Annotated in this window: 50 protein-coding genes and 1 tRNA gene (2 of these 51 running past the window's edge); 30 read left to right on the top strand and 21 right to left on the bottom strand. The window is 70.4% G+C overall.

Annotation, left to right across the window (positions count from 1 at the left end; translation table 11 throughout):
- Nucleotides 1–317, top strand: the final stretch of a protein-coding gene (locus ACIRRY_RS03490) for a Gfo/Idh/MocA family oxidoreductase (RefSeq protein ID WP_403967422.1). It extends 688 nt beyond the left edge of the window; 317 of the gene's 1,005 nt are visible here — the last part of the coding sequence; the start codon falls outside the window, past its left edge; it ends in the stop codon at nt 315–317.
- On the top strand, nt 314–1,336 hold the full coding sequence (locus ACIRRY_RS03485; RefSeq protein ID WP_403967420.1) for a Gfo/Idh/MocA family protein: 1,023 nt from the start codon (nt 314–316) through the stop codon (nt 1,334–1,336). Before ACIRRY_RS03490 ends, ACIRRY_RS03485 begins: the two co-directional genes overlap by 4 nt.
- 73 nt (nt 1,337–1,409) lie before the next feature.
- Here the strand turns inward: ACIRRY_RS03485 and ACIRRY_RS03480 are convergent, their stop codons facing one another.
- The 5 genes from ACIRRY_RS03480 to ACIRRY_RS03460 are packed head-to-tail and all read right to left on the bottom strand — an operon-like array spanning nt 1,410 to nt 6,407.
- On the bottom strand, nt 1,410–2,429 hold the full coding sequence (locus tag ACIRRY_RS03480) for a Gfo/Idh/MocA family protein (RefSeq protein ID WP_403968340.1): 1,020 nt from the start codon (nt 2,427–2,429) through the stop codon (nt 1,410–1,412).
- A 52-nt stretch (nt 2,430–2,481) separates the two neighbouring features.
- On the bottom strand, nt 2,482–3,390 hold the full coding sequence (locus ACIRRY_RS03475) for a sugar phosphate isomerase/epimerase family protein (RefSeq protein ID WP_403967419.1): 909 nt from the start codon (nt 3,388–3,390) through the stop codon (nt 2,482–2,484).
- Nucleotide 3,391: 1 nt separating this feature from the next.
- Nucleotides 3,392–4,306 carry an ATP-binding cassette domain-containing protein gene (locus ACIRRY_RS03470; protein ID WP_403967417.1) on the bottom strand — a complete coding sequence of 305 codons (915 nt, stop codon included), beginning with the start codon at nt 4,304–4,306 and terminating at the stop codon, nt 3,392–3,394.
- A 5-nt stretch (nt 4,307–4,311) separates the two neighbouring features.
- Nucleotides 4,312–5,388, bottom strand: a complete 1,077-nt coding sequence (locus tag ACIRRY_RS03465) for an ABC transporter permease (protein WP_403967415.1) — start codon at nt 5,386–5,388, stop codon at nt 4,312–4,314.
- Nucleotides 5,388–6,407, bottom strand: a complete 1,020-nt coding sequence (locus ACIRRY_RS03460; protein WP_403967413.1) for a sugar ABC transporter substrate-binding protein — start codon at nt 6,405–6,407, stop codon at nt 5,388–5,390. Before ACIRRY_RS03460 ends, ACIRRY_RS03465 begins: the two co-directional genes overlap by 1 nt.
- A gap of 290 nt (nt 6,408–6,697) precedes the next feature.
- Here ACIRRY_RS03460 and iolC point away from each other — a divergent pair, with 290 nt between their 5' ends.
- The 6 genes from iolC to ACIRRY_RS03430 are packed head-to-tail and all read left to right on the top strand — an operon-like array spanning nt 6,698 to nt 13,721.
- Entirely contained in the window at nt 6,698–7,666 is a 969-nt protein-coding gene (gene iolC / locus ACIRRY_RS03455) for a 5-dehydro-2-deoxygluconokinase (protein ID WP_403967411.1), read from the top strand.
- A 39-nt stretch (nt 7,667–7,705) separates the two neighbouring features.
- Nucleotides 7,706–8,584 carry a deoxyribose-phosphate aldolase gene (locus ACIRRY_RS03450; protein WP_403967409.1) on the top strand — a complete coding sequence of 293 codons (879 nt, stop codon included), beginning with the start codon at nt 7,706–7,708 and terminating at the stop codon, nt 8,582–8,584.
- A 14-nt stretch (nt 8,585–8,598) separates the two neighbouring features.
- Nucleotides 8,599–9,495, top strand: a complete 897-nt coding sequence (gene iolB, locus ACIRRY_RS03445; protein WP_403967407.1) for a 5-deoxy-glucuronate isomerase — start codon at nt 8,599–8,601, stop codon at nt 9,493–9,495.
- Nucleotides 9,495–11,372 carry a 3D-(3,5/4)-trihydroxycyclohexane-1,2-dione acylhydrolase (decyclizing) gene (gene iolD / locus ACIRRY_RS03440; protein ID WP_403967405.1) on the top strand — a complete coding sequence of 626 codons (1,878 nt, stop codon included), beginning with the start codon at nt 9,495–9,497 and terminating at the stop codon, nt 11,370–11,372. Before iolB ends, iolD begins: the two co-directional genes overlap by 1 nt.
- 37 nt (nt 11,373–11,409) lie before the next feature.
- A complete protein-coding gene (locus tag ACIRRY_RS03435) occupies nt 11,410–12,903 on the top strand; it encodes a CoA-acylating methylmalonate-semialdehyde dehydrogenase (RefSeq protein ID WP_403967403.1) in 1,494 nt (497 codons plus the stop codon).
- Between the two features lie 32 nt (nt 12,904–12,935).
- A complete protein-coding gene (locus tag ACIRRY_RS03430) occupies nt 12,936–13,721 on the top strand; it encodes a GntR family transcriptional regulator (protein ID WP_403967402.1) in 786 nt (261 codons plus the stop codon).
- On the opposite strand, the gene ACIRRY_RS03425 is transcribed toward ACIRRY_RS03430, so the two are convergent.
- The gene (locus ACIRRY_RS03425; protein ID WP_403967401.1) at nt 13,711–14,709 is read right to left on the bottom strand and encodes an aldo/keto reductase; all 999 of its coding nucleotides are present in this window, start codon (nt 14,707–14,709) and stop codon (nt 13,711–13,713) included. The genes ACIRRY_RS03430 and ACIRRY_RS03425 overlap by 11 nt on opposite strands.
- 87 nt (nt 14,710–14,796) lie before the next feature.
- On the bottom strand, nt 14,797–15,459 hold the full coding sequence (locus tag ACIRRY_RS03420) for an NUDIX domain-containing protein (protein WP_403967399.1): 663 nt from the start codon (nt 15,457–15,459) through the stop codon (nt 14,797–14,799).
- A gap of 165 nt (nt 15,460–15,624) precedes the next feature.
- On the opposite strand from ACIRRY_RS03420, the gene ACIRRY_RS03415 reads away from it, so the two are divergent.
- Nucleotides 15,625–16,752 carry a DUF5954 family protein gene (locus ACIRRY_RS03415; protein ID WP_403967397.1) on the top strand — a complete coding sequence of 376 codons (1,128 nt, stop codon included), beginning with the start codon at nt 15,625–15,627 and terminating at the stop codon, nt 16,750–16,752.
- 51 nt (nt 16,753–16,803) lie between these two features.
- Here ACIRRY_RS03415 and ACIRRY_RS03410 read toward each other — a convergent pair whose 3' ends face one another.
- From ACIRRY_RS03410 to ACIRRY_RS03380, 7 genes are all read right to left on the bottom strand, one after another.
- Nucleotides 16,804–17,412 (bottom strand): DUF305 domain-containing protein, encoded by a 609-nt coding sequence (locus tag ACIRRY_RS03410; RefSeq protein ID WP_403967395.1) that lies wholly within the window; start codon nt 17,410–17,412, stop codon nt 16,804–16,806.
- A 68-nt stretch (nt 17,413–17,480) separates the two neighbouring features.
- Nucleotides 17,481–17,900, bottom strand: coding sequence for a DUF6153 family protein (locus tag ACIRRY_RS03405; protein WP_403967393.1), 420 nt, complete (start codon nt 17,898–17,900; stop codon nt 17,481–17,483).
- Between the two features lie 49 nt (nt 17,901–17,949).
- Nucleotides 17,950–18,597, bottom strand: coding sequence for a hypothetical protein (locus ACIRRY_RS03400; protein ID WP_403967392.1), 648 nt, complete (start codon nt 18,595–18,597; stop codon nt 17,950–17,952).
- A 125-nt stretch (nt 18,598–18,722) separates the two neighbouring features.
- Nucleotides 18,723–20,696 carry a discoidin domain-containing protein gene (locus ACIRRY_RS03395; RefSeq protein WP_403967390.1) on the bottom strand — a complete coding sequence of 658 codons (1,974 nt, stop codon included), beginning with the start codon at nt 20,694–20,696 and terminating at the stop codon, nt 18,723–18,725.
- Between the two features lie 65 nt (nt 20,697–20,761).
- Nucleotides 20,762–24,319, bottom strand: a complete 3,558-nt coding sequence (locus ACIRRY_RS03390; protein ID WP_403967388.1) for a choice-of-anchor D domain-containing protein — start codon at nt 24,317–24,319, stop codon at nt 20,762–20,764.
- A gap of 236 nt (nt 24,320–24,555) precedes the next feature.
- The gene (locus ACIRRY_RS03385) at nt 24,556–27,675 is read right to left on the bottom strand and encodes a discoidin domain-containing protein (protein ID WP_403967386.1); all 3,120 of its coding nucleotides are present in this window, start codon (nt 27,673–27,675) and stop codon (nt 24,556–24,558) included.
- 571 nt (nt 27,676–28,246) lie between these two features.
- Nucleotides 28,247–28,320, bottom strand: a tRNA-Pro gene (locus ACIRRY_RS03380).
- Nucleotides 28,321–28,419: 99 nt separating this feature from the next.
- Here ACIRRY_RS03380 and ACIRRY_RS03375 point away from each other — a divergent pair.
- The 4 genes from ACIRRY_RS03375 (at nt 28,420) to ACIRRY_RS03360 (ending at nt 32,501) form a co-directional block, all read left to right on the top strand.
- The gene (locus tag ACIRRY_RS03375; protein WP_403967384.1) at nt 28,420–28,953 is read left to right on the top strand and encodes a DUF309 domain-containing protein; all 534 of its coding nucleotides are present in this window, start codon (nt 28,420–28,422) and stop codon (nt 28,951–28,953) included.
- 98 nt (nt 28,954–29,051) lie between these two features.
- Entirely contained in the window at nt 29,052–29,825 is a 774-nt protein-coding gene (cobF, locus tag ACIRRY_RS03370) for a precorrin-6A synthase (deacetylating) (RefSeq protein ID WP_403967382.1), read from the top strand.
- Between the two features lie 69 nt (nt 29,826–29,894).
- Complete coding sequence (locus ACIRRY_RS03365) at nt 29,895–31,976, top strand: MDR family MFS transporter (protein ID WP_403967380.1); 2,082 nt, start codon at nt 29,895–29,897, stop codon at nt 31,974–31,976.
- A gap of 60 nt (nt 31,977–32,036) precedes the next feature.
- Nucleotides 32,037–32,501, top strand: coding sequence for a hypothetical protein (locus tag ACIRRY_RS03360; protein ID WP_403967378.1), 465 nt, complete (start codon nt 32,037–32,039; stop codon nt 32,499–32,501).
- On the opposite strand, the gene ACIRRY_RS03355 is transcribed toward ACIRRY_RS03360, so the two are convergent.
- Both ACIRRY_RS03355 and ACIRRY_RS03350 read right to left on the bottom strand, forming a co-directional pair.
- The gene (locus tag ACIRRY_RS03355; protein WP_403967376.1) at nt 32,485–33,255 is read right to left on the bottom strand and encodes a cobalt-precorrin-6A reductase; all 771 of its coding nucleotides are present in this window, start codon (nt 33,253–33,255) and stop codon (nt 32,485–32,487) included. The genes ACIRRY_RS03360 and ACIRRY_RS03355 overlap by 17 nt on opposite strands.
- Before the next feature lie 56 nt (nt 33,256–33,311).
- A complete protein-coding gene (locus ACIRRY_RS03350; RefSeq protein WP_403967374.1) occupies nt 33,312–34,097 on the bottom strand; it encodes a sulfite exporter TauE/SafE family protein in 786 nt (261 codons plus the stop codon).
- A gap of 130 nt (nt 34,098–34,227) precedes the next feature.
- Between ACIRRY_RS03350 and ACIRRY_RS03345 the strand changes: the two genes are divergently transcribed.
- Both ACIRRY_RS03345 and ACIRRY_RS03340 read left to right on the top strand, forming a co-directional pair.
- A complete protein-coding gene (locus tag ACIRRY_RS03345; RefSeq protein WP_403967373.1) occupies nt 34,228–35,052 on the top strand; it encodes a lysophospholipase in 825 nt (274 codons plus the stop codon).
- 91 nt (nt 35,053–35,143) lie between these two features.
- Entirely contained in the window at nt 35,144–35,956 is an 813-nt protein-coding gene (locus ACIRRY_RS03340; RefSeq protein WP_403967371.1) for an SAM-dependent methyltransferase, read from the top strand.
- 33 nt (nt 35,957–35,989) lie between these two features.
- On the opposite strand, the gene ACIRRY_RS03335 is transcribed toward ACIRRY_RS03340, so the two are convergent.
- A complete protein-coding gene (locus ACIRRY_RS03335; protein WP_403967369.1) occupies nt 35,990–37,165 on the bottom strand; it encodes a sensor histidine kinase in 1,176 nt (391 codons plus the stop codon).
- 153 nt (nt 37,166–37,318) lie between these two features.
- Here ACIRRY_RS03335 and ACIRRY_RS03330 point away from each other — a divergent pair, with 153 nt between their 5' ends.
- The 4 genes from ACIRRY_RS03330 to ACIRRY_RS03315 are packed head-to-tail and all read left to right on the top strand — an operon-like array spanning nt 37,319 to nt 41,118.
- The gene (locus ACIRRY_RS03330; protein ID WP_403967367.1) at nt 37,319–37,693 is read left to right on the top strand and encodes a DUF4333 domain-containing protein; all 375 of its coding nucleotides are present in this window, start codon (nt 37,319–37,321) and stop codon (nt 37,691–37,693) included.
- Nucleotides 37,690–38,373: an ABC transporter ATP-binding protein gene (locus ACIRRY_RS03325; protein ID WP_403967365.1), complete on the top strand. Its 684-nt coding sequence runs from the start codon at nt 37,690–37,692 to the stop codon at nt 38,371–38,373. Before ACIRRY_RS03330 ends, ACIRRY_RS03325 begins: the two co-directional genes overlap by 4 nt.
- Before the next feature lie 16 nt (nt 38,374–38,389).
- Nucleotides 38,390–40,387: an FtsX-like permease family protein gene (locus tag ACIRRY_RS03320; protein ID WP_403967364.1), complete on the top strand. Its 1,998-nt coding sequence runs from the start codon at nt 38,390–38,392 to the stop codon at nt 40,385–40,387.
- A gap of 38 nt (nt 40,388–40,425) precedes the next feature.
- Nucleotides 40,426–41,118 (top strand): response regulator transcription factor, encoded by a 693-nt coding sequence (locus ACIRRY_RS03315; protein WP_403967362.1) that lies wholly within the window; start codon nt 40,426–40,428, stop codon nt 41,116–41,118.
- A 4-nt stretch (nt 41,119–41,122) separates the two neighbouring features.
- Here ACIRRY_RS03315 and ACIRRY_RS03310 read toward each other — a convergent pair whose 3' ends face one another.
- The gene (locus ACIRRY_RS03310; protein WP_403967360.1) at nt 41,123–41,626 is read right to left on the bottom strand and encodes a MarR family winged helix-turn-helix transcriptional regulator; all 504 of its coding nucleotides are present in this window, start codon (nt 41,624–41,626) and stop codon (nt 41,123–41,125) included.
- Between the two features lie 251 nt (nt 41,627–41,877).
- On the opposite strand from ACIRRY_RS03310, the gene ACIRRY_RS03305 reads away from it, so the two are divergent.
- From ACIRRY_RS03305 to ACIRRY_RS03290, 4 genes are all read left to right on the top strand, one after another.
- A complete protein-coding gene (locus tag ACIRRY_RS03305; protein WP_403968338.1) occupies nt 41,878–42,915 on the top strand; it encodes a zinc-binding dehydrogenase in 1,038 nt (345 codons plus the stop codon).
- A gap of 81 nt (nt 42,916–42,996) precedes the next feature.
- Nucleotides 42,997–44,214: a sensor histidine kinase gene (locus tag ACIRRY_RS03300; RefSeq protein WP_403967358.1), complete on the top strand. Its 1,218-nt coding sequence runs from the start codon at nt 42,997–42,999 to the stop codon at nt 44,212–44,214.
- A 93-nt stretch (nt 44,215–44,307) separates the two neighbouring features.
- A complete protein-coding gene (locus ACIRRY_RS03295; RefSeq protein ID WP_403967356.1) occupies nt 44,308–45,789 on the top strand; it encodes an MFS transporter in 1,482 nt (493 codons plus the stop codon).
- 115 nt (nt 45,790–45,904) lie between these two features.
- Complete coding sequence (locus ACIRRY_RS03290; protein ID WP_403967355.1) at nt 45,905–47,458, top strand: carboxylesterase/lipase family protein; 1,554 nt, start codon at nt 45,905–45,907, stop codon at nt 47,456–47,458.
- A 171-nt stretch (nt 47,459–47,629) separates the two neighbouring features.
- Here the strand turns inward: ACIRRY_RS03290 and ACIRRY_RS03285 are convergent, their stop codons facing one another.
- Complete coding sequence (locus ACIRRY_RS03285) at nt 47,630–48,103, bottom strand: potassium channel family protein (protein ID WP_403967353.1); 474 nt, start codon at nt 48,101–48,103, stop codon at nt 47,630–47,632.
- Between the two features lie 168 nt (nt 48,104–48,271).
- On the opposite strand from ACIRRY_RS03285, the gene ACIRRY_RS03280 reads away from it, so the two are divergent.
- The 6 genes from ACIRRY_RS03280 (at nt 48,272) to ACIRRY_RS03255 (ending at nt 53,724) form a co-directional block, all read left to right on the top strand.
- Nucleotides 48,272–48,619, top strand: a complete 348-nt coding sequence (locus tag ACIRRY_RS03280) for a hypothetical protein (protein ID WP_403967351.1) — start codon at nt 48,272–48,274, stop codon at nt 48,617–48,619.
- Nucleotides 48,620–48,749: 130 nt separating this feature from the next.
- On the top strand, nt 48,750–49,613 hold the full coding sequence (locus ACIRRY_RS03275) for a hypothetical protein (RefSeq protein ID WP_403967349.1): 864 nt from the start codon (nt 48,750–48,752) through the stop codon (nt 49,611–49,613).
- Between the two features lie 113 nt (nt 49,614–49,726).
- A complete protein-coding gene (locus tag ACIRRY_RS03270; RefSeq protein WP_403967347.1) occupies nt 49,727–50,539 on the top strand; it encodes an SAM-dependent methyltransferase in 813 nt (270 codons plus the stop codon).
- 87 nt (nt 50,540–50,626) lie between these two features.
- Complete coding sequence (locus ACIRRY_RS03265) at nt 50,627–52,030, top strand: glutamine synthetase (protein ID WP_403967345.1); 1,404 nt, start codon at nt 50,627–50,629, stop codon at nt 52,028–52,030.
- A gap of 2 nt (nt 52,031–52,032) precedes the next feature.
- On the top strand, nt 52,033–53,172 hold the full coding sequence (locus tag ACIRRY_RS03260) for an amidohydrolase family protein (RefSeq protein ID WP_403967343.1): 1,140 nt from the start codon (nt 52,033–52,035) through the stop codon (nt 53,170–53,172).
- A gap of 24 nt (nt 53,173–53,196) precedes the next feature.
- Nucleotides 53,197–53,724, top strand: a complete 528-nt coding sequence (locus ACIRRY_RS03255) for an NUDIX hydrolase family protein (RefSeq protein ID WP_403967341.1) — start codon at nt 53,197–53,199, stop codon at nt 53,722–53,724.
- A gap of 19 nt (nt 53,725–53,743) precedes the next feature.
- On the opposite strand, the gene ACIRRY_RS03250 is transcribed toward ACIRRY_RS03255, so the two are convergent.
- Together ACIRRY_RS03250 and ACIRRY_RS03245 are read right to left on the bottom strand one after the other, a co-directional pair.
- The gene (locus ACIRRY_RS03250; protein WP_200691500.1) at nt 53,744–54,076 is read right to left on the bottom strand and encodes a DUF2218 domain-containing protein; all 333 of its coding nucleotides are present in this window, start codon (nt 54,074–54,076) and stop codon (nt 53,744–53,746) included.
- Between the two features lie 128 nt (nt 54,077–54,204).
- Nucleotides 54,205–55,965, bottom strand: a complete 1,761-nt coding sequence (locus tag ACIRRY_RS03245) for a tannase/feruloyl esterase family alpha/beta hydrolase (protein WP_403967338.1) — start codon at nt 55,963–55,965, stop codon at nt 54,205–54,207.
- Between the two features lie 336 nt (nt 55,966–56,301).
- Here ACIRRY_RS03245 and ACIRRY_RS03240 point away from each other — a divergent pair, with 336 nt between their 5' ends.
- Nucleotides 56,302–56,532, top strand: partial view of an MFS transporter gene (locus ACIRRY_RS03240; RefSeq protein WP_403967336.1) — the start only. 1,233 nt of this gene lie beyond the right edge of the window; the window shows 231 of its 1,464 coding nt (coding positions 1–231); its start codon is at nt 56,302–56,304; its stop codon lies beyond the right edge, outside the window.

Below are 56,532 nucleotides of genomic sequence, written 5' to 3'. Positions count from 1 at the left end.
CCCGGGGTTACGACGTCCGCATGGAGATCCACGGCTTCACGGACTCCATCGCGGTGGGCCTGGAGGACAAGCTGCCGCTGCGCTCCGTGGAGCCTGGCGTGACCTTCCCGGCGGGTGTCCCGCACGACTTCTTCATGGACCGCTTCACGGCCGCCTACCGCGCCGAACTGACCGCCTTCACCGAGGTCGTCGCCGGCACCCGTACCTCGCCCTGCACCGTCGCGGACGCCCTGGAGGCGGGCTGGATCGCGGACGCCTGCACCCTGTCGCTGCACGAGCACCGCCCGGTCACCATCCAGGAGGTACGCGGAGCATGAGCGGTCCGGGCCGGGAACCACTGCGCATCGGAGTACTGGGAGCGGCTCGGATCACCGAGAACTCCCTGATCGGTCCCGCCCGGACGACCGGCCACCGCCTTGTCGCGGTGGCCGCGCGCGACCGGTCCCGGGCCGAGGCGTACGCCGCCGCGCACCGCGTCGAGCGGGTCGCGGACTCGTACGCCGACCTGATCGCCGACCCCGAGGTGGAGGTCGTCTACAACCCGCTCGCCAACGGTCTGCACGGGCCGTGGAACCTTGCCGCGCTAGCGGCGGGCAAGCACGTTCTGTCGGAGAAGCCCTCGGCGAGCAACGCCGAGGAGGCGGCCGAGGTCCGGGAGGCGGCGGCGAAGTCCGGCACGGTCTTCATGGAGGCCTTCCACTACCTCTTCCATCCGGTCACCCGGCGCCTGCACGAACTGCTGGCCTCCGGCGAACTCGGCGAGCTGCGGCACGTCGAGACGCTCGTGGCGATCCCGGCCCCGCCGGACACCGACCCGCGCTGGTCGCTGGACCTGGCCGGCGGCGCCGTGATGGACCTGGGCTGCTACAGCCTGCACGCCCAGCGCATGCTCGCCCCCTGGGCGGGCGGCGCACCCCGGCTCGTCTCGGCCCGCGGCGCCGAACACGCGGGCGCACCGGGCGTCGACGAATGGCTGGACGCCGACCTCGCCTTCCCGAGCGGCGCCACGGGCTCCGCCCGCTGCCACATGGCCTACGACGAGCTGGTGATGAGCTGCCGGATCATCGGCAGCCGGGGCGAGGCGTTCGCCCCGAACTTCGTGCTCCCCCAGCTGGACGACCGGATCGTGATCCGCACGACGGACGGCGAACGCACGGAGCGCCTGGGCCGCCGGTCCTCCTACACCTACCAACTGGAGGCGTTCGCCGCCCGGTTGAGGGAGGGAGCGCCTCTCCCGCTGGGCCCGGACGACGCGGTCGCGACGATGACACTCATCGACGAGGCCTACCGCGCGGCGGGGTTCGCGCCTCGGCCGCGGGTCTCGGTTCTGCGATAGACCGACATCGGTCCACACGCAGCGACGCCCGGACGGTTTCGTCCGGGCGTTCCGCATGCTGTCGGGTGGCGGGTTACCGGTAGAACGCCGGCCGCTCCACCAGCTCCACCTCCACCCGCACACCCTCCTCCAACGCCCGTACCCCCGCCTCGCACACGGCAGCCGCCGCGTACCCGTCCCACACGCTCGGGCCGGTGACCTCGCCGCGGCGGGTGGCGTCGACCCAGGTCTGGATCTCCCGGTCGTAGGCGTCGGCGAAGCGTTCGACGAAGTCCTGGGCGATGGTGCCGCCCCAGCGCCCTGCCATGTTGGTGACCATGGCGTGGCCGTCGCCGATGCGGGCGGTGCCGCGTTCGCAGACGATCTCGGCCTGGACCTGGTAGCCGAAGCCGCAGTTGACGAACATCTCGACGTCGACGATCGCGCCGCCGTCGGTCTCGAAGACGACGAACTGCGGGTCCTGGAGGTCGTCCGGGGAGCTCGCCGAGGGGCGCGGGCGCAGCACCTGGACGGCCGTGATCTCGTGGCCGAGGAGCCAACGGGTCGCGTCGGTCTCGTGGGCCACGGAGTCGCTGATCAGCATGGAGCTGGTGAAGAAGGGCGGACTGGAGGCGTTCCGGTGCCGGTTGTGCAGCATGAGGGGTCGGCCCAACTGGCCTGTTTCCAGAAGGGACTTGAGCTTGATGTACTCGGCGTCGTAACGCCGCATGAAGCCGACCTGCACCCGGCGGTGACCTAGGCGCATCTCGGCCTCCAGGACGCGCAGCGCGGAGGCCGCGTCGGGGGTGAGCGGCTTCTCGCACAGGACCGGGAGGTCGTGCTCGAAGGCCGTCAGCAGGGCCGCCTCGTGGGCAGGGCCCGGTGACGCGATCAGGACCGCGTCGACGTCGGCCGCCGCCATCGCGGCGGCCGGGTCGGTGTACGCGGTGCAGCCGTCGACCCCGGACGCGATCCGTTTGGCGCGCTCGGCATCGACGTCCACGACGGCGGTCACCCGGGCTCCGTTGACCACGTCCCCGATCCGGCGGACGTGGTCCGCCCCCATCTTTCCGGTTCCGACGACTGCCACTCCGAGCGGGTCGCGCGGGTTCATGGCCATCGGCCGTCCTTTCAGCTCGTCAGGGTCGTCACGGTCGTCAGGTCCGTCAAGCACCGCAGGAGCGGAGGAACTTGCGGGTGCGCTCCGCGATGGGGAGGGGCTTGTCCGGCTCGCACGGGTACATGTCCTGCTCGACGATCGCGAACAGCTCCACGCCCAGGCGCTGCGCCGCGATCAGCACCGGCTCCAACTCCGGTACGCCGGACGGCGGTTCGCACATCACCCCGCGCTGCACGGCCGGTCCGAACGGCACCTCGTTCTTGACGACGTCGGCGAGGATCTCCGGGTCGACCTGCTTGAGGTGCAGATAGCCGATGCGTTCGCCGTACGTCTCGATCAGCTTGACGCTGTCGCCGCCGCAGTAGGCGTAATGCCCGGTGTCCAGGCAGAGGTTGACCAGTTCGGAGTCGGTCGAGTCGAGGAAGTGCTCGACGTGGTCCTCGGTGTCGAGGTGGGTGTCGGCGTGCGGGTGGACGACGATGTCGAGTCCGTACGCCTCCTTGACCTCGTGCCCGAGACGTTCCATGCCCTTGGTGAGGTGCGCCCACTGCTCGCCGGTCAGCTCCGGCGGCTCCAGGATCTCGGCGGTCTTGTCGTCCCGCCAGAAGGAGGGGATGACGACCAAGTGCTTCGCGCCCATCGCCTGGGTGAGCGCGGCCACTTGGCTCACGTGCTCCCAGGTGGCGTCCCACACGGAGGGGCCGCGGTGCAGGCCGGTGAAGACCGTGCCCGCGGAGACCTTCAGGTCACGCCGGGCGATCTCGTCCGTGAGCCGGGCCGGGTCGGTCGGCAGATAGCCGTACGGACCCAGTTCGATCCAGGGGTAGCCGGCCTGCGCGACCTCGTCCAAGAACCGTTCCCACGGCACCTGTTGGGGGTCGTCGGGGAACCACACCCCCCAGGAGTCGGGGGCGGAGCCGACCCGGATGCGGTCCAGGAAGGGGCGGTCCGACATGTCAGGCGGTCCCTTCGGGAGATGCCGGCACCGGGGCCTTGAGGGCCTTCTCGTCGGGGAGTTCGTCGACGTCGAGGCCGCGGACCTGGGACAACTCGTGCTTGAGCGCGGCGAGTTCGGTGCCGCCGGCCATGTGGTTGGTGAGTTCTTCGAGGGTGATGTCGCTGCGTTCGGCGGAGAGTTCCATGGTGCCCAGGCGCAGGACGCTGAAGTGGTCGCCGACCATGTAGGCGTGGTGGGGGTTGTGGGTGATGAAGATGACCCCGAGTCCGCGTTCGCGGGCCGCGGCCACGTACTTGAGGACGACACCGGACTGTTTGACGCCGAGGGCGGCGGTGGGTTCGTCGAGGATGAGGACGCGGGCGCCGAAGTAGACGGCGCGGGCGATGGCGACGCACTGGCGCTGGCCGCCGGAGAGGGTGCCGATGGGCTGGTCCAGGTTGTCCAGGACGATGCCCATGTTGCGCAGTTCCTCGTCCGCCGTCTTCTTCATCCGCTCGATGTCCAGACGGCGCACGGGCCACGGGCCGCTGGTCATCTCGGAGCCGAGGAAGAAGTTGCGCCACACCGGCATCAGCGGCACGACCGCCAGGTCCTGGTAGACCGTCGCGATCCCCCGGTCGAGTGCCTGGCGGGGGGTGGTGAAGTGGACGGGTTCGCCGTCGACGAGGAACTCGCCCTCGGTGTGCTGGTGCAGCCCGGAAATGATTTTGATCAGCGTGGATTTGCCCGCGCCGTTGTCGCCCAGGACGCAGGTGACCTGGCCGGGACGGACGGTGAGGTCGACGCCGTGCAGGGCACGGACATTGCCGTACGCCTTGCCCGCGTTGCGCAGTTGGACGAGGGGGTGGTCGCCGCCCTCGGGCACGGTGTCGGTCAGAATCGCACCGTGGGTGCCGGTCGTGTTGTCGGTCATGAAGGTCACCTCCGGGTCGCGGTGCGCTGGACCCACAGATTGATGAGGACGGCGCCGAGCAGCATCACGCCGAGGAACGCCTTGAACCAGTCGGGGTTCCAGCCCGCGTAGACGATGCCCTGCTGGACCATGCCGAACATGAACGCCCCGAAGACGGGGCCGATCGCCGAGCCGGCCCCGCCGGTCAGCAGACACCCGCCGATCACCGCCGCCGAGATGAAGATCAGCTCCTGGCCGACACCCTCACCGGACTGCACCGTGTTGAAGGAGAACAACTGGTGCATGCCGATGAACCAGGCACCGAAACCGACCAGCATGAACAGCGAGATCTTCGTGAACGCCACCGGCACACCGACGGCGCGGGCGGAGTCCTTGTTCCCGCCGACCGCGAAGATCCAGTTGCCGTACTTCGTCCGCATCAGCACCCACGTCGCGATCGCCGCGAACACCAGCCAGTAGACGATGGTGATCTTCACGTTGACGCCGCCGACCTCGAACGACGACGCGAAAACCTTCTTCGCCTGGTCGAAGCCGTCCATGTTGCTGATGTCGTCGGTCGCCACGTTCCCGGTCACGAGCTTCGTCACCGCCAGGTTGACGCCCTGCAGGATCAGGAAGCTGCCCAGCGTGACCAGGAAGCTCGGCAACCCCGTCTTGACGACCATCCAGCCGTTGAGGAACCCGATCCCCAAAGACACCAGCAGCGCGACGACCACACCGACCCATACGTTCATGGTCAGTTGGTAGCTGAGCATCGACGCCGTCAGGGCGGAGGTGATCACGGCGACACCGGCGGACAGGTCGAACTCCCCGCCGATCATCAACAGCGCGACCGGCAGCGCCATGATCCCGATCGTCGACGAACTGTAGAGAATGTTCGCCATCGACGCGCCCTCGCGCACCGGCGGAGCAGCGATCAGGAAGAACACGTACACCGCGGCCGCACCGAGGAAGACACCCACCTCGGGACGCGCCAACAGCCGTAGCGCCAGGGGCCGTTCAGAGGTCCGGCCGTCGGTTTCCTTCGGGCCGGGGGCCGGCGGTGAGGTCACCGCCGGCTCGGCGTGCTGGGTCATACTCATCACCGGGTTCCGTTGGCGGCGTACTTGGCGACGGCTGCGACGTTGGTCTTGTCGACGAAGGCCGGGCCGGTCAGTACGGGCTGCTCACCACCACCGCTGTAGTTGCCGTTGTTCTTGTAGAGCCACAGCGAGTCGATGGCCAAGTAGCCCTGGAGGTACGGCTGCTGGTCCACCGCGAACTGGATGGTGCCCTTGCTGATGGCGGTCGTGAGGTCCTTGTTGAGGTCGAAGGTGGCGACCTTCGCCTTGCTGCCCGCGTCGGTCAGCGACTGCACGGCGGTCAGGGCGAACGGGGCGCCCAGCGTGACCACGTAGTCGATGGCCTTGTCCTGCGTGAGCTTGGCGGTGATCGTCGACTTCACCGACGGCATGTCCGTGCCGTTGACGTTGAGGACCTCGGTGGTGCCGGTGAACGTCTTCTTCACGCCGTCGCAGCGCTGGGTCAGGCCGATGTTGCCCTGCTCCTGGATGACACAGACGACCTTCTTGGCGCCTTCGGTGTTCAACCGCTTGCCGAGCGCCTCGCCCGCGACCGTCTCGTCCTGGCCGAAGAACTCCAGCAGTCCGAGGTTCTTCCAGTCGCTGAGACCGGAGTTGAGGCCCACGACGGGTATGTTCGCGGTCTTCGCCTTGCCGATGACGTCCTTGAGGGCGTCGGGCTTGGCGAGGGTGACCGCGATGCCGTCGACCTTCTGGTCGATCGCGTTCTGCACCAGGTTCGACTGGTTGCCCGCGTTCGGGTCGGCCGAGTAGATGAGCTTGATGTTGTCCTTGTCGGCGGCGGCCTGCGCGCCCTTGCGGACGATGTCCCAGAACGTGTCGCCGGGCGCCTGGTGCGTGACCAGGGCGACCGTCATCCGAGGCGTGCTGGCCTTGCCCGCGGAAGCGCCGGAGCTGTCCTCCGTGGACTTCTTGCCGCCCGAGCTGCTGGAGCAGCCGGCGAGGGTCAGTGCCGCTGCCGCGGCAACCGCCACGAAGGGGGCCATTCTGCGCGTACGGGAGTGGGAAGAACGGTCCATCTTTCCTGCACCTCACTGTGCTTCAGGGGAAAGGGATCAATGATCGCAGAGATCCGGGCTCGGGGCCCGTGGAGCCCCGGGTCGTGCGCCGTGAAACACGGCTGTTGCGCTGGGACGGAATCCAATCCCCGGTCGCGCCCGCTGTCAATACTTTGTTAAGACATCATTTCACAAGCAGGTCCGAATGTAAGTACAAACTATTGACAGGCGACCCCTCCGAGTCCTACACCTGAGAGTCGGCAGGCCCTCGGGACCCGCCCACCCCCCAGCAGCCCAGAGGAGTGTCGCGCATGGCCGAGTCAGCCCAGCCCTTCGATCTGATCACCATGGGCCGGATCGGGGTCGATCTGTATCCGTTGCAGTCCGGCGTACCCCTGGCCCAGGTGGAGACGTTCGGCAAGTTCCTCGGGGGCTCGGCCAGCAACGTGGCGGTCGCGGCCGCCCGGCTCGGCCGCAGCACCGCGGTGATCACCCGCACCGGCGACGACCCCTTCGGGACGTACCTTCACGAGGCCCTCAAGGACTTCGGGGTGGACGACCGCTGGGTCACCCCGGTCGCCGACTACCCCACCCCGGTCACGTTCTGCGAGATCTTCCCGCCGGACGACTTCCCGCTGTACTTCTACCGGCAGCCCAAGGCCCCCGACCTGGAGATCCGCACCGAGGAACTGGACTACTTCGCGATCCGCCAGGCCCGCGTCTTCTGGATCACCGGCACCGGTCTGAGCGAGGAGCCGAGCCGCTCCGCCACGCTCGCCGCCCTCAAGGCGCGCGACAAGGCGGGCACCACGGTCTTCGACCTGGACTGGCGCCCGATGTTCTGGAAGGACCCTGAAGAGGCCCGCCCGTACTACGCGGAGGCGCTGCGGCACACGACCGTCGCGGTCGGCAACCTCGACGAGTGCGAGATCGCCACCGGTTTCCGTGAGCCGCGTGCCTGCGCCCAGGCGCTGCTGGACGCGGGCGTCGAGCTGGCCGTCGTCAAGCAGGGCCCCAAGGGTGTCCTGGCGGTGCACCGCGACGGCACGACCGCCGAGGTGCCGCCGGTCCCGGTCGAGGTGCTGAACGGCCTCGGCGCCGGCGACGCCTTCGGCGGCTCCCTGTGCCACGGGCTGCTGGCGGGCTGGGACCTGGAGACCACCATGCGGTACGCCAACGCGGCGGGCGCCCTCGTCGCCTCCCGGCTCGCCTGCTCCACCGCGATGCCCACCGAGTCCGAGGTCGAGGACCTCCTCGCCGGCGCGCGCGTGGGCGGCTGACCACGTGACCGCCCGAGCCTTCCCTGAACGGAGCTTCTCTTGAGCATCAGCATCCCCGACCTGGTCACGGTCAGAGCCCGGCATCCCGAGGCGATCGCCGAGGCGGCCGCCCGCCGGGTCCGCCGCCCGCTGCTCGGTGACAGCGGTCGTCTGATGATCGTGGCCGCCGACCACCCGGCCCGCGGCGCCCTGGGCGTCGGCGACCGCCGTACGGCCATGGCGAACCGCGCCGACCTGCTGGAACGCCTGTGCGTGGCGCTGTCCCGGCCGGGTGTCGACGGGGTGCTCGCCACCGCCGACATACTCGAGGACCTGCTCCTGCTCGGGGTCCTGGAGGGCAAGGTCGTGATGGGCTCGATGAACCGCGGAGGCCTGTCCGGCGCCGCGTTCGAGATGGACGACCGCTTCACCGGCCACCGCGCCGAGGACATCGAACGGCTCCGCTTCGACGCGGGCAAACTGCTGCTCCGCATCGACTACGCCGACCCGGGCTCGCTGACCACCCTGGAGTCCACGGCACGCGCCATCGACGACATGGCCGCGCGTCAACTCCCCCTGTTCGTAGAGCCGTTCATCTCGCGCCGGGTCGACGGCAAGGTCCGCAACGACCTGTCGGCGGAGGCCGTGACCCGCTCGATCGCCATCTCCTCGGGCCTGGGCGGCACATCCGCCTACACCTGGCTGAAACTGCCCGTCACCGAGGACCCGGACGACATGGCCGAGGTCCTGGAGACCTCGACGCTGCCGGCCGTCCTGCTCGGCGGCGAGGTCGGCGACGACCAGGAGGGCGCGTACGAGAAGTGGCGCAAGGCGCTGCGCCTGCCCACCGTCCAGGGCCTGGTCGTGGGCCGCTCCCTGCTGTACCCCGCCGACGGCGGCGTGGAAGCGGCGGTGGACACCGCCGTGGGTCTGTTGTGAACCGGAGGCACACGATGACGAGCGCGTACCACCTTCCCGCGGGCAAGGCCCTCGGCGGCCCCTACGTCGTGGACGTCACCCCCGAGTCGGCGGCCTGGGGCTACTCCAGCCTGCGGGTCCTTGAGCTGCCCCCGGGCGGCACGCACACCTTCGACACCGACGACAGCGAGTGGATCGTCCTCCCGCTCAGCGGCGCGTGCACGGTCTCCGCCGCCGACGACTTCGGCCACGACACCTTCGAACTCCACGGCCGCGAGAGCGTGTTCACCTCCGTGACCGACTTCGCGTACGTCCCACGCGATTCCCGTACGACGGTCTCGTCGGCCGGCGGTGGCCGCTTCGCGCTGACCGGCGCCCGCTGCGGCCGCCGGCTGCCCGCCCGTTACGGCCCGGCCTCGTCGGTGCCGGTGGAACTGCGCGGCACCGGCAACAGCAGCCGTCAGGTCAACAACTTCGGCGCGGCGGGCGTCTTCGAGTGCGACAAGCTCATCGCGGTCGAGGTGATCACGCCCGGCGGGAACTGGTCGTCCTTCCCGCCGCACAAGCACGACGAGCACCGGCCCGGTGAGGAGTCCGTCCTCGAAGAGGTCTACTACTTCGAGTTCGCCGACCACGAGGGCACACCCGGTCTCGGCTACCAGCGCGTCTCCCCGTCCGGGCAGGGCCGTAACACGGACGTCCTGGCCGAAGTCCGGGGCGGAGACGTCGTGTTGATCCCGGACGGCTGGCACGGGCCCTCGATGGCGGTGCCCGGCCACCACATGTACTACCTCAACGTCATGGCGGGTCCGGACGAGGACCGCTCGTGGCTGATCTGCGACCACCCCGATCACGCCTGGGTGCGCGGCACCTGGCCCGAGCAGCCCGTCGACCCCCGCCTTCCCCTCTACACGGCACCGGAGAAGTCCTGATGACCACCCCCACCCGCCGCCTGACCGTCGCCCAGGCCCTGGTGCAGTTCCTGTCGGTCCAATACACCGAGCGCGACGGCGTACGGCACCGGCTGATCGCCGGCACCTGGGGCATCTTCGGTCATGGCAACGTTGCCGGACTCGGCCAGGCGCTGCTGGAAGCCGGCGAGGACACGATGCCGTTCCATCAGGGCCGCAACGAACAGGCCATGGTTCATGCGGCAGTTGGGTACGCCCGCCAGCTCGACCGTCTCTCCGCGCAGGCCGTCACGACCTCGATCGGACCGGGTGCCACCAACCTGGTCACGGGCGCCGCGCTCGCCACGATCAACCGCCTGCCGGTGCTCCTCCTCCCCGGTGACTACTTCGCGACCCGTGCCGCCGACCCGCTGCTCCAGCAGTTGGAGCACCCGGTCGAGGCGGACCTCTCGGTCAACGACACGCTGCGCCCGGTCTCCCGCTACTTCGACCGGATCTCCCGCCCCGAGGCGCTGATCCCGGCCGCCCTGAACGCGATGCGCGTACTGGCCGACCCGGTCGAGACGGGGGCCGTAACTCTGGCTCTGCCGCAGGACGTTCAGGCCGAGGCCTACGACTGGCCGGAGGAGTTCTTCGCCGACCGCGTGTGGCACGTACGGCGTCCCGCGCCGGACGCGTTCGAGCTGACGGAGGCGGTCGCGGCGATCCGGTCCGCCGAGCGCCCGGTGATCGTGGCGGGCGGCGGCATCCACCACAGCCGCGCCGAGGAGGCGCTGAAGGCGCTGGTCGACGCCACCGGCATCCCGGTCGCCTCCACCCAGGCGGGCAAGGGCTCGCTGCGCTACGACCACCCGGCGGACCTGGGCGGCATCGGCCACACCGGCACTGCGGTCAGCGACGACTTCGCGCGCACGGCGGACCTGGTGATCGGCGTCGGCACCCGCTACACGGACTTCACGACGGCCTCCAACACCCTGTTCCAGAACCCGGCCGTCCGCTTCGTCAACCTCAACATCACCGCGTTCGACGCCCACAAGCTGGCGGCGCGCACGCTGGTGTGCGACGCGCGGGCGGGGCTCACCGCGTTGACCGAGGCACTCGCCGACCACCGTGTGAACTCGGCTTACGAGGCCGAGTACCGCGCGGGCAAGGAGCGTTGGGAACAGGTCGTTGACACCGCGTTCACCGCCCCCGACGAGAACGCCGTCCCGACCCAGACCCAGCTCCTCGGCGCCCTCGACGCGATCGTCGGCGACGACGACGTGATCATCAACGCGGCCGGTTCGCTCCCCGGCGACCTGCACAAGCTCTGGCGAGCCCGCAGCCCCCGCCAGTACCACCTCGAATACGGCTACTCCTGCATGGGCTACGAGATCCCGGCCGGCATCGGCGTCCAGCAGGCCGCCCCCGACACCCCCGTCTGGTCACTGGTCGGCGACGGCACCTACCTGATGATGCCGACCGAGATCGTCACGGCGGTCCAGGAGGGCCTGCCGGTCAACCTGGTCCTGATCCAGAACCACGGCTACGCCTCCATCGGCGGCCTCTCCGAGTCGGTCGGCGGCGAGCGCTTCGGCACCGCCTACCGCTACCGGGCGGCCGACGGCACCTTCTCCGGCGCCCCGCTCCCGGTCGACCTCGCCGCCAACGCGGCCAGCCTCGGCATGGACGTCCTGCGCGCCAAGACCGTGCGCGAACTGCGCGAGGCACTGGCCACGGCCCGCGCCTCGGACCGGCCGACCTGCGTCTACGTCGAGACCGACATCGCCACCCCGACCGCTCCCCCGGCCGAGGCCTGGTGGGACGTACCGGTCGCCGAGACCGCCTCGCGCGCGTCGGCCGTCCAGGCCCGCGAGGAGTACGACCGCCAGGTCGTCGACCGCCGCCGTCACCTCTGAGCTCCTGAACTCCCCTCCCCCGAAAGGCACTCGCACCATGAAGACGATCACCCACTGGATCGACGGCAAGCCCGTCGAGAGCACGTCCGGCCGTTTCGGTCCCGTGTACAACCCGGCGACCGGGGAGCAGGAGAAGCAGGTCGGCTTCGCGACCGTCGACGAGGTGGACGCCGCCGTCGCCTCCGCCAAGGCCGCGTTCGAGAGCTGGGGCACCTCCTCGCTCGCCAAGCGCACCGCGATCCTGTTCAAGTACCGCGAGCTGCTGGACGCGCACCGCGACGAGATCGCCGAACTGATCACCGCCGAGCACGGCAAGGTGCACTCGGACGCGCTCGGCGAGGTCGCGCGCGGCATGGAGATCGTCGAACTCGCCTGCGGGATCAGCGTGCAGCTGAAGGGCGAACTGTCCACGCAGGTCTCGACCCGTGTCGACGTGGCCTCGATTCGCCAGCCCCTGGGGGTGGTTGCGGGCATCACACCCTTCAACTTCCCGGCCATGGTGCCGATGTGGATGTTCCCGATCGCCGTCGCGACCGGCAACACCTTCATCCTGAAGCCGAGCGAGAAGGACCCGTCGGCGTCCTACCGGCTGGCCGAACTCGCCTCCGAGGCGGGCCTGCCGCAGGGCGTACTGAACGTCGTACAGGGCGACAAGGAGGCCGTCGACCGCCTTCTGGAGCACCCGGACATCGAGGCCGTGTCCTTCGTCGGCTCGACGCCGATCGCGAAGTACATCCAGCTCAAGGCAGTTGAGCACGGCAAGCGCGTGCAGGCTCTGGGCGGCGCCAAGAACCACATGCTCGTCCTCCCGGACGCGGACCTGGACTTCGCGGCCGACCAGGCGATCAACGCGGCCTACGGCTCGGCCGGCGAGCGCTGCATGGCCGTCTCCGTCGTGGTCGCGGTCGGCGACACCGGCGACGAGCTGGTCGCCAAGATCGCCGAGCGCGCGGGCAAGCTGCGCATCGGTCCCGGCAACGACCCGGCGAGCGAGATGGGCCCGCTCATCACCCGCGAGCACCGCGACAAGGTGGCGTCGTACGTCGCCTCGGCCGCCGCCCAGGGCGCGGAGGTCGTCGTCGACGGCACCGGCTTCTCGGTCGAGGGCCACGAGGACGGCTTCTTCCTCGGCGTCTCCCTGCTCGACAAGGTGCCGCTGACGGCGGACGCGTACAAGGACGAGATCTTCGGCCCGGTGCTGGTCGTCGTGCGCGCGGAGTCGTACGACGAGGCCATCACCCTGATCAACAGCTCCCGTTGGGGCAACGGCACCGCGATCTTCACCCGCGACGGCGGCGCCGCCCGCCGCTTCCAGATGGAGGTCAAGGCGGGCATGGTCGGCGTGAACGTGCCGATCCCGGTCCCCGTCGGCTACCACTCCTTCGGCGGCTGGAAGGACTCCCTCTTCGGGGACCTCCACGTCTACGGCAACGACGGCGTCGCCTTCTACACGCAGGGCAAGGTGATCACCACCCGCTGGCCGGACCCGGCCGACGGTGGCATCAACCTCGGTTTCCCCAGCAACTCCTGACAACCCGTCACGATCCGTGAGGAGGTGCCCCTGTGGCGAAGACCGGTGACTACTCGCGTGCCGTGACCGGGTCCCCGCTCGAAGCCCTGCATTTCGCCCTGGACCGCAACAGTCCGGTGCCGCTGTACTACCAGCTCGCACAGCAGCTGGAGGCGGCGATCGAGCACGGGGCCCTGGCACCGGGCAACCTCCTGGGCAACGAGATCGACCTGTCCGTACGCCTGGGTCTGTCCCGCCCGACCGTCCGCCAGGCCATCCAATCCCTTGTCGACAAGGGGCTGTTGGTCCGGCGGCGGGGCGTCGGCACACAGGTGGTGCACAGCCAGGTCAAGAGACCGCTGGAACTCAGCAGCCTCTACGACGACCTGGAGTCGGCCGGACAGGGCCCGACCACGGCGGTGCTGCGCAACGAGGGCGTGCCCGCGACCGCGGATGTCGCGGCCGCCCTCGGCGTCCCGGAGGGCAGCGAGGTCACCCTCCTGGAACGGCTGCGCTCCACGCACGGCCAGCCGGTGGCGTTCCTGTGCAACTACCTCCCGTCGAACCTGCTCCAACTCGACACCGCCCGGCTGGAGTCGACGGGCCTGTACCGGATGCTGCGCACGGCCGGCATCACCCTGCACAGCGCCCGCCAGACGATAGGCGCCCGCTCGGCGACGCCCGAGGAGGCGGCCCGCCTCGACGAGAAGGAGAGCGCGGCACTGCTCACCATGCAGCGCACGGCGTACGACGACACGGGGCGGGCGGTCGAGTACGGGACGCACATCTACCGGGCGTCGCGGTACGCGTTCGACTTCCAGTTGCTGGTCAGGCCCTGACCCGGGCGGCGGAGTCCAGGTGTTCCCGCTGCTCCGCCGTCAGTTCCAGGTCCACGGCCGCGAGGTTCTCCTCCAGCTGGGCCACCGACGAGGCGCCCGCGAGCGGGACGATCGGCAGCGGACCGCCCAACTGCCAAGCCAGTACGACCTGGTTGACGCTCGCCCCGGTCTCCTTCGCCACCTCGCGCAGGGCGGCGAGTCGGGTGGGGGTGCCCGGGTGGTCGTAGTCGGCGGGCAGGGGTTTGTCCTGGCGGGTGTAGGCGCCGGCCAGCAGGGGTGAGTAGGCGACCAGGGTGAGGGCGGGCTCGGCGCGCAGATAGCCGAGCAGGTCCGGGCCCGCGCTGCCGAGGCTGCCGTCGGGGAAGAGCTCGGACGGTACGTCGGTCCGGGGGCGCAGACAACTGTGCTGGTACTGGAGGATCTCGTAGCCGGGCAGACCGGCCGCGGTGGCGAGCGCGCGGGCCCGTTCCACGCGCCAGGCGGCGTGGTTGCTGACGCCCAGGAGACCGACGGTGCCCTCGGCCACCAGCTCGGCGAATCCCTCGACGGTTTCCCGCAGCGGCACCCGGGGGTCCTCGATGTGGGCGTACAGCAGGTCGAGTTTGTCGACGCCGAGGCGTTCGCGGCTGCGGTCGGCCGACTCCCGGATGACCTTCGCCGAGAGGCCTTCCGGGTTGTCGACGAACCCCGTGCCGGGTGCCAGCGGGCGGGCGCCGAGCTTGGTGGCGATGACGATCTCGTCACCGATGCCGCGGCTGCGCCGCCACCGTCCGAGCAGCTTCTCGCTCTGGCCGCCCTGACTTCCGTCGGTCCAGAACGCGTAGTTGTCGGACGTGTCGATGAAGTTCCCGCCGGCCTCGACATAGCGGTCGAGTACGGCGAAGGAGGTCTCCTCGTCGGTGCGGGAGCCGAACAGCATCGCGCCGAGCGCGAGCACGCTCACCTCGCGGCGGTGGGCCGGATCGGTGCCGATGGTGCGGTACTTCATGGTGATCCCTCCCGTTCGCACCCGGTCCTCCGGGTGCGAACGGGAGTCTTCCGCTTGAAGCGCACTTCAAGTCAAGTCCCTGGGCGGCTACTTGGCGAACGGCCCGTCCAGCGCCGCCCATTGGAGGAGCATGATCGTCTTGGCGTCGGCGATCTCGCCGCTGCGGATCATCTCCAGGGCTCTGCGGAAGGGCAGTTCGAGGATCTCGATGTCCTCGCCCTCCTCCTGGAGTCCCCCGCCCTCGTGGGTGCGGGTCGAGGGGCCGTAGGAGGCGGCATAGAAACCGATGCGCTCGGTGACCGAGCCGGGGCTCATGTAGACGTCGAAGACGTGCTCCACCTCGCCGACGGTGTGGCCGGTCTCCTCGACCACCTCGCGTCGTACGGCCTCCTCGGGGTGTTCGTCCTCGTCGTCGAGGAGTCCGCCCGGGGTCTCGACGAGCATGCCGTCGGGGTGGCCGTTGACGTACACGGGGAAGCGGAACTGGCGGGTGAGCAGGACGGTTTCGCGGTCGGCGTCGTAGAGGAGCAGGGTGGCGCCGTTGCCGCGGTCGTGGGTCTCGCGTTCCTGGGTGGTCCAGGTGCCGTCGGCGTGCCGGAAGTCGAAGGTCGTGGTGCGCTCGACGTACCAGTGGCTGGACAGCAGGGTCACGTCGCGGACCTTGACGCGGGGGTTGCCGGTCAGGCCGAGGCCGGTGCGGTCCAGGCCGGTGCGGCCCCGGCGGTCGGGGGTGTCGGCGCCGGCGGTCATCGGGCACCGGCCGGACGGGAGGGGACGATCATGTTGTTCATGTCCGACGTCTATCACCCCGGGGCGCGGGACGCCCGGCCGGATCCTGTGTCTCGCGAGCCCAACTGGTGTGCCGGTTGCGTTGATTCGTCTCGTACCGTCCCCGCGTCCGGGCATGCTGGAGGCATGTCTGAGCACGGTGATCAGGTTCCCGGGTACCGGATGATCAGGATGGAGGCGCTGCAGGAGGCCCCGGCGGCGGCGCTCGCGGACGTGGAGGCGTGGCAGGCCCGCAAGGCCTATCCGAACGTCCTCGGCGGGGGTGGCGCGGTGTTCGGTGTGGCCGAGGAACTGGAGACCGGCGGCTGGCGGATCGTCTCCTTCTTCTCCACCCCCTACCCACAGGGCGCCCGCGACTCCATGTCCATGACCTTCCGGGGACTGGCCCGGGCCGCCGAGGACGCGGGCGACACGGCGACCCAGCAGGAGTGGCTGCGGGGTGCGGAGCGGCTGGACTGGGAGGCCGTGGACGAACTCACGGTGCTCGGCCGCCGGTTCCGGGTGATCCGGGCGGATCAGTTCATCCGGATGGGGCCGACGGGCCCCGAGCCGCCCCGGCCGTCCGACCCCGATCCGGCGAAGGTGGGGCACGGCTACGAATTCCAGGGTCCTACGAAGGGGTTCGTGATCGATCCGTACACCCCGACGGGGATGTCCGAGGGCATCCTGCGGATGGAGCTGCTGTCGCTGGTCCACGCGCCGGGCACGTCTCCCGCCGCCATGCGGAAGGACTCGCGGCGCGCACTGAAGACGCATCCCGGGGGTGTGCTGCTGCCGGCGGAGTTCACGGCGGCCGAGTTCTCGGACGGTCACTGGTCGCCGACGCAGATGACGAAGTCCAGCCCGCAGGGGTCGCGGGACTCGCTGACCAACTATCTGCGGGTGATGGCTCCGGTCATGGAGCAGCTCGACGAGGAGACGAAGGCGGAGTACGGGCGGCTGGCCGACCGGATCGACGCCGAGCGGTGCGACGAGATCGTGATCGACGGCTGCCGGACGCGGATCGTGCGGGTCGAACGCCTGGTGCGGGTCGGCCCGGACGGTCCCGAGGGCCCGCGCCCCTCCGACCCCGACCCCGAACTGCCCACCGGCGTGCAGGAGCAACAGCTCCGCGAGGAGGGCGTGTTCGACGAGGACCGGGTGCTGAGCGACGAGGAGATCGAGCAGCAGCGCGTCGCGGAGGAACAGGCGAAGGAGTTCCTCCGGCTGTTCGAGGAGCAGCGGCGCAAGCGCGAGGCGGCGGAGGGTTCCTGAGCCGGGGGCCCGACCGCGTGGCGCGCGGTCGGGCCCGGTTCGGCGACGGGGTCAGCTCTTGCCGAGCATCTTGTCCATCTGCGCGATCTCGGCGCTCTGCGCCGTGATGACACCGGCGGCGAGCTCGGTGGCGGGCCGGTACTTGCCGTCCGCCTTCTCGGTCCTCGCCATGTCGACGGCGCCCTCGTGGTGTTCGACCATCATGGTGAGGAACAGGGCGTCGAAGCCGGTACCGGAGGCCTTCTCCAGCTTGCCCATGTCGGCCTCGCTCATCATGCCGGGCGTCGCGGACGACATGGCGTGGTCCATGCCGGACATGTCCTCGGGGACCTGCTCGCCCCACGAGGTGAGCCAGCCGGACATGGTCCTGATCTCCGGGGCCTGTGCGCCCTCGATCTTCGTGGCGAGGCTCTTGACCTGCGCCGAGGAGGCGTGGCCGGCGGCCAGCCCGGCCATCTCCACGGCCTGGCGGTGGTGCTGGATCATCTCCTTCGAGAAGGAGACGTCCGCGGCGTTGTGGCCGCCGGTACCGGTAGTGGTCCGGCTTCCGCTGCTCGCCTTGCCGTCGCCGTCGCCGCCGCACGCGGCGAGCGTGAGGGCGGCCACCGAGGCGGTGACGGCGAGAACGGTACGACGGACGAACCTGCGCTGTGCGCTCATGGTGGAACTCCTGGTGTGTGGATCCGTTCAGGGCATGCCGATGCGCGCACGTCGGCGCGCAAGCCGCTCTAGATCCGCAGGAGTTGGAGTTCCGAGAGGGACGGCGGGGCCCGGCCCCCGTCGGGGCCGCTGCCCGCCCCGGACGTACGCCCGTCCGGCGTCTCGGCGCAGGCCGCCACATCGGGTTGCAGCACCGGAACCACGGCCGGGGCATGGGGGACGGACGGGGAGGCGCAGGTCGCGTCGGCGTGTGCCATGTGGCTGCCGCAGTCGCCCTGGTCGTGGTCGCAGGCGTCCGGTGTCGACACCCGCTCGCCCGTCGTCGTGGCCGTGGCCGTGGCCGTCATGGTGTGCCCGGGCGTGGGGTCGGACATGAGAACGGGCCCGAGCCCGTGCATCCCGAGCAGACCGAACAGCAGGGCGGCGACGAGCAGCACGGAGGACCGCACGCGAGGGTGCGGTCCTCCGGGCTGTTCGAGGCGGGCCATGGGGCCACCATACCCACCCTGGGTATCCGGCCGGCATCGGACACCTGTTTCAGTGGCTCACGGCCGGTGCTTTCGCGCTGCGGTAGGTGGAGACGCCCAGGGCCAGCAGCCAGTAGCTGAGGATCGCGCCCATCAGGGCGGTGGTGCCCCAGCCGTTCGCCGCGTAGAAGTGCGCGGGAGTGTTCCCGAAGAACAGGGACGGCACGAAGGCCAGGTTGATGCCGGCCAGGACGTAGGCCGACCTGGCCGTCCAGCGCGGCAGCAGGCGGGTGCGGGAGACCGCGAGGCCCAGCGCGGTCAGGAAGAACGCCAGCATCAGCCGGGAGATCGACCCGTAGAGGATGTAGGTGCCGCTGACGTCGATCGTCGGGTCGATCGGATGATCGGCGGCGATGACCGCGCCGGCCTCCAGGCCCATGGAGACCAGTGTGATCGTCGCGTAGACGAGCCCCGCCGTGAAGGCCAGCGAACCGGCCCACTCGCACTCGGGGTTCACGCGCTTCACCAGGTCGCGGAACGCGGTCACGAACACCAGCAGGAACGCCAGCGCGACGATCCCGATCAGCAGCCGGGCCAGGACGTTGGCGTCCGGCGGCGGCCCCGAGTAGACGAAGTACAGGGGCACTTGGACGATGAGTGCGACTGCGGCGGCGATTCCCGCGCCGCCCGCCAGACGCCTGGCCGACATTTCGTTCATGGAGTCCCCCGGAGGTTCCGTGTGGTGGATTGGGTACGCCATGAATCCTGCCGTCGGCGACGCTCGCGGTCCCTGGGCCTGAACACCGGATCGGGGGTGGTCCTGACGACACCCCTTCCGCGGGCTCAGGCGCCGTAGACCTGGAACTCCGAGACCTGCCCGGCCGGCCAGCCGGTGTTGGCGGTGAAGTTGAGCCGCACGTAGCGGGTGGTGACGGTGGCGGGGAGCGTCAGGGTCGCGGTGTTGCCGGTGGCCGGGTCGAAGGTGTAGCCGGCCGCGGCGAGGAACTGGGTGGCGGTGCCGGCGTCCGTGCCGCCCTGGACGGAGACGGTCTGGGTACGGGTGGACCAGGCGGTGGCCGGGGGCAGGCGGAGGACGATCCGCTTGACGCCGGTGGCGGCGCCCAGATCGACCTGGACCCACTGCGGAAAGGCGTTGTTGGCGGACTCCCAGTACGTATTGGCGTCGCCGTCGGTCGCATTGCCGGAACCGTAGATCCGGGTGTGGCTGCTCTCCGAAGTGGGCTGGTGGAGGGCGAGGTTGGTGGTGCTGGACGGGGGGTCGGTGGTGACGGTGACCTGGTTGGAGGGCTGCGACGCGTTGCCCGCCGCATCGAGGGCGACGACGTCGAAGGTGTAGGCGGTGGACGCGCCAAGTCCCGTGACGGTGAAGGACGTTGAGCCGGTGGTGCCCACCTGGGTGCTGGTCGAGCCGGACACCCGGAGGACTCGGTAGCCGGTCACGCCGACGTTGTCGGTCGACGTGTTCCAGGACAGCGAGACGGAGGTGGCGGTGTGCCCGGTGACGGTCAGGCCACCCGGCGCGGCGGGCGGTGTGGTGTCACCGCCGGTGGGAACCACCGGTTGCGTGGGGCGAGTTGAGGTCAGCGCGAGCTGCCCCTTGAGCATGCGGCCGCCGTCGCCGGTGAGCCGCAGGTAGTAGTCGGAGGAGCACGCGGTGCCGTCCTCGTCGAGGGCGAGGAACCCGGAGTCGGTGGGCACCCAGGCCTGGGTCTCGGCGGTCTTGGCGATCTGGTTGCCCTCGTTGTACTCGTCGAACATCGAGATGTAGATGCCCTGCACCCCGGCCCGCACCACGTTGTAGAACTGCCGCCACATGAAGTCGCCGTGCGCGCGCTGCCGGCCGGAGACGTCGCCGGGCAGGACGCAGGGCTGGTAGTCGATGCCGTTGGCGTTGCAGTCGGCCTGGTCGGGGACGGTGTACGTGGCGTAGGCGTTGTCCGCCTCGGTCACATTGCCGATGGCGCCGACCATCCACGGGGAGATCATGTCGAAGGCGTGATAGACGCCGAGGAAGCCGGACTGCGAGCCCCCGGTCCCGGTCCGCCATTCACGCGGGACGCCTCCGACGACGTAACACCCCTGCCCCTTGAACCAGTTGACGACATCGAGGCAGGCGTCCGGGGTGAAGGGGTGGTTCGGGTCGTTGAAGCCGAATCCCCAAATGCACACCACCGGCTTGCCGTTCTGCTTCGCGTACGCCGAACTCGCCGTGTGCGCGGACATCTTGACCGTCCAGTCCGTCTTGATCTCGGACTGCATGTTCGTCCAGTTGGAGACGTCGTACATGATGTAGAACTTCCGGCCGTACGACTCGGCGGCGCTGCGCACCCTGGTCGCCATGGCATCACGCGTGGGGCCCTCGCCGCCGGTGGGGTTGAAGCGTTGCAGGGCTGCCGTGTCGATGCCGTTCTGCTGCAACCACAGGAAGTGGGTGTTCACCGTCTGCTGGTCGTACGACGAGAACAGCTTGGCGGGCTGGCCGTTGCCGAGGGCGGCGTACGCCGTCTGGTAGGTGTTGGTGTACTCGCGTACATCGGGCCAGCACTTGATGTTGGTGTTGTTCCGGGACGGCGGCCGGCCCCAGTCCTGGCTCCAGTGCCACCAGCCGTTGATGGGCGCGCCGTCGCCGACGCACGCGAACCAGCCCTGGTAGCCGACGCTGACCTTGCCGACCACGTCGCCCGGTCCGCTGGCCGCCGACGCGGCCGGGGCGAGCACGGTCTCGGTCGCTCCCGCGGCTCCCACCGCGCTGACCGCGATCGCGGCCCTCAAGAAGACTCTGCGGGTGACACCCATCTCGACTCCTTTCGGTGGTCGGTGCCGCCGGGCGCGGGTGCGCCCGGCGGCACCGTCAGGACAGGTCAGGTGTTCCAGACCTGGAACTCCGAGAGCTGGCCGGCCGGCCAGCCGTTGTTCGCCGTGATGTTCACCCGGAGGTAGCGCTGGGTGCTCGCGATGAAGGTGAGGGTGACCGTGTTGTTGGTGGTGGGGTCGAAGGTGTAAGCGGCCGAGGACTTGAGGGTGGTGAAGGTGGAGCCGTCGGTGCTGCCCGACAGGGACAGCGTCTGGCCCCGGGCACCCCAGGTCGCGGGGAGTTGGAGGACGACCCGGCTCGCGCTCTGCGCGGAACCGAGGTCGACCTGGACCCACTGCGGGAAGGCGTTGTTGGCGCTCTCCCAGTAGGTGCCCTGGTTGCCGTCCGTCACATTGGACGACGGGTAGACGTCGGTGTGGCTGGACTCGGTGGTGGCCGCGCCCGCTGCCAGGTTTCTGCTCACCGTGCCGGCCCCCGTGCCGGTCAGCCCGACCGTGGTCGTGCCGTTCGACGCGTTGCTGGCGATGCTCAGATCACCGGTACGGGTGCCGGACGCGGTGGGTGTGAACGTGACGGCCACCGTGCAGGAGGCACCCGCCGCGATCGACGTCCCGCAGGTGTTGGTCTGCGCGAAGTCGCCCGTGGCGGTGACGCCGGAGACGGTCGCGGCGGCGGTCCCGGTGTTGGTCACCGTGACCGACTGTGCGCTGCTCGCGGTGTTGAGCGCCTGAGTGGGATACGTCAACGAGGTCGGACTGGCCGACAGGGTCGCCGGCGAGGAGCCGCCGCCGCTGGGGAACACCTCGAAGTCCGACAACTGGGCCGCGTTCCAGCCGGTGTTGGCGGTGATGTTCACCCGGACGTATCTCGCCGTGGCGGCGGTGAACGTGACGGTCACCGTGTTGCCGGTGCCCGGGTCGAAGGTGTACCCGGCCGAGGCCTTGACCGTGGAGAAGCTGGAGCCGTCCGTGGACCCCTGCACCGACAGGGTCTGTGTGCGGGCCGACCACGCCGTCGCCGGCGGAAGCTTGAGCACGACCTTGCCGACGCTGTAGTTCTGCCCGAGGTCGACCTGGGCCCACTGCGGGAACGCACCGAGCGTGCCCTCCCAGTACGTCGACGCGTCCGGGTCGGTGAGGTTCGAGGCGACGTAGGGACTGTCGCTCGAACTCGCCGCCGCCGGGCGCCCGGCGGCGATGTTGGTGGTGCTGTCGATGCCACTGCCGGTCAGGGCTACGACAGTTGGGCTGTTGTTGGCGTTGCTGGTCACGGTCAGATTGCCCGCGCGCGCTCCGCCCGTGGTGGGCTTGAAGCCGACGGTCACCGTGCAGGACGCGCCGACCGCGAGGGTGGAGCAGTTGTTGGTCTGACTGAAGTCACCGGTCGCCGCGACACCGGACACGGTCGCCGACGCGGTGCCCGAGTTCGTCACGGTCACCGTCTGCCCGGTGGCGGAGGAGCCGACTACCGTGGCGGCGAAGGCCAGGCTCGCCGGATCGGTGTTCAGCACCGGCCCCGGCGCGGTGCCGGTACCGGACAACGTGACCGTGTTGGTGACCCCGCCCGCGTTCACGGACAGAGATCCGCTACGGCTGCCGGTGGCGGTCGGCGCGAACCTCACACTGACCGTGCAGGAGCCGTTCGCCGCGATCGACGAACCGCAGGTGTTGGTCTGGAAGTAGTCGCCGCTGGTGGAGATCGACGAGACGGACGCGGCTGTACTGGTCGGGTTGGAGACCGTCACGGTCTGCGCGGCACTCGTCGAACCGGTCGCCACGGAACCGAAGTTGAGCGCGCCGGGAGTGGCCGTCACTCCTTCGGACGGGTAGGGCGGATACACCGGGGCGGGCCAGCCACCGCAGTAGGGCGTGCCGCTGATACCGGAGTTGCCGCCGCCGTCGGTGATGACGAAGTTGCCGCCCGAGCAGTTGTACACCGGGTTCGAGTAACCGACGCCGGTGGCTGTGACGTTGGTGAACTTGGCGGCGCCGCCGGTCTGTTCCTGGAGGGCGAAGGTTCCGGTGCCGGCGATGGTCACGTTGTTGAGGTTGACGCCGCTGATCGTGCCCTCGACCCACTGGACGGCTTCGTAAGGGCTCTGCTGGATCAGCGCGTTGGTCACGTTGATGGGGCCGGTGATCGCGCCCTGGCTGCCGTCGAACCACAACGCGCCCACGCCGAACTGCCAGTTGGGGTCGAGGCTGCCGGCCCGGACCATGGTGTTGTCGGAGATCGTGGTGGTGCCGACCGGCGTCGAGGTGAAGCGCTGCCCGACGTGGATGCCGCCGCCCTGGGCGATGCCGGTGTCCACCACGCGGTTGCCGCTGACGGTGTTGTCGTGGCCGCCGTAGATCGCGATGGCGTTGGCGAGGATCTGCAGGGACACGGTGTTGTTCGAGATCGTGTCGTTGGCGTCGGCGCCGAGGGCGGAGTCCGCCCAGGTGGCGATGCCGTCGTCACCGGTGTTGCGGATCTCGCTGTTGGTCACCTTCGAGTTGGTGACGCCGCCGTGGAAGTTGATGCCGTCGGCGGTGGTGTCGCGGATGCGCATACCGGTGAACGTCAGTCCGTCCATCGGCCCGTCCATCCAGGCGCCGACCTTCATGTGGTCGATCCACAGGTTGGAGACGGTCGAGTCGCTCAGCGCGCCGCCGATGCCGTTGACCTGGGCGCTGTCGTCGCGTTCCTGCACATTGCCGAAGATGGCGAAGTTCTGCAGGCGCACGTCGGTGCTCGCGTTGGGCACGGAGTTGCCGTAGAAGCCGGGGGCCGTGCCGGTGACGGTCGAGTACCACATGCCGGCGCCGGCGATCGTGACGTTGTTGACGCCGATGTGGCCGGGGATGTTGAAGGTGCCCGGCGGGATCCACACGGTGCCGCCGGGGCCGGCCGAGCTGATCGCGGCGTTGAAGGCGCTGGTCGCGTCGGCCGCGCCGGTCGCGTCGGCGCCCTTGCTGGTGACCGACACGGACCCGGAGGGGGCGGTCAGCGCGGCGCCGACCTGTTCGAAGTCGGCGAAGTCGATGGTGTACGAGGAGGCGGTGTCCCCCGCGTCGACCTGGAGCTTGAAGGTCGTGCCCGCCGGATAGGTGGTGGAGAACAGACGGTGGGCCTCGTCGTAGAAGTGGTGCGGGTTGCTGCCCGGTGTGTTGGTGAAGGGGTAGCTGCCGTAGTACCAGCTGTAGGCGTTGGTCAGGGTGAAGTCGGGCTGCTTGACGCCGCCCACGTACAGCGACAGCGCGGCGGTGTAGACCGAGCCGCCCGAGGTGTCGGGGATGCTGTAACGGAAGTTGATCGAGTTGGTCGCCACCGGCGTGGTGAACGTGACGTACTTGCCGGTGCCCTGGAGGGTCGTCGCCTTACGGTACGACGCCTCGTCGGCCAACTGGCCCGCGGTGTAACTCGGGCCGATGTTCGTGCCGTTGGTGTCGGAATTCTCCGCCTGCACCTCGACGTAGGGCAGGCTCGCGCCGCTGCCGCCGGTGGCGGTGGACGCCGCCAGAGCGGGTGGGGCGGCCAGTGCGAAGACGCCTGCGGCGGCCACCATCGCGGTGCTCACCGTGCAGACGAGGGCTCGTCTCAGATCTCGGATGGAATGGAACACGTGCCACTCCTTCAGTAACGAAATGTCGGAACTATTCCGTTGGCACCGCCGGAGAGGGAGGGGGAGACAGAGGGTGGCGACGATGCAAGGGGGACCGTAATATCCTTGGCATGATCACGCAATAACTAGACAGAGCTTTGCAACAAACAAAATTGAGACCCGCAAGATCTCAATTACTCGCGGACATGACAGCGCCGCCGGACGGAGTGTCCGGCGGCACCGTGGGGCGGGTGGGGTCAGGCGGCCCAGATCTGGAAGTCGGAGACCTGGCCCGCGGGCCACCCGTTGTTGGCGGTGACGGTGACGCGGTAGTAGCGCTGCGCGGTGGCGGGGAAGGTGAGCGTGACGGTGTTCTTGGTGTTCGGGTCGAAGGCGTAGGCGGCCGAGGACTTCAGGGTGGTGAAGGTGGTGCCGTCGGTGCTGCCGCCGAGGGTCAGGGTCTGGGTGCGGGCGCCCCACGCGGCGGGCAGTTGCAGCACCACACGGGAGGCACTGTGGGCCGCGCCCAGATCGACCTGGACCCACTGCGGGAACGTGTTGTTGGCGCTCTCCCAGTAGGAACCCTGGTTGCCGTCCGTCACGTTCGACGACGGGTACACGTCGGTGTGGCTGGACTCGCTGGTGGGCTTGCCGGCGGCGAGGTTCGTGCCGGCGTCTGCGGTGCCGGTGCCCGAAAGGGCCACTGTGGTAGGGCTGTTGGACTGGTTGCCGGTCAGGGCGAGGGTGGCGGTGCGGGTGCCTAAGGCGGTGGGGGTGAAGGTGACAGCGACCATGCAGTGCGCGCCGGCCGCCAGGGACGCGCCGCAGGTGTCGGTCTGCGCGAAGTCACCGTCGGCGGTGATTCCGGTGAACGAGGCAGTGGCGGTACCGGAGTTGGTGACGGTGACGGTCTGTGCGGCGCTGGTCGTGTTCACCGTCTGGTCGGCGAAGGCGAGCGAGCCGGGGGATGCGGTGAGGGCGGCTTGCGGTGAGCCGCCGCTCCCCACCGCGAAGTCGAGGTGGTTGATGTTCCAGCCGCCGCTGTCCTGATGGAGCGTCAGAACCTGTCGGCCTGCCGGCAATGTCACGTGGGTGGTCGCGGTGCCCCAGGTCTGCCAGTCACCGGTGGCGGGCAGGTCGACGGCTCCGGTGAGGTTCGTACCGGAGGCGTCCGACAGGTGCAGCGCGCCCGGCGCCGCGGACGGGGCGGCGATGCGCAGGTCGAGGGTGTAGGTGTCGGCCGTGGCGACGTCGACCGTGTAGCGGAACCACTGTCCGGCGCCGGTCCAGCCCAGGTTGTAACCGCCGCTTGTGTCGGAGGTGTTGTCCAGGTCCACGCCGTCGGGGCGGTAGGAGTTGGCGTTGCCGTTGACGGAGGTGACGTTGTACGCGATCCCCTGGCCGCCGGTGTCGTAGTTCTCCGCCTGCACCGTGCCGGGCACGGCGGCCGGGGTGCCGCCGTAGGGGCCCTCGGGTGCGGGCGGCGGCCAGTGGTTGTCGCTCAACGTGGCTGTGAAACCGGTGGAGTTGTTGACGTAGGCCGAGGTGCCGGGGGCAAGTCCGGTGACCGTGTTGCCGGTGATCGTCGCGGAGCCGGTGGGCGCGGGGTAGAAGGGTGGCGAGATCGAAATGCCGTTGCGGCCGGGGCTGTTGACGGTGTTGTCCTGGAGCAGGGTGCCTGTCGAGGTGGAGAAGGCGATCCCGTCGTAGAGGGAGTCGGTGACGGTGTTGCCGGTGACTGTGACCTTGTCGACGGTCCCGGCGTTCTGTCCGTCGCCACCGTTGCCGATGTGCAGGGCGGGCTGGCCCTGGCTGTAGGCGTTGCCTCCGGAGCGGACCACGGTGTTGCCGGTCACGGTCGCGGAGAGAAGGTCGCTGCCGTTGACGCCGAAGCGTCCGGCGCCCAGACCGATGTAACGGGCCGTGTCGCTGATGTAGTTGTCCTCGACCAGGTGGCCGCTGCCGCCGTAGATGCCGACGCCCTTGCCACCCCAGGGTGCGATCGAGGTGTTGTGGCTGACGGTGACGTCCGTCATCGGGTGGTAGAAGGTCTGGGAACCGTCGCCGTTGGTGTTGTAGTTCACCGAGTTGACGGCGATCGCGTCGTCGCCGGTGCCGCGCACGAAGTTGTCGCTGACGGTCAGGTTGTTGCCGGTGTCGGCGCCCAGCGAGACGTTGTTGACGTTGATCCCGTCCGCCCAGATCGACGTCAGCCTGCTGTTCCGCACCGTGCCGCCCGTGCCGGATACCCAGAAGCCCGACATGGTGTGCTGGGTCCAGATGCCGTCGGCGAGCCAGTTCGTGCCGGTGGTGTCCATCGCGCCGCCGTCCCCGCCGATGGTGCTCCGGCTGACGGCGTTGGCGTCGATGTGGAAGTCACGCACCGTGCAGGACGTCAGGTCGAACAGGGCTGCCAGGGGTGTGCTGTTGGGGACCGGGACGTCACGGTAGATCGTGCTGTACCAGAGGCCGGCGCCGGCGATGGTGATGCCCTGCGCGTTCAGTCCCGCGGTGCCTTTCACGTAGAAGGTGCCCTGGGGAATCCAGAGGACCTTCCCCTCTGACTGTGCCTGGTCGATGCAGGTCTGGATGGCGGCCCGGCTGTCCACCGACTGGCTGTCGGCCGCGCCGTTGGTGGGGGTGTTGTCCGCCACGGCACCGCAACTCGCAATGGAGATCGAGTCGTTGGGCTGTGTCTTCGGCGCCGGCGGGTTCTCCACGTCGACGGAGTCCACGTCGTAGAAGGACGCGCTGTTGTCGGAGTCCTTGCGCAGCGAGAACGCGGCACCCGCCGGGATCGGGGCCCCCGTGACGAAGGTGTGCGACTCGTCCCAGAAGACCCTGGGGTCGCCGTCGGCCGGGTTCTGGTCGTCGCTCGTGTTGTAGTTGCCGTTGCCTTCGTAGACCCAGGTCTGCTTGGAGTTGAGATTCAGGGCCTGCCGGAACGCCCCGTCGACGTAGAGGTTCAGTGTTCCGGTGACACCACCGCCGGACGCCGAATCGGGAATGCTCGCGCGGATGTTGAGGAAGGAGATCGGCTGCCCGGTGGTGTTCGTCCACTGCACCGACTGGCCCGTGCCGTCCAGGTGGACGTAGGAGTGACCCGACGCCTCCAGGGCAGCGCTGGAGTACTGCGTCGTCGGCGCCGAGGTCAGCGACCGGACGGCCGCGCCTCCGCCCGGGGTTCCGCCTTCGGCCTCGTAGACGGAGAAAGGCGTCGTCGCGCCCACCGCCGCGCTCGCGGCCACCTGTGGCTTCTGCGCCTTGGCCGGCGGCGCCTCCTGTAGGGCGGCGGCCGGTAAAACGGACACGCACAGCGCACCGACGGCGGCGACGACTGCTACCGCCAGTCTCCGGGGTCTGGGGATCGGCAGCATCTGATGCTCCTTCAGGGAGTGGGGGGGGAACCGGCGCCCCGACCGTACAGAGCCCTCATCTACGCCGCTAGATTCCGACGAAGTAAAGAATGAATTGCGCAAGACATTGCAAGTTTCTTGCCCAGACCTGCAAATATTCGATACACCGGCTCCCGGGCCCGACGGTGCGTCGCCTCCGTCGTCCTCACCACGTCCAGCAGGCATGCTCAGGGCGGCGGCGTGGGTGCGGTCGATGACCTAGCGGGAGGGGTCGGTGGACTCCGGCTGCGGGTCGTACTCGCACATGCCCAGACTGACCAGGCTGACCAGCCAGTCGGCTCCTCCACAGGGAGGCCGCTCGAAGACGAGCCGCTGGAGCGTGAGTCGTGGACGGAAGACTTTCTGCGGCCCTGCCGAGAACCCGCCGGTCTTTCGATGTGCGAAGCCGTGCTCAGCGAACGAGCTGTACAGCCCGCCTTGACCGAGTCAACGTGGGCTCCGGCCGCGTTCAAGCGGAGCCGGTCCCCGGAAATGACCAAAGGGCCACTCCAGAACCTGTCTGAAATGGCCCCTGACCTGCGACTTCGAAAAGTCGGGACGACAGGATTTGAACCTGCGACCCCTTGACCCCCAGTCAAGTGCGCTACCAAGCTGCGCCACGTCCCGATGCGCTGCCCACGGATAACCGTGTGATCGCGCGAACAGCACTTTACCCCACATCAGGGGGTGCGCCGAAGCCGGTGCCGGGCGCGGGACAATCGTCGTATGGGCGACACAACCGCAGGTGCGACCTCGGACGGTACGGCCGGCGCGCGGGACCGGGACGGCGAGGGGCGGGCGCGCAATGCCCGGCCGCGGGACGGGCTCGGGCGGCCGCTGCCCTACGACGCGGACGGCGTGGCACGGCAGCCCGAGGGGGTCGTGCGCCCGCCGGAGGAGACCGTCGTCGAGGCGCAGGCACTGCTCGACGACGGGAAACCGTTCCACGCGCACGAGGTCTTCGAGGACGCCTGGAAGTCGGGGCCTGACGAGGAGCGCGGCCTGTGGCGCGGGCTCGCCCAGCTCGCGGTGGGGCTCACCCACGCGGCCCGGGGCAACATCACCGGCGGGGCCCGGCTGCTGCGGCGCGGGGCCGGGGGCGTCGAGGAGTGGGCGTCCCGGTCGGGTCGGGAGCGGCCGTACGGGATGGATCTCACGGGGGTCGCCGCCTGGGCACGGGAGCTCGCGGACGACGTGGAGCGGGGCGGCGGGAGCATCGACGCGCGGGCTCGGGCGCCTCGGCTGCGGGGGACGCCGTAGTCGGGCCTTTTCGCGGGACGCCGTAGCCGGGCCGGTGCGGTGCGGTGCGGTGCGGTGCGGTGTACGGACTGTCAGTGGCGTGGGGCAGACTCGGGGGCGTGCGAAAGATTCATGTCATCGGTATCGGCGCGGGCGACCCCGAGCAGCTCACCCTCCAGGCGGTCAGGGTGCTGCGGAGCACGGACGTGTTCTTCCTCCTCGACAAGGGCGAGGTGAAGTCGGACCTCACCGGGCTCCGCCGGGACATGCTGGACGCGCACCTACCGGAGGGGACGTACCGCCTGGTCGAGGCGCGCGACCCGGAGCGGGACCGGAAGGCGGGAGGCGCCGCGTACTCTCCGGCGGTCGGCGACTGGCGCAGCGCCCGTGCGGACATCTACGAGCGGCTCATCGTCGAGGAGTTGGGCGAGGAGGAGAGCGGTGCGTTCCTGGTGTGGGGGGATCCCTCGCTGTACGACAGCACGCTCGGCATCCTGGAGGAGATCCTGGAGCGGGGCGCGGTGACCTTCGAGTACGACGTCGTGCCCGGCATCAGCAGTGTCTCGGCGCTCGTCGCCCGACATCGCACGGGGCTCAACCGGGTGGCCGGGCCGGTGCAGATCACCACGGGACGGCGGTTGTCCGAGGGGTTCCCGGAGGGCGTGGACGACGTGGTCGTGATGCTCGACGCGCGGCAGACCTTCCGGCAGTACGCGGATCAGGACATCGACATCTACTGGGGTGCCTACATCGGCACCCGGGACGAGATCCTCGCCTCCGGTCCGATAGCCGAGGCCGCCCCGCGCATCGAGCGGCTGCGCGCGGAGGCCCGGGAGCGCAAGGGCTGGATCATGGACACGTATCTGCTGCGCCGGCACCCGGCAGTGGAATAACGCGCGAACAAGCACCCGAGCGGACCCGCCCACTGTGCAGGGAGGGTCCACCGGTGTGAAGGTGACCTCGTGACAGTCGCCGAGGAAACCTCGCTGCCTTCCGCGCAGCAGCCCCCCGTGCTGGACCCTCGCCGCCGCAACGTCGTCTTCGTGACGATCATGCTGGGCATGCTGCTCGCGGCCCTCGACCAGACCATCGTGGGTACGGCCCTGCCGACGATCGTGTCGGACCTGGGCGGTGCCGCGCACATGTCGTGGGTGGTCACCGCCTATCTGCTGGCGGAGACCGTGGCGACCGTGCTGGTCGGCAAGTTCGGTGACCTGTTCGGCCGCAAGGTGGTCTTCCAGGTCTCGGCGATCGTGTTCATCACGGGCTCGTTCCTGTGCGGTCTCGCCACCAACATGACACTGCTGATCGCCTGGCGCGCGGTGCAGGGCATCGGCGCGGGCGGTCTGATGGTGACGGCGATGGCGCTGATCGCCGACGTCATCCCGCTGCGGGAACGCGGCAAGTACCAGGGCGCGATCGGCGCGGTGTTCGGGGTGGCCACGGTCATCGGACCGCTGCTGGGCGGCCTGTTCACGGACCATCTGACCTGGCACTGGGCGTTCTACGTCAACGTGCCCATCGCGATCGTCGTCGTCATCGCGGCGGCCCGTACCATCCCCGTGGTCAAGTCGGCGGTGCGGCCCGTCATCGACTACCTGGGCATCGCGCTCGTCGCGGTGGGCGCGAGCTCGCTGATCCTGGCGACGAGTTGGGGCGGCAACCAGTACGCGTGGGGTTCGGCGACCATCATCGTCCTGTTCGTGGGCGGCACGATCGCGCTCGGCCTGTTCTGCTGGGTCGAGACCCGGGCCGCCCAACCCATGCTGCCCATGCGGCTGTTCGGCAACCCGGTGTTCGCGGTCTGCTCGATCCTCAGCTTCATCGTCGGCTTCGCGATGCTCGGCGCGCTGACGTATCTGCCGACCTATCTCCAGTACGTCGACGGCGACTCGGCCACGGTCTCGGGTGTGCGGACGCTGCCCATGGTGATGGGACTGCTGATCGCGTCCGTCTTCAGCGGCAACGTGGTCAGCAAGACGGGCCAGTACCGCATCTTCCCGATCATCGGCTCCGCGGTGATGGGCGTCGGGCTGTATCTGATGTCCCTCATGGGTCCGGGCACCGGCGCGTTCCTGGAATCGGTGTACATGTTCGTGCTCGGCACCGGCATCGGGCTGTGCATGCAGGTGCTGACGATCGCCGTGCAGAACACCGTCGAGTACACCGACCTCGGCACCGCGACCTCCGGCGTCACCTTCTTCCGTACGCTGGGCAGTTCGTTCGGTACGGCCGTCTTCGGCACGATCTACGCCAACAGCCTGGGCCCCAACCTCGAGGACGGGATCGCGTCTGCCGCGAGGACGAGCGCGCTGAACCCGGCCGTGATCACCAAGGCGGCGACCAGCCCCGAGGGCCTGCACAAACTGCCGCACGCCGCCGCGGCGCCGATCATCAACGCGTACGCCGACACCATTCAGACGGTGTTCCGATGGACGGTCCCGGTCGCGGTGATCGGCTTCATCGTGGCCCTGTTCCTCAAGCAGGTAGAGCTGCGCGACAGCGCGCGGATGGGCTCCACCGACATGGGCGAGGGCTTCGCGTCACCGCGCGGCGCGGACTCGCAACGGCTCCTCGAAGCGGCCGTGGGCAAGGTCATCGGCAGCACGGACCTGGACACGGCCCGGCGGATCATCACGGACTCCGACACCCGGCTGGACATCGCCGGCGCCTGGGCCGTGATGCAGGTCGAGCTGTTCGGCCGGATGGTCGGCCATGCGAGCCTCGGTATGATCGCCGCACGTCGGCACATGCCCCCGGAGGTGCTCCTCCCGGTCTTCGACCGCATGGTGCAGGAGGGCTATCTGACCCGCACCGGCTCTCTCCTGTCCCACACCGTGCCGGGCGAACGCGAGGCCGAGATCATCGGCAGGGCATGGGGCAACTGGCTGGAGGAGCGGGTCCAGCAGGACATCGGCCGCCCCTCCGGAGCGGATCTGCGCGCCGCGGTCGACGCCATCGCCAAGCGGCTCCTGGTGGAGGACCTCAGCAGCGGACTGCCGCGCCGCCCGGCCGAGTTGGAGGGGAGCACCGCCTCCTCCTGAAGACCCCGGTGCCCTGAAAACCGGGTGCCGGGCGAGCGGGCCGGTGGTCATACTCACGGCATGTCCCCGACGCCCGTGCGCTTCCACGACCCGCGCGTCATCCGCGCCGACTTCGCGTCGTCGATGCTCGTGCGCTGCCCGCGCTGCGAGCGGATCGCCCACTTCGAGCGGCGCCCGTGCACCACTCCGGACGACGACGGCAAGAGGTACCCGCACACCCGCCTGGTCTGCCGGTCCTGCGGCCTGTGCCGGATCAACACGGGCCCCTCTCTGTGCTCCCGGCCGCCCCTCTGGCTGCAAACCGGCACCAGACACGGGGAATTGTGGGCGTACAACCTCCAACACCTGGACCTGATCAGGCGGTTCGTCGCCGCCGATCTGCGCGAACGCGCGCCCTGGTACGACACCGGGCAGAAGATGACGCTGGTGGCCCGGCTCCCGGCCTGGATGAAGAGCGCCAAGAACCGGCACGAGGTACTGCGCGCGGTGGACCGGCTCCGGGCCACGGTCATCGCCCCGGGCTGAGCCCCAGCCACCCCAGCCGTTCCAACCGCTCCAGCACCCCGGCGACATCGGGCACCGCGCTCACCCCGTCCGGCAACGGCGGCCGTCGTACGACCACGACCGGGACGCCCGCCTCCCGCGCGGCCGTGAGTTTGGCCGAGGTCGCCGCTCCCCCGCTGTCCTTCGTCACGACGACGTCGATCCGGTGCTCGCGCAGCAGCGCCGTCTCATCGGCCAGGGTGAAGGGTCCGCGGGCCGGCAGCACCTCGACATCCGGCGGCATCGGGGGCTCGGGCGGCTCCACCGACCGTACGACGAAGTGCAGTTGGGGCAGGTGGGCGAAGGCGGCGAGGCCGAGGCGGCCGGTGGTGAGCAGGACGCGGCGCCCGAGTCCGGGGAGCGCCTCGGCGGCCTCGGCCAGGTCCGCGACCGGATGCCAGTGGTCACCGGGGCCCGGCCGCCAGCCCGGCCGGCGCAGCACTACGACGGGCAGGCCGCGCGCCGCCGAGGCCCACACCGCGTTCGCGGTGATCGACTCCGCGAAGGGGTGGGTGGCGTCGACGACGGCGTCCACGCGGTGCTCCCGCAGCCACTCGGCCAGCCCCTCGGCTCCGCCGAACCCGCCGATCCGTACCTCCCCGGCCAGTGCCCCCGGCCGTGACACCCGCCCGGCGAGGGAGGTGGTCACCCGGACCTCGGGACGCCGCCGCGTCAGCTCGGCGGCGAGTTCACGTGCCTCGGTGGTGCCGCCGAGGATCAGGATGTGCGGGGACATGGGGCGAGCGTACGAGGTCACGGGACCGAGGCGTCCGGGGAATGTCGGCGCCGGCGTCAGCGGAGCAGGAGCTGGAGTCCGCCGATGATCGTCGCCGCGATCACGAGTTGCTCGAACAATCGCTGGTTGATTCGGTTCACGGCCCATTTGCCGATGAACGCACCGGGCACGACGAATGCCGCGAGTGCCGCGTCAAGCAGGAGGGAGTGCCCGTCGATCAGGCCGAGGCCCACGCTGAAGGGCACCTTGGTCACGTTGACGATCAGGAAGAAGAACGCCGAGGTGCCGAGGAAGCCCAGCTTCCGGAAGCCGGCGGAGAGCAGGTACATCGACATCACCGGGCCGCCCGCGTTGGCGACCATCGTGGTGAACCCGCCGAGCACACCGTACGAGCCCGCCTTCGCCCGGCCGGACCTCGTGGTGACGGAGTCCGGCTCGTCACCGGCCCCGGCCTCCGTGTCCGCCTTGCGCCGGCGCCACAGGGTGACCCCGGCCATGAACAGCAGGATCGCCCCGATCGAGGTCCGTACGACCGTGTCGTCGGCCCACACCAGGAACAGCGTCCCGATCACGACCCCCGCCGCGACCGCCGGGAACAGCCGCCACAGCGTGGGCCAGTGGGCGTGCCGCCGGTAGGTGAGGACGGCGAGGACGTCGCCGACGATCAGGATCGGGAGCAGCACGCCGGTGGAGGCGCGGGCGGGCAGGACGGCCGCGAAGATCGCCAGGCTGACCGTGTTGGCCCCGCTCACGGCGGTCTTCGAGAAGCCGACGAGCAGGGCCGCGGCGGCGAGCGCGGCGAATTCCCAGCCGGATATGTGCCAGAGAGTCATCGTGTTCATGCGAGGACCGATGGTATGTCCATACATCTGGTCGCGTAAGGAGTGTCTCGCCAGGTGGCCCCTGCCGCTCGCCCGCCTGGGAAGATCCCCGGGACCAGGACCTTCCCGACACGGCACCACCGGAGGGCACATGGCCGACACCCGCGAGCACCTCCTCAAGGGCACCCGGGGCACCATCACCGCACACGAGTGGCCGCACGAGCAGCCGCGCCTCATCGCCCTCGTCGCGCACGGATACGGCGAACACATGGGCCGGTACGCCGAGTTGGCCGCCGTACTGCGGACGCACGACGCAGCCGTCCTCGGTCCCGATCATCAGGGTCACGGCAGGTCGGCCGGTGAGCGGGTGCTGATCGAGGACTTCGAGGACGTGGTCGCGGACCTGCACGCCGTCGCCGAGCTGGCGGGTGCCACGTATCCGGGTGTCCCCCTCGTCCTGATCGGCCACTCCATGGGCGGCCTGATCGCGTCCCGTTTCGCCCAGCGCCACGGCGCGGAGCTGACCGCGCTCGTGCTGTCCGGCCCGGTGATCGGCGGCTGGGAGCTGCCGGGCCGGCTGCTCGCCCTCGACGAGATCCCCGACCTCCCGATCAGCCCGGCCGCGCTCTCCCGCGACCCCGGTGTCGGTGCGGCGTACGCGGCGGATCCGCTGGTCTGGCACGGTCCGATGAAGCGGCCGACGGTGGAGGCCTTCGCCGAGACCCTGGGGACCGTCGCCGAGTCGGGCGACATCGGCGGGCTTCCGCTGCTCTGGCTGCACGGCGCCGACGACCGGCTCGTCCCGCTCGCCGGCAGCCGGGTCGGCGTGGAGCGGTTGAGCGGCGGCGAGTCGAGCGAGCGCGTGTATCCGGGCGCCCGGCACGAGGTGTTCCACGAGACGAACCGGGCCGAGGTCTTCGCGGACCTGATCCGTTTCCTGGACGGGGTGGTGAACGGCACCACCCGGTCGGCATGACCGTGCCAAACTTCTCGCACGGCCCGCGCGGATCGTCGTAAACGAGCCCGCGAGGCCCGTCGTAGCGCGCAGTCGAGCAGACGAGCGTCGTGTGACCGGGACAGAGCCGGCCGTCCAGCGGATCGACACATCGAAGCCGCATCCGGCGCGGGTGTACGACTGGTTCCTCGGCGGCAAGGACAACTACCCGGTCGACGAGCAACTCGGCAGGCACATCACGGCACTTGACCCGGGCGCCCCGCGGACCGCGCGCGCCAACCGCTGGTTCATGCAGCGGGCGACGCGGATGCTCGTCGGGCAGTCGGGCATCCGCCAGTTCCTGGACGTCGGCACCGGCATACCGACCGCGCCCAACCTCCACCAGATCGCCCAGTCCACCGCGCCGGACGCGCGGATCGTGTACGTCGACAACGACCCGATCGTCCTCGCCCACGCGGCGGCGCTGCTGCGCGGTACCCCCGAGGGTGCGACGGAGTACATCCAGGCCGACGCCCGCGAACCGCTCACCATCCTCCAACAGGCCGCCCGCGTCCTGGACTTCGACCGTCCGATCGCGCTGTCCCTCATCGCCCTGCTGCACTTCGTCCCGGACGAGGACGGCGCCCGCGAGCTGGTGAGCACCCTCATCGACGCGCTGGCGCCGGGCAGTTGCCTCGTGCTGTCCGCGATGACGGCCGACCTCGAACCGGAGAAGGTGGAGCGCGGCATCGCCGCCTACGCGGCGGGCGGGGTGACGCTGGTCGCCCGCACACACGCCGAAGTGAGCAGCATCTTCAAGGGACTTGAGCCGATGGACCCCGGCATCGTGTCCGTCTCCGAGTGGCATCCCGAACTCGCGGAGGGCGAGACGCCGCTCGGCGAGGGACCCATCTCCTTGTACGGCGGGGTCGGCTTCAAGGTCTGACGAGGCACCCGGGTTCCCACCGACTCCGGCCCCTCAGAACCGCCCCACCGGAAACACCGCCCGTACCTCCCACCCGCACCCCGCCCCCGCCCCCTCGCGCGGACCGGCCCGGAGTTCACCGCCGAGCGCCGTCACCCGTTCCGTGAGACCGACGAGGCCGAAGCCTCCGCCGTGTGCGGCGGCCGGGAGCTGGGTGCCGCCGTGGCCGTCGTCGGTGACCGTGACCTCCAGGCGGCGGCCGGTGCGGCGCAGCCCCACGGTGACCTCGGCGGCGTCGGACGCGTGGCGTCGTACGTTCGTCAGGGCTTCCTGTACGACCCGGAAGGCGGCGGCCTGCACCTCGTGCGGGAGGTCGTCGGGCAGGGTGGGGTCGCGGCGGAGGGTGACCTTCTGGGCGGGGCTCGCGAAACCGTCGACGAGTTCCGCGACGGCCGCCAGGTCACCGACCGGGCGGCGGTCGGCCGCGTCCGGTCCGGCGTCGCGCAGGACGCCGACCGTGCGGCGCATGGAGGCCAGGGCCTCGGTCGAGGCGCGTTCGATGGCGGCGAGGACCGGGTCGAGGTCTTCCGGCCGGGTGGTCGCCATCATGCGGGCCACCTGGGTCTGCACGAGGATCCCGGTGACGTGGTGGGCGACGAAGTCGTGCAGGTCGGCGGCGATGGCGAGGCGTTCCGCGCGCCGGGTCTCGGTGACGGCGACGGTACGGCGGTAGTCGAGCGAGCGCAGATAGCCGGCCAGCCCGGCGGTACTGCCGAGCAGCACCAGCCCCAGTGCGGTGACGAGCAGCAGGTTCTCGTCGGTGACCGAGTGGAAGTAGCGCGCCGGCAGGGCGAGCAGCGCGAGACCGTCCAGGACTCCGCACGCCACGGCCCAGCGCTGCGGACAGTGCCGTACGGCGATGAAGGTCAGGGTGAGCAGGATCATGATCTCGCCGGGGCCGAACAGCTCCGACCGCCCGGCGAGGTTCGCGCCCGCGCTGTACGCGAGCGAGAGGGCGGCGGGCACGGCGGTGCGCACCTGCGGGGTGAACCACGGCGGGCGTCGGGCGACCGGCCACAGAACGGCGGCCAGACCGGTGAGGAGCACCACGACCGCCGGCCAGGTCGGATGACCGGTGGAGGCCGTGAAGCTCAGGTCGTAGACGGTGAACCCGAGCAGGGCGCCCACGGCGAGCCCCCGTGCGCAGCCCCGGCCGGTGACGGATCTCATGCTGGTCACGGTATGCGAGGCCCGGTGGGACGGGATCGGCCGAACGGTCGAGCGGGCGTGCCGCGAACCCTGGCCGTTCGGCCGAGGCGGGCGCGGGTCCGGGCTGGCGAGAGTGGGACCACTTCCTCCTCTCCGACCCTTCAGGAGTACGTGATGCAGTCCACCAGGTTCGTCATCGGGGTGATCGGCGGCGCGGCGGCCGCGGTCGCCCTCGGGGCGCTCGGCACCCATCTGCTCTCCGGCACGCAGTCCACCACCGAACTCGACGCGCACAGCACGGTGACGGTCGACGGCCACAAGGCGCTGTCGGCGGACATCGTCGCGGGCCGGGCGCAGAGCAGGTACCACCCGCTGCCCTGGGTCGGCGACAAGGTCTCCGGCGTGAGCTGCCCCACCGGTCTGAAGGCCGTCGCCGGCGCGACCGTCACCTGCACGGGCCGCAGGAGCGACGGTTCGACCGTCGACATCCCGGTCCGTGTGGTCAAGGCGTCGGCCGATTCCGTCACGTGGAAGTTCGACCGCTCATGAGCACGGTCCTGGCCGGTGTCGGCCTCACCAAGAAGTACGGCTCCACGACGGCTCTGGCGGGCGTGGACGTGGCGGTCGGTGCCCGCGACTCGCTCGCGATCATGGGCCCGTCGGGTTCCGGCAAGTCGACGCTGCTGCACACGCTCGCCGGAATCATCCGCCCGGACGGCGGCGAGGTGCTGCTGCAAGGCGAGCGCATCGACGACCTCGGCGAGAACCGGCTCAGCGCCCTGCGCCGCAAGCGCTTCGGATTCGTCTTCCAGTCCGGCCAGTTGCTCCCCGAACTGCCCGCCGAGGAGAACGTCGCCCTCCCGCTGATGCTGGAGGGGCTGCCCCGCGCGCAGGCGGTGGAGCGCGCCCGGCGCTGGTTCGCGCCGCTCGGTCTGGACGGTCTGGAGCGGCGCCGCCCCGGCCAGTTGTCCGGCGGGCAGGCCCAACGGGTCGCCATCGCCCGCGCGTTGGCCGTGGCGCCGGACGTGGTCTTCGCCGACGAGCCGACCGGCGCCCTGGACCAGGCGACCAGCACGGAGGTCGTCCGGCTGCTGACGTCGGTGACCCGCGAACAGGGTGCCGCCCTGGTGATGGTCACGCACGACGCCGACATGGCCGCCCACTGCGACCGGATCCTCCAGGTCCGCGACGGCCGCATCACCAACTACACCCAGTTCACCGCCAGTTGAGCCTCCGGAGCCCTCGATGCGTTCCCCCGTCCTGCCCCTGACCTGGCACCTCGCGAAATCGTCCGGCCGCCGCGGCTGGCAGAGCCAACTCCTCGCCGCCGCAGCGGCGGCAGTCGGCTCCCTCGTCCTCCTCACCCTGCTCGCCGCCTACTTCGGCGCGGGCGCCCGCGCCGACCGCACCGCCTGGCGCACCCCGGAAGCGGACCGCCACGGCACCGCGATCCAGGCCCTCACCACGACCTACGTCCGCGACGAACCGATCACGGTCGTCTCCCTCGCCCAACTCCCCGGCCGCAGACCGACACCCGCCCCACCCGGCCTGAACACCTTCCCGAAACAGGGCGAGTTGTACGTCTCCCCCGCCCTCGCCAAGCTCCTCCACGACCTCCCTTCCTCCCAACTCGCCGCCCGTTTCCCGAAGTCGACGTCCTACGGCACGATCGGCGCCGCCGGACTCGCCTCGCCCGATGAGCTCGTGGCCGTCGTCGGCCGGGCGCCCACGGACCCGGCGGTCTCCAAGTCGGCCGGAAGGTACGGCATTTACGACCAGGGGCTGACCGAGCGCGCGGTGGTCTCCGGGTTCTCGGGCACCGGGAGCAGCGTGTTCACCGTCGACGACCAGTCCGCGGTCCTGCTCGGTGTGGGTCTCCTGGTCGTCCCCGTGATCGTGCTGGCCTCGGCGGCCGGACGGCTCGGTGCGGCCCGCCGGGAACAGCGGCTGGCCGCGCTGCGCCTCGCCGGTGCGACGCCCCGGCAGATCCTCGCGATGACCGGCGTGGAGGCGGCGGCGGTGGGTGCGGCCGGTGCCCTGACGGGTGCGGTGGCCTACGGCGCGCTGCTGCCCGCGCTCGCCAACATCCCGTACGGCATCGGCACTTGGTACACGGGGCAGTTGTGGGTGGGGCTGCCGTGGGTGGCGGCGGTCGTGGTGGGCGTGGCCGCGCTGATCGCCGTGAGCGCGATGTCGATGCTGCGCCGGGTGGCGTCCGCGCCGCTCGGGGTCGCCCAGCAGTCCGATCCCCGCCGCACCCGGCTGATCCGGCTCGTCCTGTTCGTGGCGGTGCTGGTCTGCGTCCGGGTGAGCACGGACGGCGGCACCCTGAAGCCGGAAACGCTGGTCGCGCTGATGGTGCTGTTCTACGGCGGCTTCTGGATGTTCGGTCCGTGGGTCGTGGACCGGCTGGGCCGGATCGCGGGCCGCTTCGCCCGCCGCCCGGCGACCCTGCTGGCAGCGCGCCGGCTCAGCGACGATCCGCGCGGGGCCTGGCGGACGGTGAGCGGTCTGGTGCTGGCCGGGTTCGTCGCCGGCTTCTTCACCGTCGGACAGCTCGGCATCGTCGGCTTCGACCAGCGGGGCCAGGTCGCCGTACCCCTGGCGAGCGCGTCCGCCACCCGGCACGCGATCGGTGAGGCCCGCACACTGCTGCGCTCGGCCGGCGTCGAGGCGACCGTCGGCACGGCCGACGACGACTTCCTGCTCGGCGGCAGCGACGGCCTGGTCGTGCGGGTCTCCGGCGGACCGGCCGCCGTCGACACGGCCGTCACCGCCCTCCGGCCGCTCGGCCCGGGCCGACTCCCGTACACCGGCGCCTACGCACAGGCACAGGACACCGCCATCACCGACCGCCTCGCCCAACTCGGCACCGCCACACTGGCGTTGAGCTTCCTCGTGGCCACGGCCTCGGCGGGCCTGACCGCCGCCGCGAACGTCCTCGACCGGCGTCGTACATACGGCCTGCTCCGGCTGTCCGGCACCCCGCTGAAGGTGCTGGACCGGGCCAGGGTCCGCGAGACGGTCCTCCCCCTGCTCGTCCTGGCCGGCGGCACCACCGCGACGGGCCTGTACGCCGCCGTCCAGGTCGACAAGGCGGTGGGCAGCACGATCAGCACCTCCGGCGCCGTACAACTGGCCGTCTGCGTAAGCCTCGGCGCCCTCGCCCTGTTCGCCGCGATCGGCGCGAGCCGCCCGCTGCTACGAGCGGTCACCGCGGACCCGTCCCGGGCGACGGACTGACACCGGCCATCACCTTCCCGCTGAGGCATGATCGATCCATGACCGTCCCCGCCCCGCCCATCCGTGTACTGATCGCCGACGACCAGGAGATGGTCCGTACCGGTTTCCGGTTCTTCCTGGACGCGCAGCCCGACATCACCGTGGTCGCCGAGGCCGCCGACGGCGAGGAGGCCGTGGAGCTGGCCCGGCGGGAGCGGCCCGATGTCTGTCTGCTGGACATCCGGATGCCGAAGCTGGACGGCCTGGCGGCGACGCGCTTGCTGGCGGGGCCGGATGTGGTCGATCCGCTGCGGGTGGTCGTGGTGACGACCTTCGACCTGGACGAGTACGTGTACGGCGCGCTGCGCGGCGGCGCGTGCGGGTTCCTGCTGAAGGACTCGGGGCCGACGCTGCTGGCGGAGGCGGTCCGGGCGGCGGCGGCCGGTGACTCGCTGGTCTCGCCGTCGGTCACCGTCCGCCTGCTCAAGCACCTCACCACCGCGACGGCCGAGACGCCCAGGGCGGCCCCGCCCGCACCCGTTCTGCGCGAGCCGCTCACCGACCGGGAGGCCGATGTCGTCCGGCTGGTCGCTCTGGGCCGCACCAACGCCGAGATCGCCGCCGAGCTGTATGTCTCGCTGTCCACGGTGAAGACGCATCTCTCCAGCGTCCAGCTGAAGCTCGGCGCGCGGAACCGCGTCGAGATCGCGGCCTGGGCCTGGCAGCACGGTCAGGTGCGGCCGGGTTCGTGAGGTGTCAGGCAGTCGTACCGACGTCCACGGCCGCCTCCGCGTGGGTGACGAAGTCGTCGACCAGCCGGTGGAAGAGGGCCGCGAGCTGCCGTAGATCCTCGGAGGACCAGTGGATCAGCGCCATCTCGATGCCGCGGCGGCTCGCCTCGCGGACGCGGTTGACGGCGGCCAGGCCGCTGTCGGTGAGCTGGACGCGCTGGGCGCGGCCGTCGTCGGGGTCCGGGATCCGGACCACATGGCCGAGCTGCTCCAACTGCCTTAGCTGGCGCGTGACATGGGAGGCCTCGACCGACATCCGGACGGCCAGTACGCCGGGGCGCAGGGGCTCGCTCTCGGCGATGTACCGGAGGATCGCCACGGCGGCCCGGTCCAGCGGCAGCCCGGCCAGCGCCATCAGACGCTCGTGCTGCCGGGCCCGCCCCGCCAGGTAGGCGATACGGGTGAGGACCCGCTCGATCTCGGCTACGTCCTCCGGAACGGGCGCTGTCACGGGTGGCGATGTGGACATGCGTCCACCGTAACAGCTACTTGCCTGAGTTAAGCAAGGTCGAAACGATTGCTTGACTTAAGTAACGCATTTATGGTTGCCTAACTCAAGCAAGTCAAGAGCTGGGGCCACCTGAGCGGAGGTGTCCCCGTCGCGCCGTACGCCGTGGGGACGGAGTATGGCGCCGTCACCGGTCCCGGCGGTCGGAGCACTCCCCCCGTCCACCGTCGGGGCCGGTGACACCCCTCACGCACATGAAAGCGAGCTCCCTCATGGCCACGATGAAGTCCGTCCAGACCGGTGCCGTCGACAAGATCGACGTGGTGGACGTCGAGCGTCCGGTGCCCGGCCCGAAGGACGCCCTCATGAAGATCCGCGCCTGCGGGATCTGCGGCACCGACACCTTCTTCCTGCACATCGGCGGCGGCCCCTTCGGAGCGGGCGGCGCCATGGTCCCGGTCCCCCTCGGCCATGAGCCGGCCGGTGAGATCGTCGAGGTCGGCGCGGAGGTCGAGGGCCTGAAGACCGGGGACCGCGTGGTCGTCAACCCGCAGGGCGCGCCCTCCGGGATCATCGGCTGCGGCGGCAAGCACGGCGCCATGAGCGACTACCTCCTGCTGGAGGACTGCGAGATCGGCAAGAGCGTCACCGTCTTCCCCGACACTGTGCCCTTCGACGTCGCCGCGCTCAACGAGCCGATGGCGGTGGCCCGGCACGCCGTCAACCGTTCGGAGGCGAAGCCGGGTGACAAGGTCGTCATCTTCGGTGCCGGACCCATCGGTCTGGGCGCGGCCATCTGGCTGAAGCTGCGCGGCGTCGAGCACGTCGTCGTCGCGGACGTCATCGCCTCCCGTCTGGAGACCGCGCTCGCCGTCGGCGCGGACGCCGTGATCAACTCCGCCGAGGAGGACGTCACCGCCCGGCTGACCGAGCTGCACGGGCAGGCCGCCAACGCGCTGGGCCAGCCCCGCCCCGGCACCGACATCTACATCGACGCCGCCGGTGTCGCCGCGGTCGTCAACACCACGGTCGACTCCGCGAAGTGGGGCGCCAAGCTGGTGATGGTCGCCGTACAGAAGAAGGGCGCCGACATCGACCTCGGCGGGATGCTGCGCAGCGAGCTGACACTGATCGCCTCGCAGGGCTACCCCACCGAGATCTTCGAGGTCACGCGGGAGATCGTCGAACACCACGAGCGGTTCGCCAAGCTGATCAGTCACCGGGTGCCCTTCGGCGAGGTCGAGCACGCCTTCGAGCTCGCGCTGACGCCGGGCGCGGCGGAGAAGATCGTCGTCACCTTCGACGAGTAGCCGCGACCGCGTGCCGGTTCCCGCCGTCGGTGGCGGGAACCGGTGGACGGCCGGCCGTCCCGGACAGGAACCCCCCACGTCATGATCCACAGCCTGCGGCGGCTGCTGCGCTGCCGTCCCCGTACCGTCGACCTGCTGATCGCCGCCGCGCTCTGCGTCTGCTCGTTCCCGGGCAGCATGCTGACGCTCCCGGGCCACGGCCTCGAAGTCCCTTGGTGGCCGGGCGTGTTGGTCACGGGCGTCTCGTCCCTCGCCCTGCTGTGGCGGCGCACCCTGCCGCGCACCACCGTGGTCGTCACCCTCTGCGGTGCCATCACCGTGGCCGCGCTCGGCTACATCCTCACGGTCCTGGTGATCGGACCGCTGATGCTCGCGCTCTACACCCTGGCCCGGCTCTCCGACCGGACCACCGCGAACCTCTTCACCGTCTGCGGCATCGTCCTGCTGGTCGGCACCGGCCTGATCGTGGGACCCGACACCGAACCGCTGGTCCTGAAGCTGCTCGGCCCGGCCTTCTGGCTGCTGCTGCCGACCTCCCTCGGCACCACGACCCGGCTCCGCGCGGCCTACCTGGAGGCGGTGCGGGCCCGCGCCGAACACGCGGAACAGACCCGGGAGAAGGAGGCACGGCACCGTGTCACCGAAGAACGCATGCGGATCGCCCGCGACCTCCACGACGTCGTCGCCCATCACCTCGTCCTGGCCAATCTCCAGGCCGGCACGGTCGTACGGCTGATGCGCAGCCGACCCGAGGAGGCCGAGCGGATCGCCGGCGAACTCGCGGGCACCACCCTGTCGGCCGTACGCGAACTCAAGGCCACCGTCGGCCTGTTGCGCCACGCCGACGACTCGGAGACACCCGCGGGGCCCGCCCCCGGACTGGCCCAACTCGCCGGGCTGGCCGCCTCGTTCGAGCCCGCGGGGCTGTCCGTCACCGTCAACACCGAAGGCAGGCCGCAGCCGTTGTCCGCCGGCGTCGACCTCACGGCGTACCGCATCGTGCAGGAAGCGCTCACCAACGTGACCAAGCACGCGGGCACCGGCTCGGCGGAGGTGCGGCTCAGCTACTCGCACGACCGGCTGGGCATCACCGTCACCGACCACGGCGGTACGGCGCCGCCCCCCTCCCCCACTCCGGCCGACGGCTACGGCGTCATCGGCATGCGCGAGCGCGCGCTGTCCGCCGGGGGGCGGCTGCGGGCGGGGCACCGGCCACAGGGCGGCTTCGAGGTGGTCACCGAACTGCCGCTGCTCGTTCACCACCAGGATCAGACTCACGACCAGAATGCACTTGCTTAACTCAATCAATTTCATTATGGTTGAGTAAGTCAAGCAACCCCAGTACGGCCCGTTCCCCTTCCAGCACCGCCCGTTCCCCATGGAGGCACTGCCATGTCCGACGCTCTTGCCCGACCCGCCGAAGCGGGTTCCTCCGCTCCGCCGAGGTCGAACGCCGTCGTCGCGGTGCTGGCCCTCGCCGGGATCGTCGTCTCGCTCATGCAGACCCTGGTCATCCCGATCATCCCGGAGCTGCCGAAGTACCTGAACGCCTCCGCGTCGAACACGGCGTGGGCGGTCACCGCCACCCTGCTGGCCGCCGCCGTGGCCACCCCGGTCGTCGGCCGCCTCGGCGACATGTTCGGCAAGCGCCGGATGCTGCTGACCAGCATCGTCCTGCTGGTCTCCGGTTCGATCGTCTGCGCCCTGTCCGACTCGCTGGTCCCGATGGTCATCGGCCGCGCGCTCCAGGGCCTGGCCGCCGCGGTCGTCCCGCTCGGCATCAGCATCATGCGGGACGTGCTGCCCAGCGACCGGCTGGCCGGCTCCACCGCCCTGATGAGCGCCTCGCTCGGTGTCGGCGGCGCCCTGGGTCTGCCCTCGGCCGCCTTCATCGCCGACCACTACAACTGGCACCTCCTCTTCTGGGTCTCCGCCGTCCTCGGCGCCGTCTCCTTCCTGCTGGTCCTGCTGATCGTGCCCGAGTCCAAGGTCCGCACCGGCGGACGCTTCGACCTGGTCGGCGCGCTCGGACTCTCCGCCGGACTGATCTCCCTGCTGCTCGCCATCTCCAAGGGCTCCGACTGGGGCTGGACCAGCGCGACGACCCTGATCCTCGGCATCGCCGCCGTCACGATCCTGCTCTCCTGGGGCTGGTACGAGCTGCGCAGCTCGCAGCCCCTGGTCGACCTGCGGACGACCGCCAAGCCGCAGGTGCTGTTCACCAACCTGGCCTCGATCGCCCTCGGCTTCTCGATGTTCGCGATGTCCCTGGTCCTCCCCCAGCTGCTGCAACTGCCCACGCAGACCGGTTACGGCCTGGGCAAGTCGATGCTGATGGTCGGTCTGGTGCTCGCTCCGCAGGGCCTGGTCATGATGGCCATGTCCGCCGTGTCCGCGGGTGTCACCAAGGCCAAGGGTCCGAAGGTCACCCTGATGATCGGCGCGCTCATCGTGTCCTCCGGCTACGCGCTGAACATCCTGCTGATGTCCGAGGTCTGGCACCTGATCCTGGTGTCCTGCATCATCGGTGCCGGTGTCGGCTTCACCTACGGCGCCCTGCCCGCCCTGATCATGGGCGCGGTCGACCCGTCCCAGACCGGCGCGGCGAACAGCCTCAACACCCTGATGCGGTCCCTGGGCACCTCCTTCGCCAGCGCCATCGCCGGTGTGATCCTCGCCCAGATGACCACCGACTTCGGCGGCGCCGCCCTCCCCTCGGAGAACGGCTTCAAGGTGGTCATGGCGATCGGTGCCGGTGCCGCGCTGCTGGCCTTCTTCCTCGCGAGCCTGATTCCCAAGGCCCGCAAGGCAGTTGAAGCACCGGCCGACGAGGAGCCGACCCCGGTCTCCGAGGTCGCCGAGGCCAAGGCCTGAGGCATCCTGGCCATCGAGCACACGGCGGTCGCCGTCCCGCGCGCTGCGGGACGGCGACCGCCCTCGGCATACCACGCGCCCCATGTTTCCCCCGGCCCACCCCGAGGAGTCCACGATGACGGAACCCAACTCCCGTGACACAGCGGCCGGTTCGGCCGCCGCACCCGTGGTGCGCTACGGCGCCGGCGCGGTGCGCGGACGGCTGGAGGACGGGCTGGCGGTCTTCCGCGGCATCCCGTTCGCCGAACCGCCGGTCGGGGAGGCCCGCTTCCAGGCACCGCGACCCGCGCGCGGCTGGGACGGCGTGCGCGAGGCCCACGCCTTCGGGCCGCCGCCCCCGCAGGAGTCCGGATTCCAGGGCCGACGGGGCGTGTTGGAGGGACCGACGGGCGACGACTGGCTGACCGTCAACGTATGGACACCCGCGCCCGACCGGGCGGCCCGCCGACCGGTCATGGTGTGGATCTACGGCGGCGCCTACAAGTTGGGACACGCGGGCAGCCCCGGCTACGACGCCCAGCGCATCGCGCGGGACGGCGACCTCGTGGTCGTGACCTTCAACTACCGAGTGGGCATCGAGGGGTTCGCCCGGATCGACGGTGCCCCCGCCAACCGCGGGCTGCTCGACCAGGTCGCCGCGCTGGAATGGGTGCGGGAGAACATCGCCGCGTTCGGCGGCGACCCCGAACAGGTCACCGTCTTCGGCGAGTCGGCCGGTGCCGGGTCGGTGGCCTCGCTGCTGGTGATGCCGAGCGCCGCCGGACTGTTCCGGCGGGCGATCGCGCAGAGTGTGCCGGGGACCTTCTTCTCCGAGGAGTTGGCCAGGGACATCGCGACCGCGATCGCCGCCGAGGCGGGACTGCGCCCCACGGCCGCCGACCTCGCGACCGTCGACCCGCGTCAACTACCTTCGGCGGGCGAGTCGTTGACCGCCAAGATGCACCAGTACGAGGACCGGTGGGGTGAAGTCGCCCATACGCTCAGCCCCTTCGCGCCCGTCGTCGACGGCGAGGTGCTCCCCACCACGCCCTGGCAGGGTGTCGCGGCGGGCGCGGCCCGGGACGTGGAACTGATCGTCGGTCACAACCGGGACGAGTTCCGCCTGTTCACCGTGCTCGACGGGCAGTTCGGGAAGATCACCGAGGAGGACGCGGCGACCGCGCTGCGCCGGTTCGGCCCGGGCCCCGACGCCGAACAGGCCTATCGCGCCGCCTTCCCGAACGCCGCGCCGGGCGAGCTGCACGAACTCGTCCAGTCCGACCGGGTGTTCCGCATGCCCTGCCTCCACCTGGCCGAGGCGCAGGTCGCCGCCGGTGGACGCGCGCACGTCTACGAACTCACCTGGCCCGCCCCGGGGTTGGGCGGTGTACTGGGCGCCTGCCACGGCCTCGACATCCCGCTGCTCTTCGGCACGTTCACCGCCGACCTGGGCAATCTGCTGTTCGCCGACGTCGAGCCCTCCCCCGAGGCGCTGGCACTGTCGTCCCGTTTCCGCGCGTCCTGGACGGCGTTCGCGCGGACGGGCGACCCGGGCTGGCCCGCATACGACACCGGGCGCCGGTCGGTGCAGGTGCTCGACGCGGAGCCGGTGGTCGCGGCCTACCCGGAGGAGACCTCGCGGCGGCTGTGGGAGGGGTATGCCTTCGCCGCACTGACGTTGGTCGAATAGGCGGCCCTCTCTCGATCGGCGGGATCGGGCGGCGCGGAACTCGCACGGCGCTGCCCGTCGGCTTCATCACCGGGACCGGGGTTCGGGGCGATCACCCGCTCGCCGCTCGGCGTACGCCTCCTCCAACCACCCGCCGCATCCCTCGTGCCCGTACACCGTTTCCCCCTCACCTCACCCTCCCGCCCCCTCGCCCTTCCCTCCCACCATCCGCTCCAGCCGATCGAAGCGCGCATGCAGCGCCCGCACCGCCTCCTCGCCCAACTCCTCCGCACCGTGCACGAGTTGATGGCGACGGCGCTGTTCCCGGCCGACGAACCACGTGGCCAGGGCCGCCGTGACGAGGCCGTACGTGGTGATGCCGGCGACCATCACCACCGAGCCGACGACGCGGCCCCACAGTGTCACCGGGTAGAAGTCCCCGTACCCGACGGTCGTCGCCGTCTCGATGGACCACCACAGAGCCTTCGGGTACGACGTCAGATTGGCGCCGCGCGCTCCGTGTTCGGCGGCGACCACCGCCCAGGAGCCCACCAGCATCACCACGCCGAGGACCGCCGTCGCCGTGCCCGCCGTCTTCAGGTGGAGCGAGCGGCCCTCCCTGCCGAGCAGCAACTCGACCGCCCTGGTGAGGAATCCGGGCAGCATGGTCACTCCTTCGCGTCACGGTGGCGGGGCCTGTGGCCAGTGTCGGGGCGGGCGCGAGCGCGGGCATGCCGGGCGGGGCGTTCGAGTTGCCGTACGACCTGCGGCGTTGTGCGCTGGGGGCAGTGCCGGTCGCCCGACCGTCCGCCCCACTCGACGGAGGAATCTGCCATGACCGCGGAACCCCGAGCCGTGCCGGAGACCTTCGCGTTCACCTGTGGTGACTGCGGCCACTGCTGGGAGGCCACCTTCCAGGTGATGTTCTTCACCGATCCGACCGACGCCTCCGGACTGACCACGCAGGAGTACGTCGACGAGGAGGGGAAGGCCCTCAGATCACCCCTCGCCGACGCGATCTGCACCAAGTGCGGCGGGCGCACGGTGCATGTGCTGGAGGCCGGGCTCGCGGCCCGGGCGCGCCGCGCGGAACACGAACCCCGGCCGCCGCACGAGCACCACGAGCACCGTCTGCATCTGCCGCACCGGCATTCCGGCCCACCGGAGGACGGGACCCGCTGACGTACCGGCCACCCCCGAGCGGCAACGCGCCCTACCCACCGTGACTCACCCGTACGGCCCCCTGCGCTGGAGGGTCGGGCGGCCCGATGGTGCGCTGAGGGGACCAGCCACTCCTCCTGGAGGCCCCGCCATGCACCGTCGCCCGTCCTCCCGCCCCGTCCGTGCCCTCGCCCCGGTCCTGGCGGCGGGCGCGCTGCTGACCTGCGCGGCCTGCTCCGGCGGCGGTGGTGCGGGCGGCGACAGCGCCTCGGAGGTCGCCGCCTCCCCGCTCGCCGCCGAGTCCGAGCTCGCCGCGCCCCGTACGGAGAAGTCCGCAGCTCCCCGTGCCGAGTCCACCGCCCCCGTCCTCACCCCGGCCGGAGCCAGGACCGCGCTGATCACCGAGTCGGACCTCGAAGACAACTGGACGCAGGTCCAGGACGCCGCCCGCTGGGGCGACAAGCTGATCGTCGGCAAGGTCGACGTCGCCGACTTCCTCACCGCGAAGACGAACGCCGCCGACTGCCAGAAGCTGCTCGACGCGCTCTACGACGACGATCTCCTCGGCAAGCCGACCGGCGCGTCCGCGCTGACCGGGTTCGAGCAGAGCAACTCCCGGCTGCTGTACCAGGTCGCCGCCTACGACCGGGCCCGGCTCGGCACCTCCCTGAACTGGCTGAAGACGCTGCCGGTGAAGTGCGACCAGTTCACCGCGACCGACTCCAAGGGCGGCCACAGGACGGTCCAGGTCATCGAGAGCCCGGTGCCCTCCGTGGGCGACGCCCGGCAGGGTCTCCAGGTCACCGTCACGGGCACGAGCGGCAGCGAACCCACCACGCTCACCGTGGAGTTGGCCGTCGTCCGGGTCGGCACCGACGCGATCACCGTCACGTCCGGCGGCCTCGACGGCACGGAGGCCGACACGACCGGGACGGCCGTGCAGCAGGGCACCGCACGCCTCAAGGACGTGCTGGCCGGACGCACGCCGACCGCCCAACCCGGCGACGTGAACTGACAGTTCACCGTTCCCGAAGAACAAGTGACCTAATCTTCATGGACACTTGGGCCGGGTGATCACCCGGCGGCACAATGGCGGGGACGGCAACGCGGGCGAGAAGGAGCCACCACGTGACTGACAGCGACACCCCGGCAGCGGAACCGACCCGGCTCAACACCGGTGTGGCGCACAACGCGCGCGTGTGGAACTACTGGATCGGCGGCAAGGACAACTACGAGATCGACCAGCGGGTCGGCGAGCACGTCGCCGGAATGTTCCCGGTGATCCGTGAAGTGGCCCGCGCCGACCGGGACTTCCTCGGCCGCGCGGTCCGCTTCCTCGCGACCGAGCGCGGGGTGCGGCAGTTCCTCGACATCGGGACCGGACTGCCGACGGTCGACAACACGCACGAGATCGCGCAGCGCGTCGCTCCGGACGCGCGCATCGTGTACGTCGACAACGACCCCCTCGTCCTGATCCACGCCCGCACCCTGCTGACGAGCACCCCCGAGGGCGTCACCGACTACATCGACGCGGACGTGCACGACCCGGCGTCGATCGTCCAACGGGCCGCCGACACACTGGACTTCGACCGTCCCGTCGCGGTGATGATGCTGGGCATCCTGAACTTCATCCTCGACACCGAGGCCGCCCGGGAGGTCGTGCGCAACGTCATGGCCGCGGTCCCCTCCGGCAGTTTCCTGGTCCTCACGCACCCCACCTTCGACGCCGACCTCGGCGGCGAGGGCAATGTCCCGGCGATGACGTTCTGGAACGAGAACGCCACTCCCCCGATCACCGCCCGCAGCCGCGCCGACGTCGCCGCCTTCCTCGATGGCCTCGAGCTCGTCGAACCCGGTCTGGTGCCGTGCTCCCAGTGGCGTCCGGACTCCGACTCCCCGGCCGTGGTACCGCAGTTCGGAGCGGTGGCCGTGAAACCCTGACACGGAGACGCCGACCGTCGCGGCCCCAGCCGTTGTCCCCACAACCGCCGTGGCCGCGACCCTCGTGGACGCGACCGTGGAGGACGTATGACCACCCTTGCCGACCCCCTGCCCGGCGGCCGCCCCGGCGAGGCCGAACGCGCCACCGCGCTGGCCGCGGAACTGACCGGGCGGGGTGTGCACGGGATCGTGCTGGCCTACGTCGACACCGCGGGCGTGGGCCGGGTGAAGACGGTCCCGACCGCGAAGCTCGCCTCGGCGGCGGCCTGGGGCGTCGGCATGTCCCCGGTGTTCGACACCTTCCTGGCGGACGACTCCATCGTCACCACCGACGTCCTCGGCTCCCCGGACGGCGATCTGCGGCTCTACCCCGACCTCGACCACCTGGCCATCCTGTCCGCACAGCCCGGCTGGGCCTGGGCCCCGGTCGACCGCATCACCCAGGAGGGCGAGCGCCACCCCGGCTGCAGCCGCACCTTCCTGCGCCGTACGGTCGTAGAGGCGCAGCGGCTCCACGGGCTCGGCTTCCGGGCGGGCATCGAGATCGAGTGGGCGCTCGGCCTGGCCGCGGCACCCGACGGCGCGTTCGTCCCCGCCACGTCGGGTCCCGCGTACAGCGCGATCCGACAGGTCGAACTGAGCGACTACGGCGCCGAGTTGCTGTCGGCCCTGGCGGCCCAGGGCGTGGACGTGGACCAGTTCCATCCCGAGTACGCGGCCGGGCAGTTCGAGCTCTCGGTGGCCGCGCTCGACCCGGTCGCGGCGGCCGACCGCAGTGTCCTGGTACGACAGACCGTGCGCGCGGTGTCCGGGCGGCACGGTCTGCGCGCCTCGTTCGCGCCGGCCGTCCTCGCCCGGGGTGTCGGCAACGGCGGGCACATCCACCTCTCCGCCTGGCGCGACGGTACGAACCTGCACACCGGGGGCGACCGGCGCTACGGCATGACGGCCGACGCCGAGTCGTTCGCGGCCGGTGTCCTCGCCCACCTCCCCGCGCTCACCGCCGTGACCGCCCCCAGTCCGGCCAGCCGCTTCCGCCTCCAACCCTCCCAGTGGGCGGGGGTGTTCACCGCCTGGGGCCGTGAGACCCGCGAGGCCGCGGTGCGCGTCGTCACCGGTACGGCGGGGCAGCGCGCCCAGGCGGCGAACCTGGAGGTGAAGCCGGTCGACCTGGCCGCCAACCCCTATCTCGCCCTCGGCTGTCTGATCGCCGCCGGCCTCGACGGTCTGACCTCGTCGGCCGCCCTGCCCGAGGAGACCACCGGCGACCCCGCGCACCTCGGCACGACGGAGGCAACAGCCCGTGGTGTACGGCGGCTTCCGACCTCCCTGGCCGAGTCGGTCGCGGAGTTCCGCAAGGACGAGCTGCTGCGGGCCGCGCTCGGCCCGGTCCTGGCCGACGCGGTGACCGCCGTACGGCAGGGCGAGATCGCGGCCGTGGCCGAACTCGACGACGAACAGATCGCGGCGGCCTACCGCTGGAAGTACTGACGATGGGCACCGGACCGGTCCACGAGGCGCTCGCCGCACTGGAGTTGGTGGACCACCACTGCCACGGCGTCGTCACCGACGACCTGGACCGGGCGGCCTTCGAGTCGCTGCTCACCGAGGGCGACGTCTGGCCCGGCAGCGGGATCTCACCGTTCGACAGCCCGGTCGGGATCGCCGTACGCCGTTACTGCGCACCCGTGTTGGACCTGGAGCGGCACGCGCCCGCCGACACATACCTCGCCCGGCGCGCCGAGTTGGGGTCGAGTGAGGTCAACCGGCGTTTCCTCGCCGCCGCCGGAACCGACGTGTTCTGCGTCGACACCGGGTTCGCACCCCACGACATCACCTCACCCGCCCAACTGGCCGACGCGGCGGGCGCCGTGGCCCATGAGGTCGTACGACTCGAAGCCGTCGCGGAGTCCGTGGCCGCGCGGGGTGTGGAGCCGGACGGGTACGCCGACGCGTTCCGGGCCGCCGCGCTGGACGCGGTGCGGCGGCCGGGGGTGGTGGCGGTGAAGTCGGTGGCCGCGTACCGGACGGGTTTCGATCTCGACCCGGCCAGGCCCTCGGCGGCGGAGGTGGCCCGGGCGGCCCACGTCTGGCTGGCCGAGGGCGGACGCCTCCACCACCCGGTCCTCGTGCGGGAGTTGCTGTGGACCTCGGTCGACCTCGGCCTCCCCCTCCAACTGCACACGGGCTTCGGCGACAACGACATCCGACTGCACCGCACGGACCCCGCCCTCCTCACGGACTGGCTGCACCTGACCGCCGGGACGATCCCGGTCCTGCTCCTGCACTGCTGGCCGTACCAGCGTCAGGCCGGCTACCTGGCGGCCGTCTTCGAACAGGTGTACCTCGATGTGGGGCTCACCCTGCATCATGTGGGTCCGGTCCGGGCGCGGGCGGTGCTGGCGGAAGCGCTGGAGATCACACCGTTCCGCAAACTGCTGTACAGCTCCGACGCCTATGGTCTGTCGGAGTTCTACGGTCTCGGGGCGCTGGCGTTCCGCCGGGGTCTGGGGGATCTCCTCCAGGAACGGGTGGACGCCGACGAACTGGGCCTGCCCGACGCGCTGCGCCTGGCACGCTGGGCGGGGGCCGACAACGCCCGCCGGGTCTACCGGCTATCCGACGGACACTGAAAGTATGATCAAGCAATGTCTGACATGACCGATACCACGCCCGGTTGGCTGTCCGCCGACGACCTCGAACAGGCACGCGCCCGCATGCCGATCCTCTACGTCGAGGCGGTCCCCGTCCGCGTCGACGACAGCGGCGAAGTGACCAGCATCGGACTGCTGCTGCGCATCGGCCCCGACGGCACGGTGAACCGCACGCTCGTCTCCGGCCGTGTGCTGCACCACGAGCGGGTCCGTGACGCCCTGCTGCGCAACCTGGAGAAGGACCTCGGCCCGGTCGCGCTGCCCCGGGTCCCGGCCTCGCTGCAGCCGTTCACCGTCGCCGAGTACTTCCCGACGCACGGGGTCACCCCGTACCACGACCCCCGGCAGCACGCGGTGTCCCTCGCCTACGTCGTACCGGTGACCGGCGACTGCCGGCCCCGCCAGGACGCCCTCGACCTCGTCTGGTTCAGCCCGGAGGAGGCCGCCTCGGAGGCACTGCGGAGCGAAATGCCGGGCGGGCACGGGGTGTTGCTCAAGCAGGCGCTGGCGCACGTGGGTTGCGTGTCCTGACCGGGGCGGCCACCGTGGCTCAGGCAGAGTCGCCCGGGCTGCGCTGGCTGGTGCCGGGCTCTCCGTTGTCGCGCCGCCACTCGACGATCAACTCGTCCTTGGTGCCGAAGCGGACCAGATGCCGGCCCACCACGTCTTCCAGCCGATCGAGGAACTCGGGCTCCGCCTCCACCGCGAGCAGCAACGCCCCCTCGGCGGCGGTCAGCGATCCTGTGCCGTCCTGGAAGACGAGACGCCCCTCCCCGGTCTCCTCGTCCCAACTGGTCTCGCTGCGACGGCCCAGGTGGGAGGCGAGTTGCTTGGCGTAGCGCTGCGGTCGGTCGGTGACGACGCGGGCTTCCGATCGGGACATGACGGCTCCAGGGTGACGGGAGTGCACAACGACTCGATGGTGCCGGAGAGTTGGACCGACCGCACGGACACGACACCCGGCACGGTCCGCAAGGTATGGATGCCGTGCCGGTCGCCTTCGGCCAAACGTCAGTTCTTGCCCTTGCTGACCACCCACTTGCCGCCCACCCAGTTGCCGACCGTCTCGTAGCCGGAGCGGAAGGAACCGAGCCAGTCGAGCTTCAGATCGGCCTCGGCGGTGGACTTGACGGGGGTGTAACCGCTCGCGTCGGTCGTGTTCTTCGCGTAGTACGGGAACGGATAGACCGGGCGGGAGGCGGTGGTGTTCCCGCCGCTGTCGACCGACTTCGTCGTCAGGCTCGCCGGGGCGTCGCCCTTGGTCACCCAGTCGGTGATCGCGGTCAACGCGTCGAAGGTGTCCGGGCCCTGGCCGCCGCCGCAGTGCGCGACGCCGGGGAGCAGGAAGAGCCGGGCGAAGCTCTTGGTGGCCGCCTCGCCGCCGACGGCCTTCTCAACCGCCTTGTAGTAGGCCATCGTTCCCACGGCCGGGATGTGCTGGTCGCCGAGACCGTGCCAGAGGATCAGCTTGCCGCCGGCCTTCTTGAACGCGGTGAGGTCGGGGTCGGTGGCGTCGTACATGCCCTCGCCCCGGCTCATGACCTTCTTGTAGTAGGCGGCCGTGAACTTGATGTCCTTGTACGTCAGGGTCGGCTGCGGGCCGTCGAAGATCTGGTAGCGCAGGGTCTCCCGGACGAAGCTGATGTCGCCGCTGGAGCCGGTGGCGGTGGCCGGGGTGATGATGCCGGCCCAGTTCAGCTCGGAGCCCCGCAACTGGTAGCCCGGGTAGAGCAGTCGGCCGTGTTCGTCGGTGGGTCCGGCGTAGACGCGGCGCAGCGTGGTGACCTGGTCGGCGGTCAGGCAGTACGCGTCGGACGTCGAGGTCCGGCCCGTCTCGCACTGGATGGTGCCGGGGTCCCAGGTGCAGCTCAGCGGGTCGGCGATGATGCCGTCGGCAGGAGAGCCGCAGCCCTTGAGGACGGCCTTGTGGAGATCCGCGAGGTCGGCGTTGGTGATCGTCGCCGGGCCGCCATTGAGGTACACGGACTGGGCGGTCCAGGCGTGCGAGAAGGTGTTCAGCGCGGTGAAGTTGTTGGCCGGGGCGCCGGCGATGACGCCGTCGAAGTCGGTCGGGTAGCGCTGGGCCTCGGTGAGGGCCTGGTGGCCGCCCTGGGAGCAGCCGTCGAAGTAGGAGTGGGTGGCCGCCTGGCCGTAGTACTGCTTGATGATCGCCTTGGCCGCCTGGACCAGTTCGTGGTCCGACTTGTAGCCGAAGTCGGCGCGCAGGGTCGGGTCGGTGGAGAAGAGGCCGCCGCCCTGGTAGTGGCCCTCGTCGCTGGAGGCGACCGCGAAGGCGCCGGTGGTCAGGGGGACGCAGCCGGCCGAGGCGGGGGCGCTGGTCACGTTGACGTTGCCGCACAGGCCGCCGCAGCCGACCTGGAGGTAGTTGGCCTGCCAGCCGGTCTCGGGCAGCTTGATCTCGAAGTGGAGTTGCGGGGCGATGACGCCCTTGACGTCACAAGCCGCCCAGTTGCCAAGGGTGTTGGCGCTCGCGGCGAGTTCGGTGGCCGAGCTGATCTCGAAGGGCACACCGGGTACGGCGGCGGCCAGGTCGAGTTGGGCGATGCCGGAACAGGACATGGCCGGTGCGATGCCCGAGGTCGCGGTGTTGGCGGAAACGGCGTTCGCCGAGGCCGAGCCGGCGGTCTGCGCACCGCCGGTCACGCTGTTGGCCAGCGCCACGCTCGCACCGGTCACCAGCGCGACGGCCGCCGCGAGGGTGGCGAGGAAGGTGGCCGAATTCCACCGACACCTTCTGAACAGCTTGAGCATGCTGGGTACTCCGTTCGATCGCCGGATCGGGCTCGGTGCGCGAGGAACGTAGCCCTCCGGCAAGGCACGGGCAAGAGCGTCGACCGAATCGTTGACGATTTTGTCGAAACCTGGCCCCCGTGCGTCTCAAACAGCGCTGACCAGGCCCGGAGCCGACACGGGCCGCAAGGTTAGCTTGCGCCGGGCGCTCGACATCGACCTCACGCCCACCACCGGCCGCCCGGTATTTCAGCCACCGGGACTCTTTTTCTGCACGTCCCATTGATTGTACCGACCGTTAGGTCTAATTTATCGGCTCTCTGGACCTTCGCTCCGCTCACTTACGGAAGGCCGCCGATGTCCTCCCAGACTCAGCTCAGTCCCCCTCACGAAGACGAGACACCCCCCTCCACCACCCGCAACGTCCTCGTCATCGTCGCTCTCGTATGGACCGTCCAACTGGTCGCGCTCGTCGCCGCGTTGTCCGGTATCGCGCAGGCCGATGTCGCGATCCACTTCCGGACCACCAATATCGCCTGGTTCACCCTGATGACCTTGCTGACCGGGACCTTCTTCCTGCCCTTCGCG

The sequence above is a fragment of the Streptomyces sp. NPDC101776 genome (genome assembly GCF_044766845.1).
Classification (GTDB): domain Bacteria; phylum Actinomycetota; class Actinomycetes; order Streptomycetales; family Streptomycetaceae; genus Streptomyces.
This window is presented reverse-complemented; position numbering and strand designations above follow the sequence as displayed.

Coding starts and splice junctions, on each gene's coding strand:
- ACIRRY_RS03485 (WP_403967420.1), top strand. CDS start 314: ATGAGCGGTCCGGGCCGGGAACCACTGCGCATCGGAGTACTGGGAGCG.
- ACIRRY_RS03480 (WP_403968340.1), bottom strand. CDS start 2,429: ATGAACCCGCGCGACCCGCTCGGAGTGGCAGTCGTCGGAACCGGAAAG.
- ACIRRY_RS03475 (WP_403967419.1), bottom strand. CDS start 3,390: ATGTCGGACCGCCCCTTCCTGGACCGCATCCGGGTCGGCTCCGCCCCC.
- ACIRRY_RS03470 (WP_403967417.1), bottom strand. CDS start 4,306: ATGACCGACAACACGACCGGCACCCACGGTGCGATTCTGACCGACACC.
- ACIRRY_RS03465 (WP_403967415.1), bottom strand. CDS start 5,388: ATGAGTATGACCCAGCACGCCGAGCCGGCGGTGACCTCACCGCCGGCC.
- ACIRRY_RS03460 (WP_403967413.1), bottom strand. CDS start 6,407: ATGGACCGTTCTTCCCACTCCCGTACGCGCAGAATGGCCCCCTTCGTG.
- iolC (WP_403967411.1), top strand. CDS start 6,698: ATGGCCGAGTCAGCCCAGCCCTTCGATCTGATCACCATGGGCCGGATC.
- iolB (WP_403967407.1), top strand. CDS start 8,599: ATGACGAGCGCGTACCACCTTCCCGCGGGCAAGGCCCTCGGCGGCCCC.
- iolD (WP_403967405.1), top strand. CDS start 9,495: ATGACCACCCCCACCCGCCGCCTGACCGTCGCCCAGGCCCTGGTGCAG.
- ACIRRY_RS03435 (WP_403967403.1), top strand. CDS start 11,410: ATGAAGACGATCACCCACTGGATCGACGGCAAGCCCGTCGAGAGCACG.
- ACIRRY_RS03425 (WP_403967401.1), bottom strand. CDS start 14,709: ATGAAGTACCGCACCATCGGCACCGATCCGGCCCACCGCCGCGAGGTG.
- ACIRRY_RS03420 (WP_403967399.1), bottom strand. CDS start 15,459: ATGACCGCCGGCGCCGACACCCCCGACCGCCGGGGCCGCACCGGCCTG.
- ACIRRY_RS03415 (WP_403967397.1), top strand. CDS start 15,625: ATGTCTGAGCACGGTGATCAGGTTCCCGGGTACCGGATGATCAGGATG.
- ACIRRY_RS03410 (WP_403967395.1), bottom strand. CDS start 17,412: ATGAGCGCACAGCGCAGGTTCGTCCGTCGTACCGTTCTCGCCGTCACC.
- ACIRRY_RS03405 (WP_403967393.1), bottom strand. CDS start 17,900: ATGGCCCGCCTCGAACAGCCCGGAGGACCGCACCCTCGCGTGCGGTCC.
- ACIRRY_RS03400 (WP_403967392.1), bottom strand. CDS start 18,597: ATGAACGAAATGTCGGCCAGGCGTCTGGCGGGCGGCGCGGGAATCGCC.
- ACIRRY_RS03395 (WP_403967390.1), bottom strand. CDS start 20,696: ATGGGTGTCACCCGCAGAGTCTTCTTGAGGGCCGCGATCGCGGTCAGC.
- ACIRRY_RS03385 (WP_403967386.1), bottom strand. CDS start 27,675: ATGCTGCCGATCCCCAGACCCCGGAGACTGGCGGTAGCAGTCGTCGCC.
- ACIRRY_RS03375 (WP_403967384.1), top strand. CDS start 28,420: ATGGGCGACACAACCGCAGGTGCGACCTCGGACGGTACGGCCGGCGCG.
- ACIRRY_RS03360 (WP_403967378.1), top strand. CDS start 32,037: ATGTCCCCGACGCCCGTGCGCTTCCACGACCCGCGCGTCATCCGCGCC.
- ACIRRY_RS03355 (WP_403967376.1), bottom strand. CDS start 33,255: ATGTCCCCGCACATCCTGATCCTCGGCGGCACCACCGAGGCACGTGAA.
- ACIRRY_RS03350 (WP_403967374.1), bottom strand. CDS start 34,097: ATGAACACGATGACTCTCTGGCACATATCCGGCTGGGAATTCGCCGCG.
- ACIRRY_RS03345 (WP_403967373.1), top strand. CDS start 34,228: ATGGCCGACACCCGCGAGCACCTCCTCAAGGGCACCCGGGGCACCATC.
- ACIRRY_RS03335 (WP_403967369.1), bottom strand. CDS start 37,165: ATGAGATCCGTCACCGGCCGGGGCTGCGCACGGGGGCTCGCCGTGGGC.
- ACIRRY_RS03330 (WP_403967367.1), top strand. CDS start 37,319: ATGCAGTCCACCAGGTTCGTCATCGGGGTGATCGGCGGCGCGGCGGCC.
- ACIRRY_RS03325 (WP_403967365.1), top strand. CDS start 37,690: ATGAGCACGGTCCTGGCCGGTGTCGGCCTCACCAAGAAGTACGGCTCC.
- ACIRRY_RS03320 (WP_403967364.1), top strand. CDS start 38,390: ATGCGTTCCCCCGTCCTGCCCCTGACCTGGCACCTCGCGAAATCGTCC.
- ACIRRY_RS03315 (WP_403967362.1), top strand. CDS start 40,426: ATGACCGTCCCCGCCCCGCCCATCCGTGTACTGATCGCCGACGACCAG.
- ACIRRY_RS03310 (WP_403967360.1), bottom strand. CDS start 41,626: ATGTCCACATCGCCACCCGTGACAGCGCCCGTTCCGGAGGACGTAGCC.
- ACIRRY_RS03305 (WP_403968338.1), top strand. CDS start 41,878: ATGGCCACGATGAAGTCCGTCCAGACCGGTGCCGTCGACAAGATCGAC.
- ACIRRY_RS03300 (WP_403967358.1), top strand. CDS start 42,997: ATGATCCACAGCCTGCGGCGGCTGCTGCGCTGCCGTCCCCGTACCGTC.
- ACIRRY_RS03295 (WP_403967356.1), top strand. CDS start 44,308: ATGTCCGACGCTCTTGCCCGACCCGCCGAAGCGGGTTCCTCCGCTCCG.
- ACIRRY_RS03290 (WP_403967355.1), top strand. CDS start 45,905: ATGACGGAACCCAACTCCCGTGACACAGCGGCCGGTTCGGCCGCCGCA.
- ACIRRY_RS03285 (WP_403967353.1), bottom strand. CDS start 48,103: ATGCTGCCCGGATTCCTCACCAGGGCGGTCGAGTTGCTGCTCGGCAGG.
- ACIRRY_RS03280 (WP_403967351.1), top strand. CDS start 48,272: ATGACCGCGGAACCCCGAGCCGTGCCGGAGACCTTCGCGTTCACCTGT.
- ACIRRY_RS03275 (WP_403967349.1), top strand. CDS start 48,750: ATGCACCGTCGCCCGTCCTCCCGCCCCGTCCGTGCCCTCGCCCCGGTC.
- ACIRRY_RS03265 (WP_403967345.1), top strand. CDS start 50,627: ATGACCACCCTTGCCGACCCCCTGCCCGGCGGCCGCCCCGGCGAGGCC.
- ACIRRY_RS03260 (WP_403967343.1), top strand. CDS start 52,033: ATGGGCACCGGACCGGTCCACGAGGCGCTCGCCGCACTGGAGTTGGTG.
- ACIRRY_RS03255 (WP_403967341.1), top strand. CDS start 53,197: ATGACCGATACCACGCCCGGTTGGCTGTCCGCCGACGACCTCGAACAG.
- ACIRRY_RS03250 (WP_200691500.1), bottom strand. CDS start 54,076: ATGTCCCGATCGGAAGCCCGCGTCGTCACCGACCGACCGCAGCGCTAC.
- ACIRRY_RS03245 (WP_403967338.1), bottom strand. CDS start 55,965: ATGCTCAAGCTGTTCAGAAGGTGTCGGTGGAATTCGGCCACCTTCCTC.